The sequence below is a fragment of the Tsukamurella ocularis genome, from assembly GCF_965138335.1.
GTDB lineage: Bacteria > Actinomycetota > Actinomycetes > Mycobacteriales > Mycobacteriaceae > Tsukamurella > Tsukamurella ocularis_A.
Genome location: NZ_CBCSDV010000014.1, coordinates 1 through 55,759, shown reverse-complemented (window position 1 = coordinate 55,759; position 55,759 = coordinate 1). Strand labels below are relative to the sequence as shown.

General features: G+C 71.4%; 56 protein-coding genes and 2 pseudogenes (1 of these 58 cut by a window edge). 42 read left to right on the top strand and 16 right to left on the bottom strand.

The features are described 5' to 3' along the window. Positions 1-679: pseudogene (locus ACNAYW_RS13995) on the top strand (LuxR C-terminal-related transcriptional regulator); its annotated part reaches 310 nt to the left of the window's first position; the annotation flags it as partial. Positions 680-681: 2 nt separating this feature from the next. Here the strand turns inward: ACNAYW_RS13995 and ACNAYW_RS13990 are convergent. Continuing rightward, on the bottom strand, positions 682-1,993 hold a 1,312-nt coding region (locus ACNAYW_RS13990; protein WP_415850298.1), incomplete at its 3' end, for an aldehyde dehydrogenase family protein. A 207-nt stretch (positions 1,994-2,200) separates the two neighbouring features. On the opposite strand from ACNAYW_RS13990, the gene ACNAYW_RS13985 reads away from it, so the two are divergent. Next, positions 2,201-2,452 carry a hypothetical protein gene (locus ACNAYW_RS13985; RefSeq protein WP_415850297.1) on the top strand — a complete coding sequence of 84 codons (252 nt, stop codon included), beginning with the start codon at positions 2,201-2,203 and terminating at the stop codon, positions 2,450-2,452. A gap of 69 nt (positions 2,453-2,521) precedes the next feature. Here ACNAYW_RS13985 and dapD read toward each other — a convergent pair whose 3' ends face one another. After that, positions 2,522-3,472 (bottom strand): 2,3,4,5-tetrahydropyridine-2,6-dicarboxylate N-succinyltransferase, encoded by a 951-nt coding sequence (gene dapD / locus ACNAYW_RS13980; RefSeq protein WP_415850296.1) that lies wholly within the window; start codon positions 3,470-3,472, stop codon positions 2,522-2,524. Positions 3,473-3,576: 104 nt separating this feature from the next. Here dapD and mgtE point away from each other — a divergent pair, with 104 nt between their 5' ends. From mgtE to ACNAYW_RS13935, 9 genes are all read left to right on the top strand, one after another. Next, positions 3,577-4,929 carry a magnesium transporter gene (gene mgtE / locus ACNAYW_RS13975; protein ID WP_415850295.1) on the top strand — a complete coding sequence of 451 codons (1,353 nt, stop codon included), beginning with the start codon at positions 3,577-3,579 and terminating at the stop codon, positions 4,927-4,929. 16 nt (positions 4,930-4,945) lie between these two features. Continuing rightward, positions 4,946-6,022, top strand: a complete 1,077-nt coding sequence (gene dapE, locus ACNAYW_RS13970; RefSeq protein ID WP_415850294.1) for a succinyl-diaminopimelate desuccinylase — start codon at positions 4,946-4,948, stop codon at positions 6,020-6,022. Positions 6,023-6,032: 10 nt separating this feature from the next. Then, complete coding sequence (locus ACNAYW_RS13965) at positions 6,033-6,827, top strand: LOG family protein (protein ID WP_415850293.1); 795 nt, start codon at positions 6,033-6,035, stop codon at positions 6,825-6,827. After that, on the top strand, positions 6,824-7,372 hold the full coding sequence (locus ACNAYW_RS13960) for an LOG family protein (RefSeq protein WP_415850292.1): 549 nt from the start codon (positions 6,824-6,826) through the stop codon (positions 7,370-7,372). Before ACNAYW_RS13965 ends, ACNAYW_RS13960 begins: the two co-directional genes overlap by 4 nt. A gap of 9 nt (positions 7,373-7,381) precedes the next feature. Further along, positions 7,382-9,193, top strand: a complete 1,812-nt coding sequence (locus tag ACNAYW_RS13955; protein ID WP_415850291.1) for a long-chain-acyl-CoA synthetase — start codon at positions 7,382-7,384, stop codon at positions 9,191-9,193. A 1-nt stretch (position 9,194) separates the two neighbouring features. Next, on the top strand, positions 9,195-10,088 hold the full coding sequence (gene folP, locus ACNAYW_RS13950; protein WP_415850290.1) for a dihydropteroate synthase: 894 nt from the start codon (positions 9,195-9,197) through the stop codon (positions 10,086-10,088). Continuing rightward, positions 10,085-10,993 carry a glucosyl-3-phosphoglycerate synthase gene (locus ACNAYW_RS13945; protein WP_415850289.1) on the top strand — a complete coding sequence of 303 codons (909 nt, stop codon included), beginning with the start codon at positions 10,085-10,087 and terminating at the stop codon, positions 10,991-10,993. The genes folP and ACNAYW_RS13945 overlap by 4 nt, the downstream gene beginning before the upstream one ends. 66 nt (positions 10,994-11,059) lie before the next feature. After that, positions 11,060-11,530: a hypothetical protein gene (locus tag ACNAYW_RS13940; RefSeq protein WP_415850288.1), complete on the top strand. Its 471-nt coding sequence runs from the start codon at positions 11,060-11,062 to the stop codon at positions 11,528-11,530. Next, positions 11,527-11,835, top strand: coding sequence for a winged helix-turn-helix domain-containing protein (locus tag ACNAYW_RS13935; protein WP_415850287.1), 309 nt, complete (start codon positions 11,527-11,529; stop codon positions 11,833-11,835). The genes ACNAYW_RS13940 and ACNAYW_RS13935 overlap by 4 nt, the downstream gene beginning before the upstream one ends. Positions 11,836-11,897: 62 nt before the next feature. Here the strand turns inward: ACNAYW_RS13935 and ACNAYW_RS13930 are convergent, their stop codons facing one another. Then, on the bottom strand, positions 11,898-12,686 hold the full coding sequence (locus ACNAYW_RS13930) for a MerR family transcriptional regulator (RefSeq protein WP_415850286.1): 789 nt from the start codon (positions 12,684-12,686) through the stop codon (positions 11,898-11,900). A gap of 79 nt (positions 12,687-12,765) precedes the next feature. Between ACNAYW_RS13930 and ACNAYW_RS13925 the strand changes: the two genes are divergently transcribed. The 4 genes from ACNAYW_RS13925 (at position 12,766) to ACNAYW_RS13910 (ending at position 15,489) form a co-directional block, all read left to right on the top strand. Next, a complete protein-coding gene (locus ACNAYW_RS13925; RefSeq protein ID WP_415850285.1) occupies positions 12,766-13,944 on the top strand; it encodes an erythromycin esterase family protein in 1,179 nt (392 codons plus the stop codon). 7 nt (positions 13,945-13,951) lie between these two features. Continuing rightward, complete coding sequence (locus tag ACNAYW_RS13920; protein WP_415850284.1) at positions 13,952-14,272, top strand: DivIVA domain-containing protein; 321 nt, start codon at positions 13,952-13,954, stop codon at positions 14,270-14,272. Between the two features lie 111 nt (positions 14,273-14,383). Then, positions 14,384-14,551 (top strand): DUF3117 domain-containing protein, encoded by a 168-nt coding sequence (locus ACNAYW_RS13915; protein ID WP_068532479.1) that lies wholly within the window; start codon positions 14,384-14,386, stop codon positions 14,549-14,551. A 74-nt stretch (positions 14,552-14,625) separates the two neighbouring features. Then, positions 14,626-15,489, top strand: coding sequence for a putative RNA methyltransferase (locus ACNAYW_RS13910; RefSeq protein WP_415850283.1), 864 nt, complete (start codon positions 14,626-14,628; stop codon positions 15,487-15,489). A 57-nt stretch (positions 15,490-15,546) separates the two neighbouring features. Here the strand turns inward: ACNAYW_RS13910 and glgA are convergent, their stop codons facing one another. Then, entirely contained in the window at positions 15,547-16,728 is a 1,182-nt protein-coding gene (gene glgA, locus ACNAYW_RS13905; protein ID WP_415850282.1) for a glycogen synthase, read from the bottom strand. A 168-nt stretch (positions 16,729-16,896) separates the two neighbouring features. Between glgA and glgC the strand changes: the two genes are divergently transcribed. After that, the gene (gene glgC / locus ACNAYW_RS13900) at positions 16,897-18,114 is read left to right on the top strand and encodes a glucose-1-phosphate adenylyltransferase (protein WP_415850281.1); all 1,218 of its coding nucleotides are present in this window, start codon (positions 16,897-16,899) and stop codon (positions 18,112-18,114) included. A 56-nt stretch (positions 18,115-18,170) separates the two neighbouring features. Here the strand turns inward: glgC and ACNAYW_RS13895 are convergent, their stop codons facing one another. From ACNAYW_RS13895 to cofD, 4 genes and pseudogenes are all read right to left on the bottom strand, one after another. Beyond that, a complete protein-coding gene (locus ACNAYW_RS13895) occupies positions 18,171-18,980 on the bottom strand; it encodes an alpha/beta fold hydrolase (RefSeq protein ID WP_415850280.1) in 810 nt (269 codons plus the stop codon). A 163-nt stretch (positions 18,981-19,143) separates the two neighbouring features. Further along, entirely contained in the window at positions 19,144-19,701 is a 558-nt protein-coding gene (locus ACNAYW_RS13890; protein ID WP_415850279.1) for an NUDIX hydrolase, read from the bottom strand. A 67-nt stretch (positions 19,702-19,768) separates the two neighbouring features. Continuing rightward, positions 19,769-21,190, bottom strand: a pseudogene (locus ACNAYW_RS13885) (coenzyme F420-0:L-glutamate ligase); the annotation flags it as partial. Continuing rightward, on the bottom strand, positions 21,187-22,212 hold the full coding sequence (gene cofD, locus ACNAYW_RS13880; RefSeq protein ID WP_415850278.1) for a 2-phospho-L-lactate transferase: 1,026 nt from the start codon (positions 22,210-22,212) through the stop codon (positions 21,187-21,189). The pseudogene ACNAYW_RS13885 and the gene cofD, both read right to left, overlap by 4 nt. A 349-nt stretch (positions 22,213-22,561) precedes the next feature. Here cofD and ACNAYW_RS13875 point away from each other — a divergent pair, with 349 nt between their 5' ends. Next, positions 22,562-22,888: a WhiB family transcriptional regulator gene (locus tag ACNAYW_RS13875; RefSeq protein WP_068524587.1), complete on the top strand. Its 327-nt coding sequence runs from the start codon at positions 22,562-22,564 to the stop codon at positions 22,886-22,888. Positions 22,889-23,071: 183 nt separating this feature from the next. Here ACNAYW_RS13875 and ACNAYW_RS13870 read toward each other — a convergent pair whose 3' ends face one another. Next, entirely contained in the window at positions 23,072-23,572 is a 501-nt protein-coding gene (locus ACNAYW_RS13870) for a metallopeptidase family protein (RefSeq protein ID WP_415850277.1), read from the bottom strand. A gap of 101 nt (positions 23,573-23,673) precedes the next feature. On the opposite strand from ACNAYW_RS13870, the gene ACNAYW_RS13865 reads away from it, so the two are divergent. The 7 genes from ACNAYW_RS13865 to ACNAYW_RS13835 all read left to right on the top strand — a co-directional run bounded on the left by ACNAYW_RS13865 (position 23,674) and on the right by ACNAYW_RS13835 (position 31,575). Next, positions 23,674-24,162 (top strand): DUF3499 domain-containing protein, encoded by a 489-nt coding sequence (locus ACNAYW_RS13865; RefSeq protein ID WP_415850276.1) that lies wholly within the window; start codon positions 23,674-23,676, stop codon positions 24,160-24,162. A 126-nt stretch (positions 24,163-24,288) separates the two neighbouring features. Further along, positions 24,289-25,659: a phosphomannomutase/phosphoglucomutase gene (locus ACNAYW_RS13860; protein WP_415850275.1), complete on the top strand. Its 1,371-nt coding sequence runs from the start codon at positions 24,289-24,291 to the stop codon at positions 25,657-25,659. Positions 25,660-25,737: 78 nt separating this feature from the next. Next, entirely contained in the window at positions 25,738-26,871 is a 1,134-nt protein-coding gene (locus ACNAYW_RS13855; RefSeq protein WP_462971912.1) for a tobH protein, read from the top strand. Further along, positions 26,871-28,112 (top strand): mannose-6-phosphate isomerase, class I, encoded by a 1,242-nt coding sequence (gene manA, locus ACNAYW_RS13850; RefSeq protein ID WP_415850273.1) that lies wholly within the window; start codon positions 26,871-26,873, stop codon positions 28,110-28,112. Before ACNAYW_RS13855 ends, manA begins: the two co-directional genes overlap by 1 nt. A 216-nt stretch (positions 28,113-28,328) precedes the next feature. Further along, positions 28,329-29,198: a 3-hydroxyacyl-CoA dehydrogenase NAD-binding domain-containing protein gene (locus ACNAYW_RS13845; protein ID WP_415850272.1), complete on the top strand. Its 870-nt coding sequence runs from the start codon at positions 28,329-28,331 to the stop codon at positions 29,196-29,198. Next, positions 29,195-30,676 (top strand): CoA transferase, encoded by a 1,482-nt coding sequence (locus ACNAYW_RS13840; protein WP_415850271.1) that lies wholly within the window; start codon positions 29,195-29,197, stop codon positions 30,674-30,676. The genes ACNAYW_RS13845 and ACNAYW_RS13840 overlap by 4 nt, the downstream gene beginning before the upstream one ends. Before the next feature lie 11 nt (positions 30,677-30,687). Continuing rightward, positions 30,688-31,575 (top strand): hypothetical protein, encoded by an 888-nt coding sequence (locus ACNAYW_RS13835; RefSeq protein ID WP_415850270.1) that lies wholly within the window; start codon positions 30,688-30,690, stop codon positions 31,573-31,575. 32 nt (positions 31,576-31,607) lie between these two features. Here the strand turns inward: ACNAYW_RS13835 and ACNAYW_RS13830 are convergent, their stop codons facing one another. Beyond that, a complete protein-coding gene (locus ACNAYW_RS13830; protein WP_415850269.1) occupies positions 31,608-31,814 on the bottom strand; it encodes a hypothetical protein in 207 nt (68 codons plus the stop codon). Positions 31,815-32,003: 189 nt separating this feature from the next. On the opposite strand from ACNAYW_RS13830, the gene ACNAYW_RS13825 reads away from it, so the two are divergent. From ACNAYW_RS13825 to ahcY, 3 genes are all read left to right on the top strand, one after another. Continuing rightward, positions 32,004-33,503, top strand: coding sequence for an amino acid permease (locus ACNAYW_RS13825; protein WP_415850268.1), 1,500 nt, complete (start codon positions 32,004-32,006; stop codon positions 33,501-33,503). Between the two features lie 146 nt (positions 33,504-33,649). Continuing rightward, positions 33,650-34,813 carry an SMI1/KNR4 family protein gene (locus tag ACNAYW_RS13820; protein ID WP_415850267.1) on the top strand — a complete coding sequence of 388 codons (1,164 nt, stop codon included), beginning with the start codon at positions 33,650-33,652 and terminating at the stop codon, positions 34,811-34,813. 76 nt (positions 34,814-34,889) lie between these two features. Beyond that, positions 34,890-36,356, top strand: coding sequence for an adenosylhomocysteinase (gene ahcY / locus ACNAYW_RS13815; protein WP_415850266.1), 1,467 nt, complete (start codon positions 34,890-34,892; stop codon positions 36,354-36,356). Between the two features lie 4 nt (positions 36,357-36,360). Here ahcY and ACNAYW_RS13810 read toward each other — a convergent pair whose 3' ends face one another. Genes ACNAYW_RS13810 through ACNAYW_RS13800 form a run of 3 tightly spaced genes read right to left on the bottom strand, consistent with a single transcriptional unit; the run spans position 36,361 to position 38,940 of the window. Further along, positions 36,361-37,140 carry an Rv0361 family membrane protein gene (locus tag ACNAYW_RS13810; RefSeq protein ID WP_415850265.1) on the bottom strand — a complete coding sequence of 260 codons (780 nt, stop codon included), beginning with the start codon at positions 37,138-37,140 and terminating at the stop codon, positions 36,361-36,363. Continuing rightward, positions 37,127-37,654: a DUF1003 domain-containing protein gene (locus ACNAYW_RS13805; RefSeq protein ID WP_415850264.1), complete on the bottom strand. Its 528-nt coding sequence runs from the start codon at positions 37,652-37,654 to the stop codon at positions 37,127-37,129. Before ACNAYW_RS13805 ends, ACNAYW_RS13810 begins: the two co-directional genes overlap by 14 nt. Next, complete coding sequence (locus ACNAYW_RS13800; RefSeq protein WP_415850263.1) at positions 37,651-38,940, bottom strand: magnesium transporter MgtE N-terminal domain-containing protein; 1,290 nt, start codon at positions 38,938-38,940, stop codon at positions 37,651-37,653. The genes ACNAYW_RS13805 and ACNAYW_RS13800 overlap by 4 nt, the downstream gene beginning before the upstream one ends. A gap of 51 nt (positions 38,941-38,991) precedes the next feature. Between ACNAYW_RS13800 and ACNAYW_RS13795 the strand changes: the two genes are divergently transcribed. The 11 genes from ACNAYW_RS13795 (at position 38,992) to ACNAYW_RS13745 (ending at position 48,440) form a co-directional block, all read left to right on the top strand. After that, entirely contained in the window at positions 38,992-39,513 is a 522-nt protein-coding gene (locus ACNAYW_RS13795; protein WP_415850262.1) for a YflT domain-containing protein, read from the top strand. A 180-nt stretch (positions 39,514-39,693) separates the two neighbouring features. After that, positions 39,694-40,134, top strand: a complete 441-nt coding sequence (locus tag ACNAYW_RS13790; RefSeq protein WP_415850261.1) for a hypothetical protein — start codon at positions 39,694-39,696, stop codon at positions 40,132-40,134. Further along, complete coding sequence (locus ACNAYW_RS13785; RefSeq protein ID WP_415850260.1) at positions 40,131-40,427, top strand: MarR family winged helix-turn-helix transcriptional regulator; 297 nt, start codon at positions 40,131-40,133, stop codon at positions 40,425-40,427. Before ACNAYW_RS13790 ends, ACNAYW_RS13785 begins: the two co-directional genes overlap by 4 nt. Positions 40,428-40,546: 119 nt before the next feature. Then, positions 40,547-41,548 (top strand): AurF N-oxygenase family protein, encoded by a 1,002-nt coding sequence (locus ACNAYW_RS13780; RefSeq protein WP_415850259.1) that lies wholly within the window; start codon positions 40,547-40,549, stop codon positions 41,546-41,548. Between the two features lie 32 nt (positions 41,549-41,580). Beyond that, the gene (locus tag ACNAYW_RS13775; protein WP_415850258.1) at positions 41,581-42,345 is read left to right on the top strand and encodes a TetR/AcrR family transcriptional regulator; all 765 of its coding nucleotides are present in this window, start codon (positions 41,581-41,583) and stop codon (positions 42,343-42,345) included. A 219-nt stretch (positions 42,346-42,564) separates the two neighbouring features. Next, positions 42,565-43,908, top strand: a complete 1,344-nt coding sequence (locus tag ACNAYW_RS13770) for an extracellular solute-binding protein (protein WP_415850257.1) — start codon at positions 42,565-42,567, stop codon at positions 43,906-43,908. Further along, positions 43,905-44,846 carry a carbohydrate ABC transporter permease gene (locus tag ACNAYW_RS13765; protein ID WP_415850256.1) on the top strand — a complete coding sequence of 314 codons (942 nt, stop codon included), beginning with the start codon at positions 43,905-43,907 and terminating at the stop codon, positions 44,844-44,846. Before ACNAYW_RS13770 ends, ACNAYW_RS13765 begins: the two co-directional genes overlap by 4 nt. A gap of 10 nt (positions 44,847-44,856) precedes the next feature. Further along, entirely contained in the window at positions 44,857-45,690 is an 834-nt protein-coding gene (locus tag ACNAYW_RS13760) for a carbohydrate ABC transporter permease (RefSeq protein WP_415850255.1), read from the top strand. 28 nt (positions 45,691-45,718) lie between these two features. Beyond that, positions 45,719-46,900 carry an ABC transporter ATP-binding protein gene (locus ACNAYW_RS13755; RefSeq protein ID WP_415850254.1) on the top strand — a complete coding sequence of 394 codons (1,182 nt, stop codon included), beginning with the start codon at positions 45,719-45,721 and terminating at the stop codon, positions 46,898-46,900. Between the two features lie 9 nt (positions 46,901-46,909). Beyond that, complete coding sequence (locus ACNAYW_RS13750) at positions 46,910-47,584, top strand: metallophosphoesterase family protein (RefSeq protein WP_415850253.1); 675 nt, start codon at positions 46,910-46,912, stop codon at positions 47,582-47,584. After that, positions 47,574-48,440: a chromosome partitioning protein ParB gene (locus tag ACNAYW_RS13745; protein ID WP_415850252.1), complete on the top strand. Its 867-nt coding sequence runs from the start codon at positions 47,574-47,576 to the stop codon at positions 48,438-48,440. Before ACNAYW_RS13750 ends, ACNAYW_RS13745 begins: the two co-directional genes overlap by 11 nt. A 70-nt stretch (positions 48,441-48,510) precedes the next feature. On the opposite strand, the gene ACNAYW_RS13740 is transcribed toward ACNAYW_RS13745, so the two are convergent. Next, positions 48,511-50,160 carry a glycoside hydrolase family 13 protein gene (locus ACNAYW_RS13740; RefSeq protein ID WP_415850251.1) on the bottom strand — a complete coding sequence of 550 codons (1,650 nt, stop codon included), beginning with the start codon at positions 50,158-50,160 and terminating at the stop codon, positions 48,511-48,513. A gap of 147 nt (positions 50,161-50,307) precedes the next feature. On the opposite strand from ACNAYW_RS13740, the gene ACNAYW_RS13735 reads away from it, so the two are divergent. Continuing rightward, entirely contained in the window at positions 50,308-51,333 is a 1,026-nt protein-coding gene (locus ACNAYW_RS13735; RefSeq protein WP_415850355.1) for a LacI family DNA-binding transcriptional regulator, read from the top strand. Positions 51,334-51,344: 11 nt separating this feature from the next. Continuing rightward, on the top strand, positions 51,345-51,941 hold the full coding sequence (locus ACNAYW_RS13730; protein WP_415850250.1) for a suppressor of fused domain protein: 597 nt from the start codon (positions 51,345-51,347) through the stop codon (positions 51,939-51,941). 77 nt (positions 51,942-52,018) lie between these two features. On the opposite strand, the gene corA is transcribed toward ACNAYW_RS13730, so the two are convergent. Continuing rightward, complete coding sequence (gene corA / locus ACNAYW_RS13725; protein ID WP_415850249.1) at positions 52,019-53,104, bottom strand: magnesium/cobalt transporter CorA; 1,086 nt, start codon at positions 53,102-53,104, stop codon at positions 52,019-52,021. Positions 53,105-53,166: 62 nt separating this feature from the next. Between corA and ACNAYW_RS13720 the strand changes: the two genes are divergently transcribed. After that, positions 53,167-54,072, top strand: coding sequence for a glycine betaine ABC transporter substrate-binding protein (locus ACNAYW_RS13720; RefSeq protein WP_415850248.1), 906 nt, complete (start codon positions 53,167-53,169; stop codon positions 54,070-54,072). A gap of 26 nt (positions 54,073-54,098) precedes the next feature. Here ACNAYW_RS13720 and ACNAYW_RS13715 read toward each other — a convergent pair whose 3' ends face one another. Then, positions 54,099-54,929, bottom strand: a complete 831-nt coding sequence (locus ACNAYW_RS13715; RefSeq protein ID WP_415850247.1) for an SDR family NAD(P)-dependent oxidoreductase — start codon at positions 54,927-54,929, stop codon at positions 54,099-54,101. Between the two features lie 126 nt (positions 54,930-55,055). On the opposite strand from ACNAYW_RS13715, the gene ACNAYW_RS13710 reads away from it, so the two are divergent. Then, positions 55,056-55,715, top strand: coding sequence for a TetR/AcrR family transcriptional regulator (locus ACNAYW_RS13710; protein ID WP_415850246.1), 660 nt, complete (start codon positions 55,056-55,058; stop codon positions 55,713-55,715). Positions 55,716-55,759 lie beyond the last annotated feature (44 nt).

Genomic DNA, 55,759 nt, shown 5'->3' with positions numbered 1-55,759 from the left:
TCGCTCCGACCGGCTATCTGACGCAGCGGATCCCGGCCGCGCTGGCGCAGGCCGCGGCCGCCCGGGGCGGACCGCGCGCCGTGCTGGCAGCAGTGCAGCCACTCCTCGCCGATCCCGCGGCCCGCACGGTGGGGCCCGACTTCTGGCCCTGGCACCCCGTCGCCGCCCGCGCACTCGTGGACGCGGGGCGGGACGAGGAGGCCGTCGCGCTGCTCGACGGCGCTCCCGCCCCGCAGAGCACGCCCGCGCGGATCCGGATGCGGGCCGCCCGGGCGGCGGCCGAGGCGGACGCGGACGCGGCGGCGGCGACGCTGCGCGACTGCCTGACCGAGGCGGAGCCCTTCCCCGTGGCGGAGGGCGGCCTGCAGCTCGACCTGGGAATGCTGTTGCGACGCACCGGCCACCGGAGGGACGCCGCACATCACCTCGGCGAGGCCGCGGCCGTCTTCGCATCGCTGGGCGCGCACGCACCGCTCCGCACGACCGACCGCGAGCTCGGCCGGGCGGGCGGCCCCGCGGACGCGGACGTCGCGGCCCTGACCCCGCACGAGCTCAACGTGGCCCGTCTCGTGGTAGCGGGGGACACCAACCGACGGGTGGCGGAGCAGCTCTACCTGTCGCCGAAGACGGTGCAGTTCCACCTGACTCGCATCTTCGCCAAGCTGGGGGTGAAGACCCGNNGGGCCACGGCCGCGCCGCGGTCCGGGTCCGAGGTCCAGACGGTGCCGCCCAGCCCGTAGTCGGAGGCGTTGGCGATGGCCACGGCGTCGTCGACGTCGTCGTAGCCGATCACCGACAGCACGGGACCGAAGATCTCCGCCCGGGAGATCGCCGCCTCGTTGTCGACGTCGGCGAACACCGTGGGCTGCACGAACCACCCGCGGTCGCGGTCGGGCCGGCCGCCGCCGGTGGTGATCCGACCGCCGTCGGCGCGGCCCTGCGCGATGAAGCCCTCGACGCGCTCGCGCTGTCGGGCGGTGGCGAGGGGGCCGACCTGCGTCGCGGGGTCGGCGGCGTCGCCGACCGCGAGCGAGCCCGCGAACGCCGTGAAGGCGTCCACCACCTCCTGGTAGCGCGAGCGCGGGGCCAGGATCCGGGTGCCGAGGAAGCACGTCTGGCCGTTGTTGAGCAGGGTCGCCACGAACAGGCCCTCGCCGATCGCGCCCAGGTCGAGGTCCGCGTCGTCGAGCACGATCGCCGCGGACTTGCCGCCCAGCTCGAGCGTGACGGGGCGCAGCAGGCGGCCGCAGGTCTCGCCGATCGCGCGGCCCGCCTCCGTCGACCCGGTGAACGCGACCTTGTCGACGCCGGGGTGCGCGACGAGATGGGCGCCCACCTCCCGGCCGGCGGGGACCACGTTGAGCAGTCCGGCCGGCAGACCGGCGGCGTCCGCGGCCTCGGCGAGCAGGAAGGCGTCGAGCACCGTCTCGGGGGAGGACTTGACCACGACGGCGCAGCCCGCGGCCAGTGCGGGCGCGATCTTGAACATTGCGAGGGTCTGCGGGAAGTTCCACGGGACGATGGCGGCGACCACGCCGATCGGCTCGCGGCGGACCTCCACGACGCCGCCGAAGAGCCCGTCCCGCAGGTCCGGGGCGCTCGGCGCCCGGAGCAGGCCGGCGTAGTACCGCAGCAGCGTGGCGGGATAGGAGCCCTCGAGCTGGGCGGCGACGGAGACGGGCATACCGTTCTGCGCGCTGACCAGGCCGATCATCCGGTCCGCGCGGGCGTCGAGCTCGGCGGCGAAGCGGTCGAGCACCGCGGCCCGGCGAGCGGGGTCCCACGTGCGCCAGCCCGACGGTGCCTCGAAGGCGCGCCGTGCCGCCCCGACCGCGGCGTCGACGTCGGCCTCCACGCCCTCCGGCACCGCGGGGAGGGGCTCCTCCGTGCTGGCGTTGATCGGGGTGATCGTCCCGCGGCCGGCGGGCGCGACCCAGTCGCCGCCGATGTAGAGCCGGTCGTAGGTGGTGGTGTCGATCGTGGAGGCGCTCATGGCAGGTCCCGTTCGGTCGTGGCGGCGGATCACCCTGATCCCCGATGTCACGGTACGAGCGGTGTTGTTGCAGGTCCACGACCTGTTGCGCGTGGATTGGGAACGCGGACGCACGGATCGCGGGCGACATGATGCTTCCCGGTGCAAACTATCAGTGCTACGCTATTGCAAAGGGCATCGAGGTTCGGTTGTGCAGAAATGATGAAGATGGAATTCGAGAAAGCCAGGGTCGCCGTGATCACCGCGCTGTGCGCGGCGGTGGTGTTGTGCGGCGTCGCGCTCTGGACCGTCGAATCGCGACTGGTCTCAGTGCATCCGGAATGCGCGGGCACCGGCACGCCGCGCGCGGCGGTCGCGGAATCCGCCGGTGACGGGCCCCTGCTGCGCCGCGCACTCGATCGGGTGCTCGGCGGGTTGGGCTGCGTCGCGAGCCCGCAGCACCGCACGCTCGCGAAATAGTATTCACTGACGGCGTACGCGAAGGGCGGCCGGTGCGCGCACCGGCCGCCCTTCGTCGTCGGGGGGAGGTCAGTTCTTGTGCAGGGCGGCGTTGAGCTCGACGCCCTCGCTCTTCCACGGCACGACCTCGACCGCGCCGGTGACGGAGTTGCGGCGGAACAGGAGGTTGCTCTGCCCGGCCAGCTCGCGCGCCTTGACCTGCGTGCCGTCCGGGCCGGTCACCTTGGTGCCGGCGGTGAGGTAGAGGCCCGCCTCGAGCACGCAGTCGTCGCCGAGGGGGATGCCCAGGCCGGAGTTGGCGCCGAGCAGGCACCGCTCGCCGAGCGCGATGATCTCCTTGCCGCCGCCGGACAGCGTGCCCATGGTCGACGCGCCGCCGCCCACGTCGGAGTGGTCGCCGATGACGACGCCCGCCGAGATCCGGCCCTCGACCATCGCGGTGCCGAGCGTCCCGGCGTTGAAGTTCACGAAGCCCTCGTGCATGACCGTCGTGCCGTCGGCGAGGTGGGCGCCCAGGCGCACCCGGTCGGCGTCGCCGATGCGCACGCCCGTGGGCAGCACGTAGTCCACCATGCGCGGGAACTTGTCCAGCGAGTGGACGATGACCTGTCCGCGCTTGCGCAGGGCGGCGCGGACCAGCTCGAAGCCGGTGGGCGAGCACGGTCCGAAGTTCGTCCACACCACGTTCGCCAGGAGCCCGAACTGGCCCTCGAGGCTCAGGCCGTGCGGCGGCACCAGGCGATGGCTCAGGAGATGCAGCCGCAGGTACACGTCGTGCGCGTCGATCGGCGCCGCGGCGAGGTCCGCGATGGTGGTCTCGACCACGACGGTGCGCACCCTGCGGTCGGCGTCCGGCCCCGCGAGGGCGGTCAACTCGGCGGGCGCGCCCGCGGGGGCCTCGATCGACCCGGCGGTACCGCCGCCCTCGGTCAGCTCCGGAGCGGGATACCAGGTGTCGAGCACCGTCCCGTCGTCCGTGAGGGTGGCCAGTCCGTACGCCTTCGCTCCACGATTCGTCACCCGCTCAGCCTACTGGCACGGATGATCCGGGTGCGGCCCCAGGCGAGGAGTGCCCCCGCCGCGCTCGGGCTGCGGAGCCGCCGGATTCGGATACCGTGCATGCAGTGACCACGACACTCGACACGGCCAAGCTCGCCAACCGGATCGACGACGCGGTCGACGACGGGGACCTGGCCGCGGTCGCTTCGCTCATCGCGCCCCTCGCGTCGCACGAGGTCGCCGACGTCCTCGAGCGCCTGAATCGCAAGGACCGCGCCGTCGTCTTCCGGCTGCTCGCGAAGGACGAGGCGCTCACCGTCTTCGAATCGCTCGACGCGCCCCTGCAGGGCGAGCTCATCCACGATCTCCAGGACGAGCAGGTCACCGGCCTGTTCGCCGAGCTCGACCCCGACGACCGGGTCACCCTGCTCGACGAGCTGCCCGCGACGGTCGCCGCGCGGCTGCTGCACGGCCTGCCCGAAGGGGAGCGCGCCGCCACCGCGGCCCTGCTCGGCTACCCGCAGGGCTCCGTCGGCCGCGAGATGACCCCCGAGTTCGTCTCGGTGCACCCGGGCGACACCGCCGAGCAGGCCCTCGCCGCGGTCCGGGCCCGCATCGACGACGTCGAGACCATCTACGGCATCCCCGTCGTCGGCCCCGGGCGGGTACTCGTCGGCATCGTCGGGCTGCGCGGTCTGCTGCGCAGCGCGCCCGAGACCCCGGTCAGCGACATCATGAACATCGCGGGCACGGCCCGGGCGCGGGAGTCGGCCGAGGACGCCGCGCGTCGCTGCGCCGAGCAGCGCCTGCTGGTGATGCCCATCCTCGACGACGAGCACCGCCTCGTGGGCATTCTCACCGTCGACGACGCCCTCCGCATCCTCGAGGAGGCGGAGAGCGAGGACGCGGCGCGCCAGGGCGGTGTGGAGCCGCTGAACCGGCCCTACCTGTCCACTCCCGTGCGGACCCTGGTGCGCTCGCGTGTGGTGTGGCTCCTGGTCCTGGCCGTCGGTGCGACGCTGACGGTCAAGGTGCTCTCCGTCTTCGAGGACAGCCTGCAGGAGATGGTGGTGCTGTCGCTGTTCGTGCCGCTCATCATCGGCACCGGCGGGAACACCGGCAACCAGGCCGCCACCACCGTGACCCGCGCGCTCGCCCTCGGCGACATCACCACCGGCGACGTCTTCCGCGTCCTGGGCCGCGAGATCCGCGTCGGCGCGACGCTCGGCCTGATCCTCGGCGCCCTCGGAGCGGTCATCGCCGGCGTCCTCTTCGGCACCGACGTGGGCCTGGTCATCGGCGCCACCCTGTTCGGGGTCTGCACCATGTCGGCCACCGTCGGCGGGCTCATGCCGATCGTCGCGAAGTCCATCGGCGTGGACCCGGCGGTCTTCTCCAACCCGTTCATCAGCACGTTCGTCGACGCGACGGGCCTGATCCTGTACTTCCTCATCGCCAAGGCGATCCTCGGGCTCTGAGCACTACCCTGGAGGGGTGACTCTCGAACTCGCCGCCGACCCGATCGACCTCACCGCCGCGCTGGTGGACATCCCCAGCGTGAGCCACGACGAGGAACGGATCGCGAACGAGGTGGAGTCCGCGCTGCGCGCGCTGGGCCGCTTCGAGGTGCTCCGCGTGGGGAACAACGTGCTCGCGCGGACGAATCGCGGTCTGCCGCAGCGGGTGATGCTCGCCGGCCACCTCGACACCGTGCCGATCGCCGACAACGTGCCCAGCCGCCGGGACGGCGGGATCCTGCACGGGTGCGGCACCGTCGACATGAAGAGCGGCGACGCGGTCTTCCTGCATCTCGCCGCCACCATGGCCGAACCGGCCTACGACCTGACCCTGATCTTCTACGAGTGCGAGGAGATCGCCTCGACGTTCAACGGTCTCGGCCGCATCGAGCGGGAGCTGCCCGAGTGGCTGGGCGCCGACGTCGCGATCCTCGGCGAGCCCTCCGGCGGCCTCATCGAGGCGGGCTGCCAGGGCACCATCCGGGTGCGGATCACGGCGGGCGGCGTCCGCGCGCACAGCGCCCGCTCCTGGTTGGGCGACAACGCGATCCACAAGCTCGGCCCCGTCCTCACCGCTCTCCAGGGGTACACCGCGCGCACCGTCGACATCGACGGCTGCGAGTACCGCGAGGGACTCTCCGCCGTCAAGATCGAGGGCGGGGTGGCCGGCAACGTCGTGCCCGACGAGGCCTTCGTGGACGTCAACTTCCGGTTCGCGCCGGACCGCACCGTCGACGAGGCCGTGGCGCACGTCCGGGAGGTCCTCGCCGGCCCGCTCGCCGACGGTGCGCTGGCCTTCGAGGTCACCGACGCCGCGCCCGGCGCGCTGCCGGGCCTCGGCGCCCCCGCGGCGGCGAAGCTCGTGGCGGCCGCCGGCGGGCGGTTCCGCGCCAAGTACGGCTGGACCGACGTCTCGCGGTTCGCCGCGCTGGGCATCCCCGCCGTGAACTTCGGCCCGGGCGACCCGAACTACGCCCACAAGCGCGACGAGCACGTCGAGACGGCGCAGATCACCGAGGTGGCCGCCGTGCTCCGCGCCTTCCTCGCTGGGTAGGTTGTGCGTCATGGCCTCCGATAAGAAGCCCTCCGCCGACCACTACCTGCGCTACCGCGGCCCCGTCCGCGTGCAGGGCGCGGCGGCGGCGGAATCGTCGACCACCGACCAGCGGCTCCTCGCGAACGCGGACGACGCCGACTGGCTGCACCGCGACCCGTGGCGCGTGATGCGGATCCAGGCCGAGTTCGTCGAGGGCTTCGGCGCGCTCGCCGAGCTGCCGCCGGCGGTCACCGTCTTCGGATCCGCTCGGATCACACCGGATTCGCCCGAGTACGCCACCGGACGCGAGCTGGGCGCCGGCCTGGTGCGCGCGGGCTACGCCGTCATCACCGGCGGCGGGCCGGGTGCCATGGAGGCCGCGAACCGCGGCGCCAAGGACGCCGACGGGCTCTCGGTGGGACTGGGCATCGAGCTGCCGTTCGAGCAGGGGCTCAACGACTGGGTCGACCTGGGCATCAACTTCCGCTACTTCTTCGTGCGCAAGACGATGTTCGTCAAGTACGCGCAGGCGTTCGTCTGCCTGCCGGGCGGCTTCGGCACGCTCGACGAGCTCTTCGAGGCGCTCACGCTGGTGCAGACGCACAAGGTGACCCGGTTCCCGATCGTGCTGCTGGGCTCGGCCTATTGGGGCGGACTCGTCGACTGGATCCGCGGCACCCTCACCGAGCAGGGCATGGTCTCGCCCGGTGACGCCGACCTGATCACCGTCACCGATTCCGTGGCCGAGGCCATCGACATCATCGTCCGCGCCGACGCCGCGCGCGAGCGCGAGGCCGCCGCGAGCGAGGTGGACCCCTCGTGACCGCGATCGCCGTCTTCTGCGCCTCGCGCCCCGTGCCGCAGGAGTACATCGACCTGGCCACCGAGGTGGGCCGCGGCATCGCCGCCGGCGGCGACTCGCTGGTCTGGGGCGGCGGGCACGTCTCCATGATGGGCGCGGTCGCCCAGGCCGCCCGCGACGGCGGCGCGCACACCCTGGGCGTGATCCCCACGGCGCTCGTCGACCGCGAGGTGGCCGACCACGCCGCCGACGAGCTGCTGGTGGTCGCCACCATGCGCGAGCGCAAGCAGCTCATGGACGACAACGCCGGCGCCTTCCTGGTGCTGCCGGGCGGCGTGGGGACCCTCGAGGAGTTCTTCGAGGCGTGGACCGCGGGCTACCTCTCGATGCACGACAAGCCCGTGGTGGTGCTCGACCACGAGGGCTTCTACGCGCCGCTCCTGGACTGGATCGACGGCCTCAAGGCGAAGGGTTTCGTGGGTGACGCGGCTCTCGGACGGCTGCGACGCGCGACGGACGTCACGGAGGCCCTCGAGGCGTGCCGTGGTACGGCGGTGCCACGGTAGGCTCGCCGCGTGAGCTCTACGCATAAGAACAGCACCGTCGGTGTCGCGGATCTGGCCCGGGGCGTCGGCAAGCTGCTGCCCGACCTGCCCCTGCTGGTCAAGGAGGGCCCGTCGATCCTGCTGCGCACGCCGAACAGCAAGGAGAGCATCGGCACGGTGTTCGCGAAGCGCGCGGCGCAGCACCCGTCGCGCGATTTCCTGCGCTTCCACGGCGAGGGCATCAGCTACGGCGAGGCGAACGCCACCGTGAACACCTATGCGCGCGTGCTGCTCCAGCGCGGCGTGAAGGTGGGCGACGTGGTCGGCGTGGTTATGCACAACCACCCGCAGATGGTGCTGGTGATGCTCGCGATCGTCAAGGTCGGCGCCACGGCCGGTCTGGTCAATTACAACCAGCGCGGAGCGGTCCTGGCCCACAGCCTGGGCATCCTCGACACCGGCACGATCATCGCCGGCACCGAGGACCTCGAGGCCTTCGATTCGCTCGACGCCGCGGACCGCCCCGCCGACGGGGTGGTGCTCACCATCGACGAGCTCGCCGAGCAGGCGCGGCGGGTGCGCGAGCAGGACCCGCGCGCCACCGAGAACCCGGCCGTCACCGCCACGCTCCCGGCGAGCACCCGCGCCTTCTACGTCTTCACCTCGGGCACCACGGGTATGCCGAAGGCGTCGATCATGACGCACTACCGCTGGCTCAAGGGCATGGCGGGCTTCGGCGCGACCGCGGTGCGCATGCGCCGCGACGACGTCATGTACTGCCCGCTTCCGCTGTACCACAACAACGCCGCGCTCGTCGCGCTCGGCTCGGTGCTGGTCTCCGGCGCCACCCTCGCCATCGGCCGCAAGTTCTCGGCGACCAGGTTCTGGGACGAGGCCAACGAGAACTCGGCCACGATGTTCATCTACATCGGCGAGATCTGCCGGTACCTGCTCAACCAGCCGCCCAAGCCCAGCGACCGGTCCAACACGATCCGGGTGGCCGCCGGCAACGGCATGCGCCCCGAGATCTGGCGGGACTTCCAGGAGCGCTTCGGGATCGAGCGGATCATGGAGTTCTACGCCGCGAGCGAGACCAACATCGCCTTCGTCAACGTCTTCAACATCGAGGGCACCGTCGGCCTGTGCCCCCTGCCGCACGCCGTGGTCGAGTACGACCTCGACACCGCGGGGCCGCTGCGGGATTCGCGCGGCAGGCTCACCCGCGTGAAGCGAGGGCAGAACGGTCTCCTGCTCACCAAGATCACCAAGTCCGCGCCCTTCGACGGCTACACCGACGGGAAGGCGGGCGACGCCAAGCTGATCCGCGACGGCTTCAAGGACGGCGACGTCTGGTTCAACACCGGCGACGTGGTGACCAACCAGGGCTTCGACCACATCGCCTTCGTCGACCGGCTGGGCGACACCTTCCGGTGGAAGGGCGAGAACGTCGCGACCACCGAGGTGGAGGGCGCGCTCGACGAGGCCGACCAGGTGGAGGGCGCCATCGTCTACGGCGTCGCGATCCCCGGGGCCGACGGCAAGGCCGGCATGGCCGCGGTGAAGCTCGCCGAGGGGCGGGAGTTCGACGGTGCCGCGCTCGCCCAGCAGTTGCGGAACGAGCTGCCGGGCTACGCGATCCCGCTCTACGCGCGGGTGGTGCCCAGCCTGGAGGTCACCTCCACGTTCAAGAGCCTCAAGGGCGAGCTCCGCGAGCAGGGCTTCGCCGAGACGGGCGACGACCCGCTGTACGTCTTCGTCGGCGGAGCGGACGGCTACGTGCCCGCCTACGACGGGTACGCGGCGGACGTCGCGGCCGCCAAGGTCCCGGATCTGCGTTCCTAGGATGGCCGGCTCGCCGGTGGGCCCGGTTCCCGTGCGACCCACCTTCTGCGGCCGCCCGGTCCCGGTGGACCGGGCGCTGGTGATGGCGATCATCAACCGGACGCCGGACTCCTTCTACGACCGGGGCAGCTACTTCGCCGTGGACGCCGCGCTCGAGCGCGTGGACGCGGCCGTCGCCGAGGGGGCCGACGTGGTGGACGTGGGCGGCGTCAAGGCCGGACCGGGCCAGGAGGTCGACGCGACCGAGGAGATCGCGCGCACCGTGCCCTTCATCGCGCAGGTGCGCGACCGGCACCCCGGCCTGCTGATCAGCGTGGACACCTGGCGGGCGTCGGTCGCCGAGGCCGCCGTGGACGCGGGCGCCGACCTCATCAACGACACCTGGGCCGGCGCCGACCCGGACCTGCCCAGGATCGCCGCCGCGACCGGTGCGGGCCTCGTCTGCTCGCACACCGGGGGCGCCGTGCCGCGCACCCGGCCGTTCCGGGTGCGCTACCCGGACGTGGTGGCCGACGTGCGCGACGCGCTCGCCGCGGCCGCCGAGGCGGCCTTCGCGGCCGGGGTGCGGGAGGACGGCATCGTCATCGACCCGACCCACGACTTCGGTAAGAACACCCATCACGGGCTCGCCCTGCTGCGGCACCTCCACGAGCTCGTCGGCACCGGCTGGCCGGTGCTGATGGCCCTGTCCAACAAGGACTTCATCGGTGAGACCCTGGACGCGGGGCTCGAGGAGCGCGTCGCGGGCACCCTCGCCGCGACCGCGCTCGCGGCGCACGCCGGGGCCCGCATGTTCCGCGTGCACCAGGTGGCCGATACCCGCCGGGTGGTGGAGACGGTGGCCTCGATCGACGGGGTGCGTCCGCCGGCCCGCGTCGTGCGGGGGCTCGCGTGAACACCGCGCACCGGTTCTTCGAGGAGCCGCGCTGGAGCATCGACGAGCTCGTCGCGGCGAAGGCGGGACGGACCGTCTCCGTCGTGCTCCCGGCGCTGAACGAGGAGGCCACCGTCGGCGCCGTGGTGGCGACGATCGCGCCGCTGCTGGGGACGCTGGTCGACGAGCTGATCGTGCTGGACTCGGGTTCGACCGACGCGACTGCGGAGCGGGCCCGCGCCGCGGGCGCCACGGTGATCAGCCGCGAGGAGGCGATCCCGGGGCTGGCGCCCGTGCCCGGCAAGGGGGAGGCCCTGTGGCGCGGGGTGGCGGCCTCGTCGGGTGACCTCATCGCGTTCGTCGACTCCGACCTGATCGAGCCCGACCCGCGGTACGTGCCGCGCCTGTTGGGGCCCATGCTGTTCCACCCCGAGGTGCACCTCGTGAAGGCCTACTACCGGCGGCCGCTGCGCGTCTTCAAGCAGGGTGAGGACCCGACGGGCGGCGGTCGCGTGACGGAGCTCGTCGCCCGGCCGGTCCTCGCCGCGCTGCGGCCGCCGCTGCGCGCGATCCTGCAGCCGCTGGGCGGCGAGTACGCGGGGACCCGGGAGTTCCTGGCCTCGGTGCCCTTCGCGCCCGGCTACGGCGTGGAGATCGGGCTGCTGCTCGACGCGGAGGCCCGCTACGGGCTGGCGGGCATCGCCCAGGTGAACCTCTCCGTGCGCAAGCACCGCAACCGCGACCTGCGCGACTTGGGGGTGATGAGCCGGCAGATCCTCGGGACAGCGTTGCGGCGCTGCGGGATCGAGGATTCGGGCGCGGGCATCACGCAGTACCTCGTGGAGCCGGGGCCGGAGGACAGGTTCACCGAGGTCACCACGGAGCTGTTCCTGGAGGACCGGCCGCCGGTGGCCTCGCTGCGGTAGCCGCAAGTACTTGACGAGGTGGAAAGTACTTTCTATGGTTGGGGAACCGACCATGGAGGGAACGTCATGACCGAGCGCTTCGCGAACCCCACCCCCGACGAGGCGCGCCGCGCGCTCGCGCTGGCGGACCGGGCCTCCGTCGCCACGCCCGCCGATCGCCGCCGGCTCGAGCGCGGCCTCATCGCGATCGGGCTCGCGGTGGCCGTGCTGTTGCTCGCGCTACGGTTCACCGTGGGTGATCCCGATGCGCCGCAATGGTTCCGCAGCGGTGGAATGGTCGTCGTGCTGGGGTTCTATCTGATCGCGATCGTCGTGGCGACGGTCTCGATGCGCCGCGCGTCCGCCGCGCCGCGGGGCTTCACGCTGCGCTACAGCCTGGGGTTGGGCCTGACGATGCTGCTCTACGCGGCGTACGTCGTCGTCCAATCGGTGCGCGCGGACGCCGTGCCGTGGCCGTGGACGATCACCGCCGCGCTGGTCACTATGACCCCGGCGCTCCTGGGTGCGCGGGCGATCTCCACGCTGGCGCTGCGATGACGACGACGGGCGGCGGCCACGCGCGCCATCGGCTCGACGACGTGATCCACGCACCGGTCCGCCTCTCCATCGTGGCGGCGCTGGCGAAGGTCGAGAACGCCGAGTTCGCCGCCGTCCGGGACGCCGTGGAACTCTCGGACTCCGTGCTCTCCAAGCAGGCCGCGCAGCTGGAGGCGGCGGGGTACGTCGCGATCAAGAAGGGGTACGTGGGCAAGCGTCCGCGCACCTGGCTGTCGCTGACCGCGCGGGGCCGCGCCGCGTTCGACTCCCACCTCGCGGCGCTCCGGACGATCGCTGAGGGCTGAGGGCTGAGGGGGCTGAAGGCAGAGCGCTGAGGGCGGAGCGCTGACGGTGGAGGGCTCACTGCTCACGGTCGTCGATCGAGATGCGGTACCCCCGCCGTGCGAGCGTCCTGCGGCTGCGGAACCTCGTGCTGTGAGCGGAGAAGGGCGTCGAGGGCGGCCGCGCCGGCGACCAGGGCCCGGCCGCGGGAGGCGAGCGCGGCCCGCCAGCCGTCCAGGGTGTCGCGGAGCGGTGCGATGCCGCCGGCGGTGCGCACCTGTTCCGTGAGCTCTGCGATCCGGGCGAGCCCGTAGCCGCCGCGACGCAACTGCTCGGCCATGCGGGCGTCCCGGACGTCGGCGTCCCGGTAGAGGCGGTAGCCGGTGACCCGGTCCCGTGGCGGCCGAACGATTCCCGCGCGCTCCCACGCGCGCAGTGTCGCCGGCACCACACCGAGGAGGCGCGCCGCGTCGCCGACGAAGAGGGCCGGTGCGGAGCCGGTGGCATCGCCGACGCGGGCTGCGTCGGCGGTGGCGTCACGGGCCGCGTCGTCGCCGAGGTCGGCCAGCGCGGCCCGGACCAGTCGGAAGGTCTCGCGATCACCGGCGAGCTCCGCGTGGGCGTCGTCGAGCAGCGCGAAGGCGGTGTCGAGGTCGCCGCGGTGCACCGCCCGCAGGATCGACCCCGCCCGCGCGTGCCCGCATCCGGGCATCAGCGCGAGGAAGGCGTCGAGGGAGAGTCGGTGCCGTCGGGTGTAGGCCCGATAGCCCGACGGTGTGCGCTCGGCCGGCGGCAGGATGCCCTGCTCCTCGTAGTTGCGCACCGCCTGGGTGGAGAGCCCGTGCGGGCGGGCGAGATCGACGGGACGCATCATGGTGTGAAGGTCATCGTCGGCTGTCCTGGAGATTCGGCGTAGAAGTTTCAATGGGGCCTTCAACGATATCGTGGAGGGAATGAATCCGGACCAGGTAGACCTCGTTTCCTTCCTCGATGCACTGACCACCCCGACCCGCGTGCTGGCCCTCGGCGAGCCCATGCACGGCTCCGAGGAGATCCTCCGCGCCCGCAACGCGGTGATCGAGGACCTCGTGCTGCGGGGCGGCTACCGCTCGATCGCGGTGGAGTCCGACCTGCACCGCGCGCCGCTGGTGAACGACTACCTCGCGGGCGCCGACGTCGACCTGCGGCGGGTGCTCGACGAGGGCTTCAGCCACCCGTACGTGCACGACCTGGACGCGACCGGCGAGCTGTTGCGCGCGCTCCGCGGCCTCAATCGGACGCTGGAGACGCCGGTGCGGTTCTACGGCTTCGACGGGCCCATGGAAATGGCGGCGGCCCCGAGCCCGCGGGCCTTCCTGCTGCGCCTGCGGGCGGCCCTGGCCGAGGTCGCCCCGGGCATCGTCGGGGAGCCGGAGCTCGACGCGCTGCTCGGCGACGACGCCCGGTGGACCGAGGAGGCCGCCATGTACGAGGCGGACCGGGGCGTGGGGCGGACCGGCGCGGCCGATCGGCTGCGCCTGCTGGCCGATGACCTGTGTGCCGTCCTCGACGCGCAGGCGCCGGAGCTCGCCGCGCGTGCCGAGGACTGGTGGTGGCTGCGGGCCGATGCCGCCACGGCCGTCGGCCTGCTGCGCTACCACGCGATCATGGCGACCGACACACCCGACCGGCTCGGCCGGCTCAGCGCTCAGCGGGACGCGATGATGGGGCACAACCTGGTGGCGATCGCCCGCCGCGAGGCGCCGCGCGGCGGCACCGTCGCGTTCGCCCACAACCTGCACCTGCAGCGCGGGCCGAGCGAGATGCGGATGGGGCCGCACCCGGTGCGCTGGTTCAGCGCCGGCGCGCAGGCGGCGGCGCGCCTCGGCGACGGATACCGGTTCGTCGCGATCGGGATCGGGGCCGCCCCCGCGCACGGCCTCGCCGCGCCGGCGCCGGGCACCGTCGAAGGGGAACTGTGCCGCGACCACGGCGGCCCGGCCCGTCTGTATCCGGGGCCGGATCTCGCCGAGCGGCTGCGCGGCGCGTCCGCGCGCGCCGACCGGGATGCGCTGGGCGCGTACTTCCCGCTGGAGCCCGAGCGGATCGCGGCGACGGACGCCGTCCTCTTCATCCCCGAGGTTCGGGCATGATGGCCCCATGGTGATCGTGTTGTACGCCCTGGGACTGCTGGCCGTCGCGGCCGTGCTGTACGGCGTGGCCGCGCTGGTCTTCGGTCGCGGCGACGAGACCCCGCCGCTGGAGACGGGCGCCACGCCGACGGTGCTGCCCGCCGAGGACGTCGCCGGAGTGGACGTCCGCGCGCTCCGGTTCCAGCAGGTGGTACGGGGGTACAAACCCGCCGAGGTGGACTGGGCCCTCGAACGACTGGCCCGGGAGATCGACGTCCTGCGGGCCCGCCTCGCCGCCGAGCAGGACCCCGCGGCGGCCGCGACCGACGCGCCGCGCGAGGCCGACTAGGTGCGCATTGCCAGTGGTCCGCACCGATCGGTGCAGCGCACAGGCTAGAATGTGGAGCGGACCCGCTGCGGGCTGCGCTCGGGCGGGTGAAGGATCTGAAGGGAGCAACGGATGGCGGCGATGAAGCCACGTACGGGGGACGGCCCCTTGGAAGCGACCAAGGAGGGGCGCGGGATCGTGATGCGCGTACCCCTGGAGGGTGGTGGACGCCTCGTGGTGGAGCTCACGCCGGATGAGGCCGCTGCGCTCGGCGAGGAGCTGCGCGGCGTCACGTCGTAGTCCGTCGTCCTGCTTCATCTGAAAGATCCCGCGCGGTGCGACCGTGCGGGATCTTCTCGTTCACAGGGGGTCCCATGGTGCACGTCCCGCCCGGCCTGGCCGCGGTCCTGCCCGCGCTGGCCTGCCCGCACTGCGGCGGGGGATTCGACGCCGACGGCGGCACGCTGCTGTGCCCGGCCGGCCACTCCTTCGACGTCGCCCGGCAGGGCTACGTCTCGCTCCTCGCGGGCGACGCGAGCGGTCTCATCGCCGACGACGCCGCGATGATCGCCGCGCGGGAACGCTTCTTCGCGACCGGCCACTACGAGACCTTCCACGCCGCGGTCGCGGCGGCCGCCGGCGACGCGCCCGCGGGCCCCGTGCTCGACTGCGGGGCCGGCGAGGGCGAGTACCTCGCGCGGGCGTGCGCCGCCCGCGCCGCGAACGGGCTCGGCGGCACCGGTATCGGGCTCGACCTCTCGAAGCCGGCCGCGCGCCGCACCGCCCGGCGGGGGCCGTCGATCGGGGCGGTCGTCGCGAACGGCTGGGCGCGACTGCCCGTCGCCGACGGTGCCGTCGCCGTGGTCCTGTCGGTCTTCGCGCCCCGCAACGCCGTCGAGTTCGCCCGGGTCCTCGCGCCCGGCGGCCGGCTCGTGGTGCTGACGCCGGGGCCGCGGCACCTGCGCGAGATCGTGGAGCCGCTCGGGATGATCTCCGTCGAGGAGGGCAAGGTCGCGCGGCTCGACGGTGCGCTGCACGACTTCTCTCTCGTCTCGCGCGAGAAGCACGAGTGGGTCATGGATCTCACGGCCGAGGCCGCGGCCGATCTCGTCGCGATGGGGCCCAGCGCGCACCACGGCGCGCCCGAGGAGCGCGCCGCCGCGATCGCCCGGCTCACCGCGGACGGCACCGCCGCCGTCACCGCGTCGGGGACCGTCAGCGTCTACGCGGTGCGGTAGGCGCGCCGAGCCGGTGCCTGCCGGGCGGCGCCGCACCGTCGGGGCGGGCTCGCGGTCCTATCCGCGCGCGGCGACGGCGTGGCGGTAGACGTCCAGCGTCTGCGCGGCGATGGACTCCCAGCTGAAGTCGGCGACCGCCCGGGCGCGGCCGGCGACGCCGTACGCGGCCGCGCGCGCCGGATCCGCGCAGAGCGCGTTCACCGCGTCGGCCAGGCCCGCCTCGAAGACGTCGGTGTGCGCCTCGTCGTAGTGCACGAGCGTCCCGGTCTCGCCGTCGACGACCACCTCGGGGATGCCGCCGACGTCGGAGGCGACGACCGCGGTGCCGCACGCCATGGCCTCGAGGTTGACGATGCCCAGCGGCTCGTACACCGACGGGCAGACGAAGACCGTGGCGGCGCTGAGGATCTCGCGCACCTTCGGGGTGGGCAGCATGTCCTGCACCCAGTGCACGCCGTCCCGGGACTCGGCGAGCGCGGCCACGGCGTCGGCCGTCTCCGCGGCGATCTCGGGGGTGTCCGGGGCGCCGGCGCACAGCACGAGCTGGATGTCCGGATCGAATCGGTGTGCCGCGGCGACCAGGTGCTTCACGCCCTTCTGCCGCGTGATGCGGCCGACGAACGCGGCGATCGGGCGGTCCGGATCGACGCCGCGCTCGACCAGGGGGGAATCCTCGCCGAAGGTCGGGGCGGGATGCCAGACCTCCGAGTCGATGCCGTTGAGCACCACGTGGACCCGCGCGGGGTCGAGGTTCGGGTAGGCGTCGAGCACGTCGTCGGCCATGCCGCGGCTCACGGCGATCACGGCGTCGGCGTACTCGACGGCGTTGCGCTCGGCCCAACTGGAGAGGCGGTAGCCGCCGCCCAACTGCTCGGCCTTCCAGGGGCGGTGCGGCTCGAGCGAGTGAGCGGTGAGGATGTGCGGCACGCCGTAGAGCTGCGCGGCGACGTGCCCGGCGAGGCCGGTGTACCAGGTGTGGCTGTGCACGACGTCGGCCTCGGCCGCGAGGTTCGCCATCCGCAGGTCGGTGGAGAACATCTCGAGCGCGGTGTTCGCGCCGGCGAGCTCGGGGTCCGGCCCCGAGACGGTGACGCCGTCCAGGTCCGGCCGCGGGGCGCCCATGCAGTGCACGTCGACCTCGCAGAGGCCGCGCAGCCGCGCGACGAGTTCGGTCACGTGCACGCCCGCCCCGCCGTAGACCTCCGGCGGGTACTCCCTCGTCATCATCGCTACACGCATGGCCACCACGCTAGAGCGTGCCGGAGCCGCACGCAGGCGGTTCGACGGAGCCCGAGCGGTGCGGTTCACCTGTGGTTCTCCGCCCGGACGCCTGTGCATCGCCGTGGAACAGGATGCACTGTCGCAGAACGCTGCACGGGTGCCCGGATTGGGGTTAGCGTGGACCCCGTGAGCAACCAGCCTCGTGTCCTGGGAATCGTCCTCGCCGGTGGCGAGGGCAAGCGCCTGTATCCGCTGACCGCGGACCGCGCGAAGCCCGCAGTGCCCTTCGGCGGTTCGTACCGCCTCATCGACTTCGTGCTGTCGAACCTGGTGAACGCCGGGTACCAGCGGTTGTGCGTGCTGACCCAGTACAAGTCGCACTCGCTGGACCGGCACATCAGCCAGACGTGGCGCATGTTCGGCTTCCGCGGCGAGTACATCACTCCCGTGCCGGCGCAGCAGCGCGTGGGCAAGCGCTGGTTCACGGGCAGTGCGGACGCGATCTTCCAGTCGATGAACCTCATCACCGACGACGATCCCGACTACATCGTGGTCTTCGGCGCGGACCACGTGTACCGCATGGATCCGTCGCAGATGGTGCAGGCGCACATCGAGTCCGGCGCGGGCGTCACCGTCGCGGGCATCCGCGTGCCGCGCGCCGAGGCGAAGGCCTTCGGCTGCATCGAATCCGACGACTCCGGCAGGATCACGCAGTTCCTGGAGAAGCCCGCCGATCCGCCCGGCACCCCCGACGACCCCGAGGTCACCTTCGCGTCGATGGGTAATTACGTCTTCAGCCGGCAGGCCCTCGTCGAGGCGATCATCGCCGACGCCGAGAACCCCGACTCCGACCACGACATGGGCGGCGACATCATCCCCGCCTTCGTGGCCCGCGGCGAGGCGGCCGTCTACGACTTCAGCGACAACAAGGTGCCCGGCGCCACCGAGCGCGACGCCGGCTACTGGCGCGACGTCGGCACCATCGACGCCTTCTACGAGGCGCACATGGATCTGGTCTCCGTGTACCCGATCTTCAACCTCTACAACCGCCAGTGGCCCATCCGCTGCGAGAACGACAACCTGCCCCCGGCCAAGTTCGCGCGCGGCGGGCTCGCGCAGGAGTCCATGGTGGGCGCGGGCAGCATCATCTCCGGCGCGACCGTCCGCAACTCGGTGATCGGCGCCAACGTCACGATCGGCGACGGTGCCACCGTCGAGGGGTCGGTACTGATGCCGGGCGTGAAGATCGAGCCGGGCGCCGTCGTGCGGCGCGCGATCCTCGACAAGAACGTCGTGGTGGGCCGCGGGGAGATCCTCGGCGTGAATCTCGACCGCGAGCGCGAGCGGTTCAACGTCTCCACCGGTGGTGTGGTCACCGTCGGCAAGGGCATCCGGATCGGCTGATCCCCGGCCCGAGTGGACCGGGGTCGGTCAGCCGCGAGCGGGGATTCCGATCGGGGTCAGGCCGCGTCGTCGGCGCGGGCGAGCAGGCCGTGGGAGGAGCCGCGGAGGATGATGTCGACGACGGCGTCGGCATCGTCGGACATGGGGACGTGACCGCTGCCCTGGAGCCAGATGTGCTCCGCCTGGGGGAGCAGGCGGCGGGCGCGCCGGCCCTGGTACGGCAGCAGGACGCGGTCCTGCGTGCCCCAGGCGATGGTGACGGGGACCTCGGCGGCGATGTCGGCCTCGAACGTGAACGCGCCGCCGATGATGTCGCGGAGCGTGTGCCGGGCGTCGACCATGTTCCGGAGGTCGCCGAGGACGCGGTCGGCGTCCAGGCGCTCGCCGTGTGTCATCAGTGAGGCGAGCATGAGGCGGCGGCCGATCCCGCTGCGGGTGAGGAGCGGCGCGAGGGGCGCCGCCACGCGACCCGCCGTGATGAGCGCGGTGAAGTGCGCGCGGATCAGCTGGAAGTCCATGTCGTCGCGCCAGAAGCCCGCGGGGGAGAGGCCGGTCGCGCTGCTGACGATGCCGCTCGCGGCGGCCTCGAGCGCGATGCGGCCGCCCAGCGAGTTGCCGGCGATGTGCGGGCGGACGAGCCCCAGATCGTCGAACAGGTCCTCCAGGTGCTGCTGCAGGGCCTCCTGGACCGTGCGGCCGGCGAGCTCGAGCGCGGGGGATTCGCCGTGGCCGGGGAGGTCGAAGAGGATCACCTCGCGGTGCTCCGCGAGCCGCTCCGCGACCGGGTACCAGGCTTGACGGCGGTGCGCGATCCCGTGGACCAGCACCAGCGGCTCACCGGAGCCGAATCGTTCGTACGCCAACATCTCGTGCCACCTCATCGGGGTAGGCGGGCCGGGCCCGCGGGTCCGACGGTGCGCCGGACGGATTGTTCGGAGCGTACGGATTGATAGATGGAGGCGCAATACCTCTCAGAAAAGTCGCTGGTGATGGGTTCCGCCTCCACGGGCCCGTCCGGCGGCTCCGCGATCAGTCGCGGGCGAGGGCGGCGCGCACCTGGTGGGCGACGGTCGTGTGCTCCGCCGACTCCGGAAGGGCGTCGACGGGCCACCAGCGGAGGTCGTTCGACTCGTCGCTGATCGCGAGCTCCGGCGTGCCGGCGCCCACCGCGAAGGCGCGGAAGCGGAGATCCAGGTGGCGGGTAGGGACGCCGAGGGAGCACCGGATCGGGTGGGTGTGCAGCGTGAGCAGGTCCGCGTCGAGCACGAGGTCGGCCAGGCCCGACTCCTCGTGCCCCTCGCGGAGCGCGGCGGCGGCCACCGTCGAATCCGTGTCCTCGCAGTGCCCGCCCAACTGCAGCCATTCGCCGACCCGCGGGTGGTGGGTGAGCACGACGTGGGTGCGCGCCTCGTTGAGGATCACCACCGATGCCGTGATGTGGCCCGGCACGTTCGCGCGGGCGCAGGCGTTCGGCTGGGCGTCGAGGAAGGCGAGCACGGTGTGGCGCAGGGCGTCGTCGGCGTCGGTGCGCGCGTCGAACCGGGCGAGGGCGTCGATCGCGGATGCGTGCAGAGAGGTGAAAGTCACTCGGCTACCGTCCTTCCGGCGTGTGCGGGGCCGGCTCGCCGTCCTGCGGGCCGCGGCCGCGAGCGGGTATCTCGATGAGCATGTCGCCCGGCGGGAGGGGCGGCCGGGGAGCGGCCAGCACCGCCGGATCGGCCGGGTGGCCGACGGCGATCGCGCCCGCGGGACGGTAGTCGTCGGGGAGGCCCAGCACGTCGCGCACGGTCTCGGCGGCGAAGATCGTCGATCCGACCCAGCAGCTGCCGATCCCGCGCACGGCCAGCGCCACCAGCAGCGACTGGACCGCGGCGCCCACGGCCACGGTGAACATCGTCTCCTCGGCGGCGGTCCGCCGGGCGTCCGGGTAGTCGTGGGCACCGTCGGGGACCATGAACGGGAGGATCAGCTCCGGGGCGTCGTAGAGCAACTGCCCGCGCCGCACCCGCTTCTCGACGGACTCGGGCGTGCGGCCGTCGCCGGAGAGGTCCTGCGCCCATTGCTCCTTCATGGCGTCCAGTAGCGCCGTACGCCGCTCCGCGTCCCGCACCCAGACGAAGCGCACGGGATGCGTGTGGTGCGGCGCAGGGGCCGTCAGGGCCTCCGCTACGGCATCACGGACGGCGTCGGCGGGCACCGGCTCGTCGGCGAAGGCCCGGACCGAGCGTCGCACGAGGAGCGCCTGCCGGCGGGCGAGCTCGACGCCCGTGTGGAACAGGTCGTCCTCGCCCGGGCGCACGAGGCCGCGGGCGGTCGCGAGCGGCGAATCCGCCTCGGGGGCGCGGACCGCGAAGCCGCGTACCACCGCGACCGGGACGCCGCCCAGCTTGCCCTTGACGAGGTCGGCCGCGGCGGCCAGTTCATCGGCGACGGCGATCTCGGTGACCACCAGGTCGTTGCCGTAGGCGTCGACCGCGCCCGCGTAGCCGTGCAGCACCTCCATGCCGGCGGCGCCGATCGCCGCGTCCGTCTGGCCGTTCCGCCAGGCGCGGCCCATGGTGTCGGTGATCAGCACCGCGACGTCCACGCCGAGGAGTTCGCGGAGCCCGGCGCGCACGGCGGCCGCGCTGCCGTCGGGATCCTCGGGCAGCAGGGCGACGGTGTCCGAGGCCACGTTCGAGGCGTCCACCCCCGACGCGGCCTGCACGATGCCGAGCCTGTTCTCGGTGATCCAGGTGCGGCCCTTGGTCGCGAGCACGCGCACCGACTCCTCGGCGATGAGGCGGCGCCGGAAGGCGTCGCGCTCCTCGGGGTCCGACGGCGCGTCGAGCACCCGGCCCTCCGCCTTGGAGAAGACCTTCGAGGTGATGACGACGACGTCGCCGTCCGCGAGCCAGGGGGCGGCCGCGGCGAGGAGCGCGGCCACGTCGTCGCCCGGCGTCACCTCGGGGACGCCGAGGACCGGGAGGATCTCGAGCGACGCGGCGCCGTGATCGCGCGCGGGACGGGTTGCGGGACCGTGCTCGCCGACGGTGCCGGGCCCGCCGGCGCCGCCGTCCGCGCCCGGCGTGCTCACAGGCCCACCAACGCGAGGCCGGCGTCGATCATCGCCGCGGTGGCCTGCGGCGAGCTCATCAGGAGCGGCGCCGCCGCGACGGGCAGGCCCTCGATGGCGACGCCCGCGTCCTCCTCCGAGACCAGCCAGCCGTCGAGGATGCCGTTGCCGCTGCGCGCACCGAAGTGCTCGCCGATCGCCCGGGCGCTGGTCTCGATGCCGAGCACCTCGAGGCAGCGATCGGCCATGCCGCGCAGCGGCGCACCGCCGATCACGGGGGAGACGCCGACGACCCGGGCCTTCGTGGTGCGCAGCGCCGCCCGAACACCGCCGACCGACAGGATCGCGCCGATGGAGACGACCGGGTTCGACGGGGCGAGGAAGACCACGTCGGCCTCCTCGATGGCGGCGAGGGCGGCCCGCGAGGCCTGAGCCTTGCCGGACCCGCCGCCGTCGGCGCCGCCCACCTGCGCGAAGCCGAACGTCTCGATGTCGGCGCGGTACCGGACCCACCACTCCTGGAAGTGGATGGCCTTCTTCGCGCCGTCGGTGGAGTCGGGGTCGGCGACCACGACGTGCGTCTCGTGCCGGCCGTCGGTCGCGGGCAGCAGTCGCACCCCCGGCTGCCAGCGGTTGCACAGCGCCGCAGTGACGTCGGTGAGCGGGTATCCGGAGGCGAGCATCTGCGTGCGGATCAGGTGGGTCGCGAGGTCGCGGTCGCCCAGGCCGAACCAGTCGGGGTCGGCGCCGTACTTCGCCAGCTCCTCCTTGGCGTGCCAGGTCTCGTCGCGGTGGCCCCACCCGCGCTCGGTGTCGATGCCGCCGCCGAGGGTGTACATGCAGGTGTCGAGATCGGGGCAGATCCGTACGCCGTGCATCCACGCGTCGTCGCCCACGTTCACCACCGCGGTCACGGAGTCCCCGGCGGCGCCGCCGGGCGCCGGGCCGTCCTTCTCGGGGAACGGCGTCACCCCGAAACGCTCACGTGCGCCCTCGAGGAACCGCGCACCGCCGACACCGCCCACCAGCACCGTCACCTTCACGGTGTCGAGGGTAATGGTCGCCGGGCGATCGCTCCCGCGACGGGTGTCGGCCGTCGGGAAGGTGCGCGGAGGTCCCACTCCCTGGCATGATCGAAGGCGCGACGCGCCCCGGTGGTGCGTCGGCGGGCGCGTGTGAAATATGACGCGGATCACATCTCAACCACGTGTCGAGGGCTCACATTCGGGCATCCAGGTGGTATTAGCTAATTTCCCGGTTCAGCTTGACGTGGCAGCTTTGCACGTGTGTAATCACAACCGTGTCATTCAGTGCGGCGATCTCTTCGCCGGCGCGGGGCATGCAGACAGGAAATCCATCGAACACCACGAAAGCAACGAGGGAGGCGGGCCGATGACGATCGACGCTCATCGTGAACCGTTCGGAAGCTTCTCCGGTGGGTCCAGCCGCGCGCACCTGAGTGTCGTGCCCGCGGGTTTCGAGGAACTCTACGAGGCCGTCGAGGATCAGTGGCAGGACCGCGCACTGTGCTCGCAGACGGATCCCGAGGCGTTCTTCCCCGAGAAGGGTGGCTCCACCCGCGAGGCCAAGCGCATCTGCCTGGGCTGCGAGGTCCGCAACGAGTGCCTCGAGTACGCCCTCCAGAAGGATGAGCGGTTCGGCATCTGGGGTGGGCTGTCCGAGCGCGAGCGCCGCAAGCTCAAGCGCGGCATCATCTGATCGTTCGTCGCGCGGCGGCCGCTGTTCGGACGGCGGCCCGCACGACGGGTCCGTCCGAGCGGTGAGGTCCGCCCGGGCGGACGTTCTGTATTAGGGTGCTCCCACCGCGGCCACCCGTCGAGATCACGGCGCCCCCGCCGCGGCGGGCGTCGAGCGTGACGTCGTCAAGCGGGTGGTCGCCGTTCAGAGCGCGTCCGGGCCGGCGAGCAGGGTCTCCTCGGTCACGCCCAGGTAGTCGCTGATCTGGTGCACCAGGATCGCGAGGATCTCATCCAGCAGGTCCGCCTCCGTCTTCGCGCGACGCTGCAGCGGGCGGCGGAACACGATCAGCCGCGCCCGCGTGCGATTGCCCCGTCGGTCGATCCCCACCGGGACCATGCGCGCCAACGGGATCGGGCCGTCGGCCTCCACCTCGGCGGGCCACGACACGGCGTCCGGATCGTGCGGCAGGATCCCCGGCACGTCGTCGACGGCGATGTCCAGGTCGCTCAGCTTGTCGTGCCACAGCGCATCGATCTCGGCGAAGGCGTCGAGCACCACCTCGTCGAAGTCCTGCGCCCGCGTCCGGTGCGCCGGGAGATCGCGGGGCACCAGCGGCCCGCGCAGCCCGTGGCCGCGCCGGTCCCGCGCCACGCGCCGGCGTAGCTGCGCACCGCCGGTGGGCGTCCGTCTCCTGCTTCTCATGGTGTTCTCAGTCTAGGTGGAACCGGTCCGAAGGGCCGTTGGTCGCCGCTGTCCGGTGTGTCGGGAGCGCCCGACTCGGGCCAGGGGTTAACCTTCTTGCTGTGAACTCCGTCCGTCAGTGCTGCCGCCCCGGCTGCAGGAACCACGCCGTGGCGACGCTGACGTTCGACTACCGCCAGTCGATCGCGGTGCTGGGGCCCTTGGGAACCACGAGCGAACCCCACTCCTGGGACCTCTGCGAGTTCCACGCGACCCGGATGACCGCGCCGCGCGGCTGGGAGATGCTCCGAAACCTCCCCGCGTACAGCGCCGCCTCCGTCGGCAACGCCGCCCTCGACGACGATCTCACCGCGCTGGCCGACACGGTCCACGAGCGCGCCGCCCGGGAGCAGAGTCGCCGCACCCCGGCCGAACCCGTCGACGCGCCGCTGCGGTCCCTCCCGCCGATCGGCGCCATGCGCCCGGTCCACGACGGCCTCGGCGGTCCCCACACCACGCCCTCCGCGCAGCCCGGGGGCTCGGCGCCGAAGCACGCGGCCCGGCCCGGCCGTCGGGGTCATCTGCGGGTGCTGCCCGACCCGGTCGACTGAGAGTCGCCCGAGAAGCCGTCGCGTCCCCGCGCCGGATGCCGGTTCGCGTCCGGTTTGCCGATAGGGTGGGACGTCCGCACGGGGCCCGCCGGGTTTCCGCATGCCGTTCACAGGAGGTCGTCGAGCGTGGTTCGAGCGCTGGAGTCGGTGCAGGCTGTCATCAAGGCGTACGACGTGCGCGGCCTGGTCGGGGAGCAGATCGATGAGGACTTCGTCCGCGACGTGGGCGCCGCCTTCGGCGCGCTGATCCGCGGCGAGGGCGCGACCGGCGCCGTCGTCGGGCACGACATGCGCGACTCCTCGCCCGCACTGTCCGCGGCCTTCGCCGCGGGCGTGACCGCGCAGGGCATCGACGTCACCCTGATCGGCCTCGCGTCCACCGACGAGCTGTACTTCGCGTCCGGCCTGCTCGACCTCCCCGGCGCCATGTTCACGGCCTCGCACAACCCCGCGGCCTACAACGGCATCAAGCTCTGCCGCGCGGGCGCCAAGCCCGTGGGGCAGGAGACGGGCCTGCGGCAGATCACCCAGCAGGTGGCCGACGGCGTCCCGTCGTACGACGGCGCCCCCGGCCGGGTGTCCGAGCGGGACGTGCTCGACGAGTACGGCGACTACCTGCGGGGCCTCGTCGACCTGTCCGGTTCGCGCCCGCTGCGGGTGGCCGTGGACGCGGGCAACGGGATGGGCGGATTCACCGTGCCCTCGGTGCTCGGGCCCGTCGAGGCGCTCGACGTCCGGCCGCTGTTCTTCGAGCTGGACGGCAACTTCCCGAACCACGAGGCCAACCCGCTCGACCCGAAGAACCTCGTCGACCTGCAGACGTTCGTCGTCGAGCAGGGCGCCGACATCGGCCTCGCCTTCGACGGCGACGCCGACCGCTGCTTCGTCGTGGACGAGAAGGGCGAGCCCGTCTCGCCGTCGGCCGTGACGGCCCTCGTCGCGGAGCGGGAGCTCGCGAAGAACCCGGGCGCCACCGTGATCCACAACCTCATCACGTCCAAGGCGGTGCCCGAGATCATCGCCGAGAACGGCGGCACGGCCGTCCGCACCCGCGTGGGGCATTCGTTCATCAAGGCGCAGATGGCCGAGACCGGCGCGGTCTTCGGCGGCGAGCACTCCGCGCATTACTACTTCCGCGAGTTCTGGGGCGCCGACTCCGGCATGCTGGCCGCGATGCACGTGCTGGCCGCGCTCGGCGAACAGCCGAAGGCGCTCTCGGAGCTGATGGGCGGGTACGACCGGTACGCCGCGTCGGGCGAGATCAACTCGACGGTGGCGGACCAGGGTGAGCGCACGCGCGCCGTACTCGATGCTTTCGCAGACGAAATCGAGAGCACCGATGAACTGGACGGCGTGACGGTACAGTTGGATTCGGGCGCCTGGTTCAACCTGCGCGCTTCCAACACCGAGCCGCTGCTCCGGCTGAACGTCGAGGCGGCGTCCACGGACGAGGTGCGCGCGCTGACCGAGCGGATCCTGGCGATCGTACGTGCCTGATCGCGCAGTGCGCTCCGGCGGTCGAAACGGCGCCGGCGGGACGCAGCGCCGATGGGACGGGAGGAAGCCGTGACCGAGATGACCGGCGCCGGGAGCGGAGCGAGCGGGCCGTATACGACCGATCTCGATGATCCGGCGGGTCTGATCGCGGCCGACGTGGGCGGACACCTGCGCGCCGCCGCGCTCGCGGGCGCGCAGGCGCGCGCCGTCGCCGGCGCCGTCGACGAGGGCGCCCTCGCCGAGCTCGACGGCCTCGCGCCGCGCGCCGTCGTGGTGGTCTGCGGCGCGGGTCCCGCGGCCGCGGCGGCCGGCTTCGTCGAGGCCCTCACCGCCGGCCGGTTCGACGTTCCGCTCGTCCGCTCCACCGAACTGCCGCCCTGGGTGGGTGCGCTCGACGTGGTGGTCGTCTGCGGCTTCGACGCGGGCGATCTCGTGCTGGCCCGCGCCATCGCGACGGCCTCGCGGCGCGGCGCCGTCGTCGTGGTCGCGGTCCCGATGGAGGGCCCCGTCGCCGAGGCGGCCGCGGGGCGCACCGTCGACCTCGCGCCGCGGCTGCGCGTGCCCGAGCGGTTCGGCTTCATCGGTGTCGCCGCCGCGCTGCTCGCCGTGCTCGGCCGGCTCGCCGGCACCGACCGCGGCGACGTGCCGGGGGAGGGCTTCCTGCACACGCTCGCCGAGACCCTCGACGACGAGGCCGTGCGGGGCGCGCCCGACCGCGACGTCGAGTCCAACCCCGCGAAGCGCCTCGCCGCGCGCATGACGGGGCGGCGGATCGCGCTCACCGCCGATACCGCGCCCGGCCTCGCCGTCGCGGAACACGCGGCGTCGCAAGCCCTCACGCTCGGCGGCCAGGTCGTCGCCGCGGTGGGCCTCGCCGACGTCGAGCTGGCCACGCCCGAGCTCGCGGCCGCGCCGTCGGGCGGGGCGCTGGAGACGGGCGCCGCCGTGGACCCGCTGTTCCACGATCCGTTCCTCGACGGCCCGGCGGCGCAGACCCCGCTGCGGGTCCTGATCCTGACCACGGAGCAGCGCGCGCCGCTGGTGGAGGCGCGGCTGCGCGCCCTGCCCGATGTGGAGTCGTTGCCCGTCGACGAGGGCGCCGAGCGCTCGGCGGAAGCGACGGGGCCGCGCGCGGACGCGCTGGACCTGCTGGCGCTCGCGGTACGGTTCGATCTCGCGTCGGTCTACCGGCGCCTGACGGGGGAGGCGTGATGCAACGGATCGAGGGAGTCATCCGGCCGTACGCCTGGGGCTCGCGCACGGTCCTGGCGACGATGCAGGGGCGGCCGGTGCCGTCGAACCATCCCGAGGCGGAACTGTGGTTCGGCGCGCACCCCGCCGACCCCGCCAAGCTCTACGACGCCTCCGACGCCGCGACCGGCGGCGACCTGCTCGCCGCGATCAGCGCCGACCTCGACGGCCAGCTGGGTGCGCCCTGCCGCGGCGAGTTCGGCGACCGCCTGCCCTACCTGGTGAAGGTGCTCGCCGCCGACGAGCCGCTCTCCCTGCAGGCGCACCCGTCGCGCGAGCAGGCGGAGGAGGGCTTCGCCCGCGAGAACGCCGCCGGGATCCCCCTGGACGCGCCCGAGCGCAACTACCGCGACGCCGCGCACAAGCCCGAGGTCGTCATCGCGCTGAGCCGGTTCGAGGCCCTCGCCGGCTTCCGCGACCCGGCGGTCACCGTCGAGCTGCTGCGCGTGCTGGCCGTGCCGGAGCTGGACAGCTACCTGGGACTGCTCGCCGGCCAGCCGGACTCGCAGGGCCTGCGCGCGCTGGTGACGACGTGGATCACGTTGCCGCAGCCCGCGTTGGCGGTGCTCGTGCCCGCGGTGCTCGGCGGCTGCGTGCGCTACCTGGAGAGCGGCGCGGAGCGGTTCAAGGGCGAGGCGCAGCTGGCCCTGACGCTGGGCGAGCGCTACCCCGACGACGCCGGGGTGCTGGCGGCGCTGCTGCTCAACCGGATCGTGCTCGACCCGGGGCAGGCGCTGTACCTCTCCGCGGGGAACCTGCACGCCTACGTGAGCGGCGCGGCCGTGGAGGTCATGGCGAACTCCGACAACGTGCTGCGCGGGGGGCTCACGCCGAAGCACGTCGACGTGCCGGAGCTGCTCCGGGTGCTGGACTTCACGCCCCGCGCACCGTCGGACCTGGCGCCCCGGACCTCGACGGTGGGCCCCGAGGTGATCTTCTCGACGCCCGCGCCGGAGTTCCGGGTCTCGCGGGTGCGGCTCGACGGGACCGCGCTCAAGCGCGCCGCGTCGGTGGAGCTGGACGCACGCGGCCCACAGCTGCTCGTCGTCACCGAGGGCACGGTGACGGTGCGCAGTCGGGGCCGGTCGATCGACGTGCCGGCGGGCAGCGGCCTGTGGATGGCCGCCGCGGATCCGGACGTCGTCGTCGCGGCGCACTCTCCCTCCGCGGAGTTCTTCCGGACGCTCGTCGGCGGCCACTGAGCGGTCACCGAGCGGTCTCCGACCGACCGTCGACGGCGCGCGTTCCTTCGGGACGGACGTCGATCCTTGAGCCCCTTGAAAATTCGGCGGAACTATTTTCCCACTTCGTTTGCAGGCGCAATGGCGCGGGCGTAGGTTGCGGAGCAGGGCGATCGCCCTCTGCCCGAGCCGAGTCACGGGCCCTTCGGGCGGACCATGCGACAAGGGAGAACTGCGATGTCCGTCGTCACCATCATCGGAGCTGGAGTCATCGGCGTTTCCTGGGCGAAGCTGTTCGCCGATGCCGGCTGGGAGGTGCGGGTCTCGGACCCACGCCCGGACCTGAAGGAGGTCCTCGCCGGGGTGAACGCCGCCGCGGTTCCCGATCTCGTCGAGGCCGTCACCGGCACCGACTACGTCCAGGAGGCCGGTCCCGAACGGATCGAGCTCAAACACACGATCTTCGAGACGGCCGCCGCGAACACCGGCGACGGCGTCGTGCTCGCGTCGTCGTCCTCGTCGCTGCTCCCGTCGGTCATCGCCGAGGGCAACGCGGCGGCCGACCGGATCGTCATCGGCCACCCGTTCAACCCGCCGAACCTGATGCCGCTCGTCGAGGTCGTCCCCTCGCCCGCGACGTCGGCCGCGACGGTCGACCGCGCCATCGAGGTGTACCGCTCGCTCGGCAAACTCCCGATCCGGGAGAAGAAGGAGATCCCCGGCTTCGTCGGCAACCGGCTGCAGAAGGTCTTCGTCGACCAGGCGACCTACCTCGTGCAGGAGGGCGTCATCGAGCCCGAGGACCTGGACGAACTGGTCCGCGCCTCCCTCGGCCTGCGGTACGCCGCCGAGGGCCCCTTCGCCTCCGAGCACCTCGGCGGCGGCCCCGGCGGCATCCGCAAGCTCACGTCGGGCATCGCCTCCCAGTTCACCTTCGAGATCGGCGAGCCCGACCCCGCCCGCCTGGAGGACGTCCTCACCGCCGTCGAGAAGGCCTACGGCACCGGCGAGGAGGTCTACGAGAAGCTGGTGGCGCAGCGCGACGGCCGGACCAACGCCATCCTGAAGGCGCTCAAGGACGCCGACGCCGCCGAAGGCTCCCGATGACCGCCGAGCAGCTCACCGCGCGCCTGCGGACCCCCGCGGCGACCACCGACGACTTCGATCCGTACCTCCCGCTGGAGGAACTGCTCTCCTCGATGGGGTTCACGTCGGCCGACTCCGGCGGCGCGATCGACTTCGTCGGCGCGGACCCGGTGCTGCCGGGAACGCTGCGGCTGGCGGGCGGGACCGGGATCACTCTGGTCGCGAAGTCCGTGGCGATCGCCGCCCTCTGGCGGATGCGCGGCGGCGCGGGGCAGGACATCGCGATGGACCTGCGAGTGGCGCCGCACCGGCTGTGTCCGTTCTACGACGGCAGGTGGGAGCTGCTCAACGGCTACCCGATGATCGACCCGGTCAACGTCACCGACGCCTACACCTACGACATGTTCTACCGGACCAAGGACGACCGGTGGATGCATCCGATGGGGCCGTACCCCAAGCTGCGCAACGATACGTCGGTGCTGCTCGGGGTCCCGGAGTCGAAGGAGCACGTGGCCAAGGCGATCGCCGAGTGGAACTCCGCCGACCTGGAGGAGGCGGGGGAGAAGGCCGGCGTCATCATGCCGATGTGCCGGACCACCGAGGAGCTGATCGCGACCGAGCAGTACCGCGACGTGCTCGGTCCGATGCCGCCCGTCGTGATCGAGAAGATCGGCGACAGCGATCCGGAGCCGTTCTCGCCCGATCCGCGGACCCCGCTCGACGGGGTGCGCGCGCTCGGCCGCGCGCACATCATCGCGGGCGCGGGATGCGGTCGTGCCCTCGCCCTGCACGGGGCCGACGTGCTCAACGTGTGGGGACCGGACGAGTACGAGATCCCGCTGCTCTACGCCACGTCCAACATCGGGATGCGCTCGACGTTCATCGATCTGCACACCGAGCTCGGCACGTCGGTCATGACGGGGCTGCTGCGCGACGCGGACGTCTTCTTCGCCAACCGTCGCCCCGGCAGCCTGGCCCGGCACGGGCTCGACGCCGAAGCGGCAGCGGCGATCCGGCCGGGCATCGTCCACTCCTCGGTCAACCTCAACGGCGAGAGCGGTCCGTGGGCCGGCCGGGTCGGCTTCGACCAGACGGCCGGCTCGCTCTCGGGCGTGATGATCAACGAGGGCGAGGGCGGCGTTCCGCACCTGCCCGCGCTGCCCGTGGTGAACGACTACATCACGGCCTGGTTCATGCAGATGGGGATCATTCGGGCCCTCATGCTGCGTGCCGAGGTGGGCGGCTCGTACAAGGTCACCGTCTCGCTGACCCGTACCGCGCTGTGGCTGCTCAGCCTCGGACGGATCGACAAGGCGTACTCCCACGAGGTCGCGGGGAAGGCGCCGGGGCACGAGTACCTGGCACCGCAGACCTTCCTCGCGGACACGTCGTTGGGGCACTACCAGGGGGTCACCGAACAGGTCCGGATGTCACAGACGCCGGGCTACTACACCTATCCGTTGATCCCTCGCGGCTCGCACCAGCCGCGCTGGCTGTGAGGAGCGCATCCATGACCACCTTGCTGGCACTACACGTCACGGAGAACGCGATCGTGCGGATCTCCGTCGAGGACGGCTCGTCCGAGTACCTGACCCGCTCGTCGGGCGCGGCGCCGGACGGCATCGTCGTCGTGGGCGACCGGGCGTACTGGACGACGATGGGCGCCCCCATCGAGAACCCCGACATCCCGGGCGAGGCGGGGGACGACTTCACCGTGCGCAACGGTGGGGTGCACACCATCAAGCTGGACGGCACGGACCTGCGTGACGTGCTGCCGACGGGATCGATCACCACCGGCAAGCAGATCGCGACCGACGGGCGCAGGCTGTACTGGTCCGACCGCGAGGGCTACAAGGTGTCCTCGTGCAACCTCGACGGTTCGGATCTCAAGGACCACGTGGTCAACACCGGCCGGGACATCGCCGAGCAGTGCGTGGGCGTGACGGTCGATGCGGCCGCCGGGCACCTGTACTGGACGCAGAAGGGTCCTACGGACGGCGGCAAGGGGCGCATCCTGCGGACGTCGCTGGCCGATCCCGCGGATCCCGCGGCGCGCACCGACATCGAAACGCTCTGGTCGGGTCTTCCCGAGCCGATCGACATCGAGATCGCCGACGGCTACCTGTACTGGACGGATCGTGGTGCGCCGCCGAACGGCAACACCCTCAACCGAGCGCCGCTGCCGGCGCCGGGCGCGACAGGGGCCGCGCCCGAGATTCTGGCGCGGGACTTCCGGGAGGCCATCGGCCTGGCGGTCGATTCGTCGGCGGGGCTCGCCTACGTCTCGGATCTGGGCGGCGCGATCCGCGCCGTGCCGCTGCCCGGGTCGACCGCCGCGGATCGGGTGGTCGCGACCTACAACGGCCCGGTCACGGGCATCGTGCTGGAGACGCGGTAGCCGTCACCGCGTCGACGGACCTCCTCGGTGGCTCAGAAGCCGCCGGGGAGGTTCTCGTAGAAGGCCTCGGGGATGTCGAAGGTCTGCATGTTCTCGACGGCGATGGCGGTCGGCTGGGCCTTGCTGAGCACGGCGAGCGGCTTGCCGTCGCGCGTGAGCAGCACGTCGTCTCCACCCTCGACGATGCTGAGGAGCTGGGCGACGGTCTGATCGGTGGTGTGCGCGAAAGTCTTGGTCATAGGCCCGACGGTAGGTGTTACTTGTCGGTACGCCAACACTTTTCGCTTACCAATGAGTAACACCCGCGAGTAACTTCGTGCGCCGGCGCGGCGGTCGGGGGTGTCCGCTCCGACCGAAATGCCTCGCGCCCGTGCAGCGGTGGTGTTTGATGAATCGTCACACACCCGAGACACGACACAGGAGCACGCATGGCCAACCCACTGCTGCGCACCAAATCGGTGGAACAGTCGATCGCCGACACCGAGGTGGTCGGTACCCGGCTCAAGAAGCAGCTGACCGCATGGGACCTCACGATCTTCGGTGTCGCCGTCGTCGTCGGTGCCGGCATCTTCACGATCGGCGCCTCGACGGCCGGTGACTTCTCGGGTCCCGCGGTGTCGATCTCCTTCGTCATCGCCGCGATCGCGTGTGGGCTGGCGGCCCTGTGTTACGCGGAGTTCGCGTCGACGGTGCCCGTCGCCGGGTCGGCCTACACGTTCTCCTACGCCACCTTCGGCGAGTTCGCCGCGTGGATCATCGGCTGGGACCTGGTGCTGGAGTTCTCCATCGCCGCTGCCGCCGTCGCGAGCGGGTGGTCGAGCTACCTCGGCACGGTCTTCGGCACCGGCCCGGCGGCGTTCCAGATCAGCGGCCACACGGTCGACTGGGGCGCCATGCTCATCGTCGCCGTACTGACGGTGCTGCTGACCTTCGGGGCGAAGGTCTCCTCGCGCGTGTCCGCAGTGATCACCGCGATCAAGGTCGCCGTGGTGCTGCTCGTCATCGTGGTCGGTGCCTTCTACATCAAGGGCTCCAACTACTCGCCGTTCGTGCCCGAGTCCGTGCCCGGGAAGAGCACCGATGTGACCTGGGCGACCACGCTGTTCCAGGCCATCAGCGGCGGCTCCGGTTCGACGTACGGCTGGTACGGCGTGCTCGCCGGCGCCGGCATCGTCTTCTTCGCGTTCATCGGCTTCGACATCGTGGCCACCTCCGCCGAGGAGACGGTGAACCCGCAGCGCGACGTGCCGCGCGGCATCCTCGGTTCGCTCGCGATCGTCACCGTGCTGTACATCGCGGTCACGGTGGTCGTGACCGGCATGGCCAGCTACAAGGACCTGGCGACGTCCGCGGGTAACGGCAAGGAGAAGAACCTCGCCTACGCCTTCTCGCTCAACGGCGTGGACTGGGCGGCGACGATCATCTCCATCGGCGCCCTGGCGGGCCTGACCACCGTGGTCATGGTCCTGCTCATGGGCCAGAACCGCGTGCTCTTCGCCATGGCCCGCGACGGCCTGCTGCCGCGCAAGCTCGCCAAGACCTCCGATCGCGGCGTCCCGGTGCGCATTTCGGTGGGCGTCGGCGTCGTGGTCGCCATCTTCGCCGGGCTGGTGCCGCTGAGCGAGCTGGCGTCCCTGATCAACATCGGCACGCTGTTCGCCTTCGTGCTGGTCTCCGTCGGCGTGGTCGTGCTCCGCAAGCAGCGCCCGGACCTCAAGCGCGGCTTCACCGCCCCGCTGGTGCCCCTGGTGCCGATCCTCTCGGTGATCGCCTGCGGCTGGCTCATGATCAACCTCTCACTCGAGACGTGGAGCCGGTTCCTGATCTGGATGGCGCTCGGCGTGGTCGTCTACTTCCTGTACTCGAAGAACCACTCGGTGCTCGGCATGCGCGAGCGCGGCGAGAAGGTCGAGTCGCTGGCGGACTGATCGCCCTGCACAACCACTGAGAACCGCGGCCGGAGCACCTGCTCCGGCCGCGGTTCCGCGTTTCGGGGGTCGAGGGCATCGGGTGGTCCTGGACGGCGCTCTCGGATTCTGTCCGCTGCGGACAGAACAGGGCTATATTTACCATCGTGAATACTGACGTCGGGGTAGCGCGCTGGCGGGAGCTGATCGACGCCTTCCTGGAGCAGCGGGAGCGTCTGGTTCGGATCCATCCGGACCTGTACGAGATGTCGCAGCCGAATCCCGGCGCCACGGAGGAGCAACTGGTCGCGGCGGAGGAGCGACTCGGCCACCCGATTCCCGCCCAGTACCGCCAGTTCCTCACCGTGGCGAACGGCTGGAAGGACTGGAGCCAAAGCAACACACTGTTGCCCTGCGATGAGATCGGAGCGGGGGTCCTCAGCGCGGACGAGTTCTCTGTGGTGGTCACTGGCGATCCGCGAGAATGGCACGGTTACGACGAGTGGACCCAAATCACCAGGGCACAGGATTCGTACTGGACCGCCTATCTGTTGATGCGGGACAGCCAGGGCGAGCCGGCCGGGTCGGTACATCTCTGGCCAGGGGACGCGATCACCGGCTCGTTCGAGAACTATCTCGTGGACGAGTTGAGGACGTTGACGGAGTGGCTCGACAGTGAGGAGCTCGGTCCGTGGGGCCGAGTATGGGGCGGCGACTCAACTCCGCCGACGATGCAGGACATCGTCGCGAAGTACGCCGAACTGAGGCGAGGAATCGAGGCGATGGCAGTGGACGGCACCATCGCGGGCCAGCCGAATCCGCCCGCGACACAGGAGTCGATCGACACCCTTGAGAACCGCCTGGGGCATCCACTCCATCCGGAGCACGCCGAGCTGCTGCTGACCGCCGACGGGTGGCCCGGGATTCCGTACCTCCTCAGCACTCGCGAAATCGTCGACGGCTCGCGCTGGCGTGCGTCGCTTGTTGAACGAGACAACCGAGACCGACAGGCGCGCAGCGAGAAGGAAAGCGCGTTCGCGCAGGTCGGTGTACCCGTGCCGTCGGCTCCGGGCCGCCCCTCCGCTGTTGAAGTGGCGGCGGCAAGCGGTGTGACTCCTTTCGCGGCGTGGGGGCCGTGCGCAATCGGCGTGGACCCCGTTGACGGATTCGTCCGGTGGGTCCCGTTCGACAGCAAGTACGGCGACGATCCGAGTGGCATCACAACACGATCAGCCGGAACGGTGAGGGCCTATCTGTTGGATGAGATCGATCAGCTGAACACCCGTGTTGAAGGGTTGCGGTCCGTTCGCGGAGGCTCCTCGGACACGTGACCTGCCACGCTGCGCAATGCGACTGCAAACGAGGTCGCCGACGTGCGAATGCACAGGTCGCGATAGCCTGGAGCGCGTGACTTCTACGCTGACCGCCGATACGGCGAACGGAATCGACTTCAAGGTCGCCGACCTCTCCCTCGCGGAGGCGGGCCGCAAGCAGCTGAGCCTGGCCGAGCACGAGATGCCCGGCCTGATGGCGCTGCGGCGCGAGTACGCCGACGTCAAGCCGCTCAAGGGCGCGCGGATCTCGGGCTCGCTGCACATGACGGTGCAGACCGCGGTGCTCATCGAGACCCTGGTGGACCTCGGCGCCGAGGTGCGCTGGGCGTCCTGCAACATCTTCTCCACCCAGGACGAGGCCGCCGCGGCCGTCGTCGTGGGCCCGCACGGCACCGTCGAGGCGCCGCAGGGCGTGCCCGTCTTCGCCTGGAAGGGCGAGACGCTGGAGGAGTACTGGTGGGCCGCCGAGCAGATGCTCACCTGGCCGAACGAGCCCGCCAACATGATCCTCGACGACGGCGGCGACGCCACCATGCTCGTGCTGCGCGGCGCGCAGTTCGAGGCGGCCGGCGTCGTCCCGCCCACCGACGAGGACGCCGACAGCCACGAGTACCAGGTCTTCCTGGCCCTGCTCCGCGAGTCGCTGGCCAAGGACGCCACGAAGTGGAGCAAGGTCGCGGAGTCGGTCAAGGGCGTCACCGAGGAGACCACCACCGGCGTGCTGCGCCTGTACCAGTTCGCCGCCGCCGGCGAGCTGGCCTTCCCGGCGATCAACGTCAACGACTCGGTCACCAAGAGCAAGTTCGACAACAAGTACGGCACCCGCCATTCGCTGATCGACGGCATCAACCGCGGCACCGACGTGCTGATCGGCGGCAAGAAGGTGCTCATCACCGGCTACGGCGACGTGGGCAAGGGCTGCGCCGAGTCGCTCGCCGGCCAGGGCGCGCGCGTCCAGGTCACCGAGATCGACCCCATCAACGCGCTGCAGGCGCTGATGGACGGCTTCGACGTGGTCACCGTCGAGGACGCGATCGGCGACGCCGACATCGTCATCACCTCGACGGGCAACAAGGACATCATCCTGCTCGAGCACATGAAGGCGATGAAGGATCACGCGATCCTCGGCAACATCGGCCACTTCGACAACGAGATCGACATGGCGGGCCTGGAGAAGTCGGGCGCCGTGCGCCTGAACATCAAGCCGCAGGTCGACCAGTGGACCTTCGGCGACACCGGCAAGTCGATCGTCGTGCTCTCCGAGGGCCGCCTGCTGAACCTGGGCAACGCGACCGGCCACCCGTCGTTCGTCATGTCCAACAGCTTCAGCAACCAGGTGATCGCGCAGATCGAGCTGTGGACCAAGCCCGACGAGTACGACAACGAGGTCTACCGCCTCCCCAAGCACCTCGACGAGAAGGTCGCGCGGATCCACGTCGAGGCCCTGGGCGGCACCCTCACCAAGCTCACCAAGGAGCAGGCCGAGTACATCGGCGTCGACGTCGAGGGCCCGTACAAGCCGGAGCACTACCGCTACTGAGCGGCTAACGCACCCGCGACGAACTCACGCACACCTTCCACCCTCCGGATTCCTTCCGGAGGGTGGTCGTGTCCGTGAGGGACCGCGAGACGACCGTCGACGAGCCGACCGGCGTCGACGTGACCTCGGCCTCGGCCTTGCCCGCGGCACCGTCGACCCGGATCTCCCCGACGACGACCTCCCAGCGTCCGTCCGGCCCGAGCAGCGTGTCGACCTCGGCGGCGAAGGTCAGCGAGGTGAACTGCGTCTGGAGCATCGCGACGTCCGCGGCGCAGCGGACGCCCATCAGCGCCGACAGGTCGCGGTCGTTGAGCGTCTTGGTCTCCGCGGCGATCACGTCGCGGATCTGCTGCTCGTCGTCGGCGCCGGCGCGGTGGGACAGGATGTACCAGGTGGCGCCGAGGATGATCGCGATGATCAGCACCGTCGCGCCCAGGACGATCGCCACGGACCGATCCTTCGGCGGCGTCGGCCCGGCGGGCACACCGGGAACGTAGGGCGGCGAGCCCGGGGCGTACGCGGGGGAGGCCGTCGCGCCCTGCCCCGGGATGCCCTGTCCCGACGGTGCCGGCGCGCCCTGCTCGGACGGGGCGGGTGCGCTCTGCCCCGACGGGGCGGGGGCGCCGGTCACGGCGCGACCGGTCAGGAAGGGCGTGCCCGCCGAGGAGACCGGCCCGCCCGTGCCGTAGAGCTGCGGCGGCCGCGGCGGCGCGATGCCGAGCCGCTGGTAGGTCTCGGGCGTCAGGACCGGGTGCAGGAGTTCACGCGGATCAGTCGGCCGCATCGGCGCGCTCCTCGTCGAGGTTGCGCGCGTGCTGCATCGACTGCAGCAGGGCGGTGAGCGCGTCCAGCTTCTCGTGCACCTCGTCGAGCTCGCGGCGCATGTAATCGCGGCTCGCGGCCTCGCCCACGGCCAGGCGCACCGACGCCAGCTCGCGGGCCAGGAACTCGGTGTCGGCCTTGGTCTGCGCGGCGCGCATCCGGTCCTCGTCGAGCGAGACCCGGTCGCGGCTCTCCTGCCGGTTCTGCGCGAGCAGGATGAGCGGCGCGGCGTACGCCGCCTGCGTGGAGAAGGCCAGGTTGAGCAGGATGAACGGGTACGGATCGAAGTGGAACGTGAACCACAGCACGTTGAGCGCGATCCACACGAGCACGATCACCGTCTGTATGGCCAGGTAGCGGCCGGTCCCCAGGAACCGGGCGACGCGCTCCGCGCCCTGGCCGATCATGTCGTCGCCGAGGTTCAGGTGGAAGCTGCGGCCCTGCCGCGGGGTGTCGAGCCGGGAACGTTCCTTCATCCGGTGACCTCCACGGTGCCCTCGTCCTGATCCTCGTCGCGCCAGTCCTCCGGCAGCAGGTGGTCGAGCAGGTCGTCGACCGAGACCGCGCCCAACAGGTGGTTCTCCGAGTCGATCACGGGCCCGGTGACCAGGTTGTACGCCGCGAAGTAGCGCGTCACGGCGCCCAACGGGTCGTCGGGCCCGAGCCGCGGCAGGTCGGTGTCGACGATGCCGCCCACCAGATCGGCCGGGGGTTCGCGCAGCAGCTGCTGCATGTGCACCGCGCCCAGGTAGCGCCCCGTCGGGGTCGCCGTCGGCGGGCGCACGACGAAGACCATGCTGGCCAGCGCCGGCGTGATGTCGGGGTTGCGCACCCGGGCCAGGGCCTCGGCCACCGTGGTCGACGGGGTGACCACGATCGGCTCGGGCGTCATCATGCCGCCCGCGGTGTACGGGGAGAAGGTGAGCAGCCGGCGGACGGTGCCCGAGTCCTCGGGGTCCATCACCGCGAGCAGCTCCTCGCGCTGGGTGTCGGGCAGCTCGCCGAGGAGGTCGGCGGCATCGTCGGGATCCATGGCCTCGAGCACGTCGGCGGCGCGGGCCTTGGACAGGTGGGCGATCACCTCGGCCTGGTCGTCGTCGCCGAGCTCCTGGAGCACGTCGGCGAGGCGCTCGTCGTCGAAGGCGGCGGCGATGGACAGTCGCCGCTGTGCCGGCAGCTCGCGCAGGGCCTGCGCGACGTCCGCGGCGCGCATGTCCTCGAACACGGTGAGGGCCTCGGCGATGTCGTGGTCGGCGCCCGTGAGCGCGGTCGTGGTGAAGCCGGAGACGTGGGGGAGGTCGACCACCTGCACGCCGCCCCGTCGGCCCCAGCCCGTCGCCCGGATCTTCAGCGCCAGCCGGTGCACCACCCAGTCGCGGGTGCGGGTCTGCTCGATGCCGACGTCGACGACGGAGGCGTCGGCGCCGTCGTAGGGCTCGCCGGGCTCCTCGATGCGGACCTTGGTGCCGAGGAGCTGGCCGAGGGCGAGCGCCTCGCCGGGGCGGATGTGCAGGCGGCGCAGGCTCACGGAGCCGGTGTTGAGAGTGACGGCGGCCGGCTCGATGCTGGTCACGCGGAGCATCGGCACGAAGATGCGGCGGCGGTTCGCCAGCTCCACGGCGAGGCCCAGGACGCGCGGCGCCTTGCGGTCGGCCCGCAGGCCGAGCACCGCGTCGCGCACGCGGCCGACGGATTCGCCGTCCGGACCGACGACGGGGAGGCCGGACAGTCGCGCGACGAATACTCTGGAGACAGCCGACATGTACTTCAGGGTAGTTTCGTTCTACGAATCGCATGTGAGGGAGGGCGCCGAATGTCGCAACCGCTACCCGGACCCGGGTCGCCGAACCAGCCGGGAGGGCCCGCCGGGCGAGGCCTGCCGACGCCGCCGAAGGGCTGGCCGATCGGCTCCTACAGCACGTACGCGGAGGCGCAGCGCGCCGTCGACTATCTCTCGGACCAGCAGTTCCCGGTCCAGAACGTGACCATCGTGGGCGTCGACCTGATGCAGGTGGAGCGCATCACCGGCCGCCTGACCTGGGGGCGCGTGCTCAGCGCCGGCGCCGCCTCCGGCGCCTGGCTGGGCCTGTTCCTCGGCCTGCTCGTGGGCCTGTTCGTGGGCGGCGGCGACGCCCTGGTCTCGACGGTGATCGCCGGCGTCATCGGCGGCATCGTGTTCGGCCTGATCAGCGCGTCGGTGCCGTACTGGGCCTCGCGCGGCACCCGCGACTTCTCGTCGACGATGCAGCTCGTCGCCGGCCGGTACGACGTGCTGTGCGACCCCCAGGTCGCCGAGCAGGCGCGCGACATGCTGGCGCGGCTGAACATCCAGTAGCTCCAGTGCCGCTGCGGCGGCGCTCGCACTGACTGCGGCGGCTCCCGCTCTCGCTGCGCGCTCTTCATAGCGTTGCAACGTCATGAAGAAGCGGGAGCGTGATGAGGACGGCGATCCTCCGAGAGGTGTGTGCAACCAGAATTGTTGCCGTATCGGAAACGATTCGATACCGTTTCCGATATGGAAACGAACTCGGACGATGCCGCAGGGTCACTCGAGGACGTCGGCGTCGCGGCGGAGGCGGGGCGCCGGGCGGCCCAGCCGTGGTGGTTGATCGCGCTCGAAGTGGTCATGGTCGCCGGGCTGTGGGCGATGACCTTCGGTGGTGATCAGTCCTGGCGCAACATCCTGATCGCGTTCGCCGTGTTCGCACTGCCCGTCCTCGTGCTGTGGGGCATCGCGAAGCGGCGGGGGCGCGCGAGCGCCTTCGTGGCGGGTTCGCGTGCGTCGACCGTGTTCTGGGGCGGATTCATCGGGGCGATGGCGAGCGCGATCGTGGCCACGAAGGTGCTCGAACCCGGGCGGCCGTTCGCCGTGGCCGTAGTCTTCCTGCTCGTGGCCGCGATCTACGGAGTCGGTCGGGTGATGGCGGAGCGGCTCGCCGTGCGGCGACCGTCGTGAGTGATCCCGAACACGGTCCGCCCGCCTTCGACGACCTCATCCACCCGCGGCAGCGACTCATGATCTGCGCGGCGCTCGGCCAGGCGCAGGAACTCCGGTTCGACCTGCTGGCGAAGGCGCTCGACATGAGCGCACCGACGCTGAGCAAGCACCTGGCGAGGCTGGAGGAGGCGCACTACGTCGCCTTCCGCCGCGACGCCGCGGACTCCCGGCGGCAGTGGGTCGCGCTGACGCCGACCGGCACCTCCGCCTTCGCGCGACATGTGGCGGCGCTCCGCGACCTCACGACCTGATCCCGCGCCCCGTCGAACCCCGATGACCTGCGATGACGGCGCGAGTCTCGCCGAACCATTTACCGGGTCTCCAAGTCCTGCTAAATTGCGAAGTGATAGCGATCACAAGGAGGACTCTCATGGCGGACATCCTGGGGCGCGTGAGCCGGCGCGAGCTGGATCAGAGCTACCGCGACGTGCTGGAGGACCTGTCGGAGGGCTCGGTGCACCGCCGGTTCGATCCGTTCCTCGACATCGACTGGGACGCGCCGGAGCTGCAGCTCGATCCGAACGACCCCCGGTGGGTGCTGCCGCCGACGCTGGACTCGCTCGGCGCCACCCAGTGGTACCGCGACCTGCCGCTGGAGAAGCGGATCGAGATCGGGAAGTGGCGCATGGCCAACACCATCAAGGTGGGCGCGGCCTTCGAATCGATCCTGATCCGCGGGATGATGCAGTACATCATGAAGCTCCCGAATCAGTCGCCGGAGTTCCGGTACTCGCTCCACGAGATGACGGAGGAGTGCAACCACATCCAGATGTTCCAGGAGCTGGTCAACCGCATCGACGTGGACGTGCCGGGCATGCGCAAGTGGTTCCGCCGGGCCTCGCCGATGATCGGCGTGCTCGGCGGCCACGCCCACGTGATCCTGTTCATGGGCATCCTCGGCGGCGAGGAGCCGATCGATCACTACCAGAAGGCGATCATGCGGCACGGCGGCCAGATCCCGCCGCTCGTGCTGCGCACCATGGAGATCCACGTCGCCGAGGAGGCGCGGCACATCTCGTTCGCCCATGAGTTCCTGCACGCCCACCTGCAGGACATGACCAAGCGGCAGAAGCGGATCTGCGCGTTCGCCTTCCCGCTCGCGATGCGCTGGCTGGTGGGGGAGATCTTCACCCCGCCGAAGTCCTTCTTCGAGCAGTTCGACGTCCCTCGCGAGGTCAAGCGCGAGGCCTTCTGGCGCGGCCCGACGGCCAGGGCCCTGCTCAACGACTACTTCGCCGAGATGCGCGCCCTCGCCGACGACTTGGGCCTCATGACGCCCTTCGGCAGGCTCATGTGGAAGCTGCTCAAGATCGACGGTCACAAGGCGCGGTACCGCGGCGAGCCCACGCGGCCCGCCCAGATCGCCGCCTGAGGAGAACCCCGGCGGGCGTAACATCGCCGGGTATGGCCACCGCGCACGAGCCCGAGAGCGGCTACGACTTGCGCTGGCGCGCCCACAATTCGCAGCGCCGCGACCTCATCCTGCGCGCGGCCGCGGAGCTCGTGGAGGAGTCGGCGCCGGGCGCCACGATCCCCGTGCGCAGCATCGCCGAACGCGCGGGCCTGGTGAAGTCCGTGGTCTACCGCCAGTTCAAGAGCAAGGACGACCTCGCGCGCGGGCTCCGGGGCTTCGTCGTCGAAAGGTTCGCCGCCGAGCTCGAGGCCGACCTCGACGTCTCCACCGGTACGCTGCGCGAGATCCTGCGGCGCTCGATCGCCAGCGCCGCCACCTGGATGCAGGACAATCCCCGGCTCGTCGACCTGTTGCGCGCCGGGCCCACCGACGCGCCCGCGGGCCCCGACGGCGTGCCCGTCGCCCCCGACGCGATCGGCGAACTCCGGCACCGCGTGGTCGGCCGCGCCGAGGAGACGATCACCGGCATCGCGGCCCTCACCGGCCTCGATCCCGCGGCCTTCGCCGGCGTGCCCTTCGTGGTGTTCACCATGGTCGAGGGCACGCTGACCAGCTGGGTCCGGGGCGAGGCCGCCGTCCGCGGCAGGTCGCGCGCGGAGGTGGTCGAATCGCTCACGGACGTCACGTGGTTCGTGCTCGACGGTGCCGCCCGCACCCTGGGGGTGCACGTCGACCCGGACGCGGAGCTGACCGTTTTCCTGCAGAACCTGTCGTCCGACGGGGCCGCGCCCACAACGTCATCCGGCCGCTCGTAGACACAGGTCCGGAGGTAAACACAGGTACTTCCGTGGTCCGCCGGGTCGGTCTGGCACGATTATCCCGAATGTGGTTCATCTCACCGGCCGCGTCGACTAGCTTTTCGAATCGACGCTTCCGGTCGGTAGCGGGGATAGGAGCGGCGCGTGGCGGGCAGAAGCAGTCGAACGCGTAGGAGCCGGGCGGCTCGGCTCGGCGCGGTCGGATTGACCACGACGATGGCCGCCACCCTGTTGGCGGGGTGCGGTGCCGGTTCGAGCGGCATCACCATCAGCGTGTACGTGGGCGCCGACAGTGCGCCCACCGTGGCGCGGGCCGCGGAGAAGTGCTCGAACTCGGAGTACAAGGTGGTCGGATACCCGCTGCCGAAGTCGGCCGACGACGCCCGCCTGCAGCTCGCACGTCGCGTGACCGGCGGCGATAAGACTCTGGACGTGCTCGGGCTCGACGTGACGTGGACCGCCGAGTTCGCGCAGGCGGGCTGGGCCGTGAAGGTCCCGGCGGAGCTCGCGGCGCGCACGGAGAAGCGCGTTCTCGCGGGCCCGCTGAAGACGGGCAAGTTCAACGACGAGCTGTACGCCATTCCGGCGTGGACCAACACGCAGCTGCTCTGGTACCGCAAGGACGTCCTCGCGAAGGTGACGGGCAAGCCGGTCACGTCGCCGCCGAAGCTGACGTGGGCCCAGCTGCTCGAGCTGTCGGCGAAGTCCGGCGCGCAGGGTGGGCCGACGCAGATCGGCGTCACCGCCGCGCAGTACGAGGGCCTCACGGTGTGGTTCAACTCCCTCCTCGAGAGCGAGGGCGGAAAGATCGTGGACGAGACCGGCAAGAACGTCGTACTCGGCGACGGTAAGAACCGCGAGGCCGCGGTCAAGGCGCTGCAGACGATGAAGTCGGTCGCGACCGCGCCCGGCCACGACCCCAGCTTCACCCAGACGATGGAGACGGAGATCCGGCTCGGAATGGAGCGCGGGTCCGCGCTGTTCGAGGTGAACTGGCCCTTCGTGCTCTCGGCGATGCAGCAGAACTCGGCCGCCGGGTCGGTGCCCTTCCTGCCGGAGATGACGAAGTTCGCCGCCGACGTGAAGAAGCCGACGAACGATCAGCTCAAGAAGATGAACGAGCTGATTCGGAAGAAGTTCGACTTCGCCCCGTTCCCGCAAGTCGCGCCCGGTGTTCCCGCGCGCCCGACGATGGGCGGTGGCAACTACGCCGTCTCTCCGACGTCGATCCACCAGGAGCAGGCGTGGAAGGCGATCGAGTGCCTGACCAACGAGGAGTCGGAGAAGGCCTACGGCCTCGACGCCGGCACGCCGCCCGTCCTGCCCTCGCTCTACGACGACCCGGAGTACCTGGCCGTGTACCCGATGGCCAAGCTCATCCGGGACCAGTTGCAGGAGAACACCTCCTCGGTGCGCCCGGTGACTCCCGTGTACCAGGCGATGTCCACACTGCTGCAGGCGAAGCTGAGTCCCGTCGGTTCGTGGGATCCGGACTCCCTCGTCGATGAGTTGGTCACCGCCGCTTCGAAGGCGATCGATCAGAAGGGGCTGGTCCCGTGACGACTGCGACGACGAACGGGGGCGCCGCGCCGGCGCCCGCGACGGGGAAGGCGGCGCTGTCCCAGGGGCAGCGCGAGGAGCGCAAGCTCGGGCTGATGCTCATCGCGCCCGCGGCGCTGGTGATGCTGCTGGTGACGGCGTACCCCATCGTGTACGCGTTCTGGCTCAGCCTGCACAAGTCGTCCCTGGCGGCGCCGGGGCAGGACGAGTTCATCGGCCTCGGCAACTACGGCACGGTCCTGCAGGACGGCTACTGGTGGCAGGCGCTCGGGGTGACATCGTTCATCACGGTCGTCTCGGTGGTGATCGAGTTCGTGCTGGGCCTGGCGATCGCGCTGGTGATGCATCGGACCATCGTCGGACGGGGCGTCGTCCGCACCGTCGTGCTGATCCCGTACGGCATCGTGACGGTGGCGGCGTCGTTCTCCTGGTTCTACGCGTGGACTCCTGAGACCGGTTACCTGGCGAACCTGCTGCCGGACGGCAGCGCGCCACTGACGCAACAGATCCCCTCGCTGTTCATCATCATCCTGGCCGAGGTCTGGAAGACCACGCCGTTCATGGCGCTGCTCCTCCTCTCCGGCCTGGCGCTGGTGCCGGACGATCTGCTCAAGGCCGCGGCGATGGACGGCGCGGGCCCGTGGACGCGGCTGACCAAGATCATCATCCCGCTGATGAAGCCCGCGATCCTCGTCGCGCTGCTCTTCCGCACCCTGGACGCCTTCCGCGTCTTCGACAACATCTACGTCCTCACCAAGGGCGCCAACGGAACGGGCTCGGTGTCGATCCTCGGCTACGACAACCTGTTCAAGGCGTTCAACCTCGGTGTGGGTTCGGCCATCTCGGTGCTGATCTTCATCTGCGTGGCGATCATCGCATTCATCTTCGTCAAGGCGTTCGGCACCGCGGTGCCGGGAGCCGACCAGGACCAGAGGTAGGGGCGCGGTCATGGCTACGAATACCGCAGGGCGCAAGGTCGCCTGGAGTGCGATCGACCTCCTGGTCGTCTGTTATGCGCTGATCCCGGTGCTGTGGATCGTCTCGCTCTCCCTGAAGTCGCCCGCGACGGTGACGGACGGGAACTTCATCCCGAAGAGCGTGACGATGGACAACTACACCGCGATCTTCGAGGGCAGCGGCTTCATCCGCCCGCTCATCAACTCGATCGGCGTCGCGCTGATCTCGACCGTGATCGCCGTGATCATCGGCATGTTCGCGGCGTACGCGGTGGCGCGCTTGAACTTCCCGGGTAAGAAGCTGTTCATCGGGGCGGCGCTGTTGATCGCGATGTTCCCGCAGATCTCGCTGATCACCCCGCTGTTCAACATCGAGCGTGCGGTCGGGCTGTTCGACACCTGGCCGGGCCTGATCCTGCCGAACGTCACGTTCGCGCTGCCGCTGTGCGTCTACACCCTGTCCGCGTTCTTCCGCGAGATCCCCTGGGAGCTCGAGAAGGCGGCCAAGATGGACGGCGCCACCCCGGCGCAGGCGTTCCGCCAGGTGATCGCGCCGCTCGCGGTCCCCGGCGTGGTCACCGCCGCGATCCTGGTGTTCATCGCGGCGTGGAACGACCTGCTGTTCGGCGTGTCGCTGACCGCGACCGAGCGGTCGATCACCGCCCCGGTCGCGATCGTGAACTTCACCGGTAGCTCGCAGTTCGAGGAGCCCACCGGGTCCATCGCCGCCGCCGCGGTCATCATCACCATCCCGATCATCATCTTCGTCCTGATCTTCCAACGACGGATCGTCGCCGGACTCACCTCCGGCGCGGTCAAGGGCTGACGCCGGAAAGTATTCGAGGAGCAATCACATGGCCGACATCGTCCTGGACCACGTCAAGAAGACCTACCCCGACGGCTCCACCGCCGTCAGCGACATCAACATCGAGATCGCCGACGGCGAGTTCGTCATCCTCGTCGGGCCCTCGGGCTGCGGTAAATCCACGACGCTCAACATGATCGCCGGCCTCGAGGACATCTCCGCCGGCGAGCTGCGGATCGGCGGGGAGCGGGTCAACGAGCGCGCCCCGAAGGACCGCGACATCGCGATGGTCTTCCAGTCCTACGCCCTGTACCCGCACATGACCGTGCGCGAGAACATCGCCTTCCCGCTCAAGTTGGCGAAGCTGCCCAAGGATCAGGTCAACGCCGCCGTCGAGGACGCCGCGCGCACGCTGGACCTCACGCAGCACCTCGACCGCCGGCCCTCGCAGCTCTCGGGCGGCCAGCGTCAGCGCGTCGCGATGGGCCGCGCGATCGTCCGCAGCCCCAAGGCGTTCCTCATGGACGAGCCGCTGTCCAACCTCGACGCCAAGCTGCGCGTGCAGATGCGCACCGAGGTCAGCCGCCTGCAGAAGCGCCTCGGCACCACCATGGTCTACGTGACGCACGACCAGACCGAGGCCATGACACTCGGCGACCGCGTCGTCGTGCTCAAGAGCGGCGACGTGCAGCAGATCGGCGCGCCGCAGGAGCTCTACGACCGCCCGAACAACCTGTTCGTCGCCGGCTTCATCGGCTCGCCCGCGATGAACTTCGTGCCCGGCCGCCTCACTTCGGTGGGCATCGACACGGCGCTCGGCGAGATCCTGCTGCTCGACGCCCCGCAGTTGGCGGAGAAGGCGTCGGCCGCGGGGAACAAGACCGGCGACGTCGTGGTCGGCATCCGGCCCGAGCACTTCGAGGACGCCCGCCTGCTGGACCCGAACCAGCGCGTCGGCGGGCTCACCTTCCGCGCGCGGGTCGACGTGCTCGAGTCGATGGGCTCGGACAAGTTCATCCACTTCGCGGTCCCGGCCGACGACGCCCGCACCGACGTCCTCGGCGACCTCAAGGCCGGCCAGCAGTCGCCGCCGCCCGCTGGAGTCGACGAGATCGTCGCGCGCCTGTCCGCCGATTCCGGCGCCGCCCGCGGTGCCGAGGTCGACCTGTACTACGACCCGACGAAGATCGCGGTCTTCGACGCCGCGACCGGCCGGAACCTGGCCCTGTAGGTCGTCGTCGTGCGGGTGCTCGCCGTCAGCGACGAGGAGGTCCCTGGGCTGGCCCTGGGCTCATCGACGCTGTGCCCCGACCTGATCCTCGGGGCGGGCGACCTGACCGGCGCCTACCTCGAGTCCCTGGTCGACCGGTACGGGGTGCCCTGCGTCTTCGTTCCCGGCAACCACGATCCGGATCACACGGGGTACCGCCGCACCCGCGGCGGGTTCGTGCGCGGTGGCGTGCCCTGCGAGCCGCCCGGCCCGCGCGGCGGGGTCAACGCCGACGGTCGGGTGGTCACCGTCGACGGCCTGACCGTGGCCGGTCTCGGCGGGTCGATCCGGTACCGGGGCGGCCCCAACCAGTGGACGCAGGCGCAGGCGGCGCGTCGCGCGTGGCGCGTCCGGCTCGCGGCCCGGCGCCGCACCGTGGACGTCGTGCTCGCGCACTCGCCGGCGCGGGGCGTGGGCGACGGGGAGGACGGCCCGCACCGCGGCCTGGCGGCCCTGGGCCGGCTCGTCGCGACGCTGCGGCCGCAGGTCTTCGTGCACGGGCACGTGCACCCGTTCGGGATGCCGGGACCGGACCGCTCCATCGAGGGGGTGCCGGTGCTGAACACCGTGGGGTACACGTACTTCGAGATCACTCCGGGCAGCCCCGGTGCCTACCGCGTGAAGGAGCGGCGACGTGGCGCGTGACACCGGCTTCCCCGACGAGGACGCCCGCACCGACTTCGAGCGGTCCCGGCGCCGGGCCAACATCGCCCGCCTCGCTTCCTGGGTGCGCGGCCAGCCCGGCGACGTCACCGAGGTATTGCCCTACGACGAGGTCGTCTCGGCGCTCGGCTTCGTGTCCGAACGGCCGTTGGGGCTGCAGGTGGTGCCGGTCGCACAGATCGTCGGCAGCGTCGACCGCACCCGCGACTTCGATCGCTACTTCCGGCCCCGCTCGCCCGCGCTACGCGCCCGCTGGCAGCGCTTGGCGGCGGCGCAGCGGCGCGGCGAGGCGATGCCGCCGGTCGAGCTGAAGAAGGTCGGCGACCTGTACTTCGTGGTCGACGGCCACCACCGCGTATCGATCGCCTTCGCTCGCGGCTTCTCCACTGTCGACGCCGATGTCACCGAGGTCGTCACGCGGATCGGCTCGGGCGGCATCGCGGTCCGCTCCGACCTGCTGCTGAAGGATCACCGGCGGTTGTTCCTCGAGCGGGTGCCGCTGGAGGGCGCCGCGCGGGAGCGAATCCGGTTCACCAATGCCTGGGATTACTCGGTGCTCGCGGAATCGGTCGAGGCCTGGGGCTTCCGGCTGATCCAGGAGGCGGGGGAGTACCTCTCCCGCGCCGTCGTCGCCGGTCGCTGGTACGAGGAGGAGTTCGCGCCCGTCATCGAGATGGCGCGCGCCGCCGGGATCATGCAATCCTCCACCGACGCCGAGGTCTACCTGTTCGTCGCCTGCGAGCGGTACCGCCTCGTGCGCAAGCACGTCTGGACGCCCGAGATCATCCACGAGGTCTCCGCGAAGAACCCGCCCTGGCAACCGGGCAAGTTCTTCTAGGAGGGCGCCCGGCGTCGGGGTCGGAGTCAGAGGCTCCGGCCCCGACGCGCGTGGGGCGCGCAGGTCGGGGTCAGCGCATCCAGACCGTCGTCGCCCCGGGGAGCCGGTCGCCGTCGAACTCCGCACTGGCGAGCAGGATCCGGCCCTCGGGCAGCTCCACGGGTTCCGCGCCGAAGTTGGTGTACGACCGCCATCCGCCGGGCCGCTCGAAGGCGAGCACCGATGCCGACGAGTGCGGAATCCAGGTCAACGTCTCCGCGCTCTGCAGATCGGCGCGGAGTGCCAACGCCCGGCGATACAGGTTCAGGGTCGACGCGGAATCGGCGTCCTCGACCGAGACGGCGTAGTCCGCGAACCACGCCGGCTGCGGGAGGTGCGCACCGTCGGACCCGAAGCCGTACGACGGCCCCGTGCCGGTCCAGGGAAGGGGCACGCGGCAGCCGTCCCGGCCGACCTCCTTGCCCTCGGTCCGGAAGAAGGTCGGGTCCTGGCGCGCTGCAGCGGGGATGTCGCCCACCTCGTGCAGGCCCAGCTCCTCGCCCTGGTAGATGTACGTGGAACCGGGGAGTGCCAGGAGGAGCATCGTCGCCGCGCGGGCCCGCCGCTCACCGAGTGCGGTGTCCACCTCGTCGCGCGATCCGCCCGCCAGCGTCCAGGCCGCGGCGCGGTGCCCGAGGCCGGCCGGAAGGCCGTAGCGGGTGGCGTGCCGGGTCACGTCGTGGTTCGACAGGACCCAGGTGCTCGACGATCCGGTCTCCACGGCGCGCAGGACGTTCTCGTCGATGATCTCGCGGAACTGCGAGGCCTCGAACTCCGAGACCAACAGGTCGAAGTTGAAGGCCTGCCCGAGGCCGTCCGGGCTCGCGTACGGGGCGAGCCGGGACTTGTGGACCCACGCCTCGGCGACCGCGGTGCGGGGCGGCTCGTACTCGTCGAAGACCTTGCGCCACGCGCGGTAGATCTCGTGCACCTCGTCGCGGTCCGAGAACGGGTGATCGGGATTGAGCGTCAGCTCGCCCAGTCCCACCACGGCGAACGGGGCGAAGGGCTCGCTGAGGTCCTTGCGCAGGTAGTGCGCGACGTCGATGCGGAAGCCGTCGACACCGCGGTCCGACCAGAAACGGAGGGTGTTCTCGAAATCGGCGCGGACGTCCTCCCGCTCCCAGTTCAGGTCCGGCTGTTCGCGGGCGAACATGTGCAGGTACCACTGGCCGGGCGAGCCGTCGGGCTCGGCGACGCGATGCCACGCCGGACCGCCGAAGTGCGACTGCCAGTCGTTCGGCGGCTGATCGCCGTTCTCGCCCGTGCCCTCGAAGAAGTGGTAACGGGCCCGCTCGTCGGAGCCGCGGCCCGCGGCGAGGGCCGCCTGGAACCACTCGTGCTGGTCGGAGGTGTGGTTGGGCACGATGTCGACGATCAGTTTGATCCCGGCGTCGTGCAGTGCGGTGCTCATCGCATCGAAGTCGTCGAGGGTGCCGAGGCGCGGGTCGACGTCGCGGTAGTCCGCCACGTCGTAGCCGCCGTCGGCGAGCTCGGAGGGGTAGAACGGGCTCAACCACACCGCGTCGACGCCGAGCTCGCGGAGGTACGGCACGCGGGAGGTGATCCCGGGCAGGTCGCCGATCCCGTCGCCGTTGGAGTCGGCGAAGCTGCGCGGGTAGATCTGGTACACCGCCGCCTGGCGCCACCAATCGGCCGTTCCGAGGTCTTTGAGAACCACAACACTCCCTTCGAAGGCGTCTTCGTCGACGAGATCGTCGACGCGCGTCGACGACGCCCCTCGAGCGTAGCGGATATCCGTAGGATCGGATGCGGTGTTCCGCCGTCCGGCGGGCGGACAACGAGGGGAGGCGCACCCGTGGCGACCATGGCCGATGTCGCGCGTCTGGCGGGCGTTTCGCGCAGCACCGTCTCCTACGTTCTGAGCGGCACTCGTCCGATCTCCGCGGACACCCGCGAGCGGGTCCGCGCCGCCATGGAGTCGCTCGACTACGCGCCCAACGTGCTCGCCCGCGCCCTCGCCGGAACGCGCACCGGCCTGCTCGGACTGCTGCTGACGACCGAGGCCCTCGGTCAGGGCGTGGACACCGCGGGCTACCTCACCGCCGCCGCGGACGAGGCGCGCGCGCGGGGCTCGCACCTGATGCTGCTGCCGGGACCCGCCGACGATGCGGGGCCGGTGCGGGAGACCGTGCGGCAGGGGCTCGTCGACGGCTTCGTGGTGATGGAGGTGTACACCACGGACGCGCGCGTCGACTACCTCCGCGAGGCGGGTGTTCCGTTCGTGCTGGTCGGCCGGACCGACGACGTCGAGGGAACGGCGTTCTGCGACGCGGACTTCGACGCCGCGGCGGAGGAGGCGGTCGCCCACCTCGCGAAGCGGGGGCACCGCGACGTGGCCGTCCTCACCGGGCCGCCGGTGGACCGCTCCCACGCACCGGGGTTCGCCGTGCGCTCGCTCGCCGCCGTCGACGCGGCCGCCCGCCGGCATCGGATCCGGTCCCGCGTCGTCCCGACCGCGGCCACCTTCGCAGGGGGATGGGACGCCTACGCAGGCGTCGCCGCCGGGGGTGCGACCGCCGTGCTCCTGTGCAACGAGCCGGCCGGGGTGGGCATGATCTCGGCCGCGGCAGCCGCGGGTGTTCGTGTTCCGCAGGATCTCTCGGTGCTCACGGTGTTCGCGGGAACGGAGACCGGAGAACTGGTCCGTCCCAGGCTCACCAGCATCGGACCGGACCACACCGCGATGGCGCGCCGTGCGATCGAGTTCCTGCTGCGCCGCGTCGCCGGTGATCCCGCGGCGGACCTGCAGCTGCTCAGTGCCCCGGTGCTCCTCGACCGCGGCAGCACCGCGGACGCCCCGTTGCCGCGCTCGGCGCCGCCGGTTCCGTAGGATCGGAACCCGTGAGTTCCGTCGTCGACGCCGTCCGGGCGCACCTCGCCGAGCACTACGCGGGACGCGACTTCGCGCCCCCCGCCTCGGCGTCGGTCACCTTCCTGGGGCTCGAGCCGATGACGATTCAGCGGTGGGTCGGGGATCCGCTCGTCGCGTTCGCCAGCGTCGGCTGCAGCCGCCACGCCATGACCGACCCGAACGCACTGGTCACCGTCGAGGACGGGCCGCGCGCCGAAGTGGTGTTGGAGCTGCGGCCCGCCGCCGACGGCCCGGGCGCCGCCCTCGACGGGGTGCACCGCTCGCTGGCGATCCTCGCCGCCACGCCCGCCGTCGAGGGGCTGGTGCTCGCGCCGGACGCGCTCGTCGACCTCGGCGCGCCGCTGTGGGCGGGCGCGCCCTTCACCGCGGTGCTGCTGGGGGAGTCGGCCGTGCCCGACCTCGACCGCGCGGACGGCGAGCCGGTGCGGTTCCTGCGCGCCGACCCGATCACCGCCAACGAGGCCGCCTGGGTGCGGCTCAAGGGGGCCGTGGCGCTGCGCGAGGCGTGGGCGGAGGCCGGGATCGACCCGGCCGACCCGGGCCGGCCTGCGGCCCGCGAGGTCTAGTTCACGATGTCGACTTCTCCGGGCCTACACGTGCGCGAGAACACTCGCACGGCCGCAGAACCCGACATCGTGAGCCGCTAGAGCCACTTGATCCTGCGGAACACGACGAACAGGCCGAGACAGGCGACGAGCATGATCGCCAGCACGATGAAGTAGCCGTACTGCCAGTGCAGCTCGGGCATGTTGTCGAAGTTCATGCCGTAGACGCCGGCGATCATGGTGGGCACGGCGACCAGGCCGATGATGGCGGACATCTTGCGCATGTCCTCGTTCTGCTGCATCCCGATCTTCGCGACCGCGGCGTCGATCAGGGAGCTCAGCACGTCGTTGTAGGTCTCCACGTGGTCGGCGACCATCGCCTGGTGGTCGAGCACGTCGGAGAAGTAGCGCTGGATCTCGTGCGGGATGATGTCGCTGAAGTCGCAGGTCAGGCGCTTGAGTGCGTGGGAGAGCGGGTGGATGCCGCGGCGCAGCTCCACGATGTCGCGCTTGAGCTGATAGATCTCGTCGACCTGGGTGCGGGCGCCGGCGCGGAAGACGTCCTCCTCGACCCGGTCGATGTCGTCCTCGAGCAGGTCCGAGACGGCGACGTACGTGTCCACGACGTGGTCGGCGACGGCGTGCATCACCGCGGACGGACCCAGCTTCAGCAGCTCCGGGTTCGCCTCGAGGTTCCGGCGCACCCGGCGCAGGCTGCCGTGGTCGCCGTGCCGCACGGTGATCACGTGGTCGGGGCCCACGAGCACCATCACCTCGCCGGTCTCGACGATGCGCGCCATCGGGTCCGTGCGGTCGTGGCCCACGTAGTTCACGGTCTTGAGGATGAGGAAGAGCGTGTCGTCGAACCGGTCGACCTTGGGGCGGGTGTGCGTGACCAGCGTGTCCTCGACGGTCAACGGGTGCAGTCCGAAGACGCGCGAGACCTCGTCCATCTGGTGCTGGTCCGGGTCGAGCAGGCCCACCCACACGTAGCCCTCGCCGCGGCGCCGGACCTCCTCGATCGCCTCGACGTAGCCGAATCGGCCGGGCAGGCGCACCCCGTCGACGTAGACGCCGCAGTCGACGACGGCACGGGCCACCGGCACCGGGACGCGCGCGACGTCCGCCTCGCGGACCTCGCGACGTCCCGTTCCGGGCCGGGGCATGGACGGCATGGAGGGCATGGACGAGATAGTAGACCCGGGCCAGGCGGTCGGCCCGCGGCAGCGCCGGGTAGAAAGTAGGCGTGAGCATTCGACCGTCCCGCCTCGCCGCCGCGGCCCTCGTCGCGCTGGCGGCCGCGGGCTGTTCGGACCCCGGTGACCAGGCCGACCTCGGGCCGCGCACCGCGCCCGGCACGGTCACCGTCGGCTCGTCGGGGAGTGCGGCCTCGAAGCTCGAGGCCCTGATCTACGCCAACGCCCTGCGGATGGCGGGCACGCCGGTCGAGACCCGGCTGGGGCTCGGTCCCGGCGACGACGCCGCCGTGGCCGCCGTCGAGCGGGGCGACCTCACCGTCGCGCCCGCGCTGACCGGCGCCCTGTGGGACCGGTACCGGCCCGGCGCCGCCCAGCCGACGAAGGCGAAGGAAGAGGAGTCGGAGAACCCGCGCGCCCAGTGGGACGCGCAGTTCGTGGCGCTCAGCGCCGTGCTCCCCGAGGGGCTGGGGCTCGGTGACCCGACGCTCGCGCTCGACCAGCCGATGCTCTTCGCGTCCAAGGACGCGCCGTCCGCGACGCTACGCGGCTGCGAGGGGCTCTCGGGTGCCGTCGCCGTCCCGGCCGGATCGCCGTCGGACCTGCGCGCCCGCTACGGCTGCGCGACGGGGCCGGTCGTGCCCGCCGCCGACGAGGCGGCCGCCGCGCGGGCCGTCCGCGAGGGCCGGGCCGCGCTGGCGCAGCTCGGCACGCTCTCGTCCGCGTCGAAGGACCTGGTCCAGGTCGCCGATCCCGACGGTGCCGTGCCGTCCCGCGCCGTCGTGCCGCTCGTGCGGCGGGACGGGCTCACCGTGGCGCAGACCAAACGGCTGTCCGCGATCGCCGGCGAGCTCACCACGGCCGACCTGGCGGCGATGGTCGCGCAGGTCGAATCGGGGGAGCGCACGCCCGAGCAGGCGGCCGGGGACTGGGCCGCCGAGCACACGCTGAACTAGGAACGCGACGAGGNCGNGTGCCGGGGCTACTTCAGACGCTTGGTGAGCTGCTGATCGATCAGGGCGTTGACCCGCTCGTACGCGGAGCCGCCGATCCGCACCAGGACGTCGATGATCTTGGCGTCCGGGCCGATCAGGACGCGGCCGCGGTTGCGCTTGACGCCGCTCAGGATGGTGCGCGCGGCGTCGTCGGCCTCGGTGCGCGCGAGGTACTTGTCGAACAGCGCGGCGGTGTGCGCGGTGTCGACGTTCTCGGCGCCGGTCGCGTTGCGGGCGATCGCGGTCTTGATGCCGCCCGGATGCACGCAGGTCACGCCCACGTTGTGATCGCTCGAGAGCATCTCGATGCGCAGGGCCTCGGTGAAGCCGCGCACGCCGAACTTGGCGGCGTTGTACGCGCTCTGCCCGCCGACCGAGAGCAGGCCGAACAGCGAGCTGGTGTTGACGATGTGCGCGTCGCCCGAGGCGATGAGGTGCGGCAGGAAGGCCTTCGTGCCGTTCACCACGCCCCAGAAATCGATGTCCATGACCCGGTCGTAGTCCTTGAAGGACGTGGTCTCGACGGGCTCGTGGTGCGCGATGCCGGCATTGTTGAACAGTAGGTTGACGGTGCCGTAGTGCGCGACCACGTCGTCGGCGTAGGCGAGGAGCTGCTCGCGCTCGCCGACGTTGACGACCTTGGTGTGCACCTCGGCGCCGCGGGCGCGGGCCAGCTCGGCGGTCTGCTCGAGGCCGGCGGGGTCGTAGTCGCAGAGCGAGAGCTTGGCGCCCTCGTCGGCGAGCTGGAGGGCCAGCTCGCGGCCCATGCCGGAGGCGGCGCCGGTGATGACGGCGACCTTGCCGCGGAAACTCTTCATGCTGTTGTTCATCCCTCACGCTGGTCCTGGCCGAGCGCCCGTCGGGAGGCGGCGCGCGGCGTTCTTACTCGACAGTAGGGTCGGGATACGAGGTCTGTCAACGACCTATTGAGTATGATTCAGTAGGTGACCAGAAAGTCCGTCGCCGCAGCGGTGGGGCGCAAGCGCACCCGGCTCAGCCCCCAGGCCCGGCGCCAGCAGTTCATCGACCTGGGCCTGCTCAGTCTGAAGCACCAGGCGCTCGAGCAGGTGTCCATCGAGGAGATCGCGAGCCAGGCCGGCGTCTCGGCGGGCCTGTTGTTCCACTACTTCGACTCGAAGCTCGACTTCCAGGTCGCGTTGGTGGAGGAGCAGGCGCGCATCGTCGGGGAGGTCGCCACCCCCGACCGCGACCCCGAGGACATCACCGACGTGATGCCGATCCTCAGCGCCACGCTGGGCACCTACGTCGACCACATCATGGAGAACCGGCAATCGCTGCTCCCGATGCTGGCCGGCGTCAGCTGGTCCGAGCCGCGGATCCGCTCCGCCGTGAAGTCCGTGCGCGAGCAGATCGTGAGCCACTTCGTGGAGCAGGCCGAGAGCATCGGCATCGCCCGTTCGCCCCGCTTCGTCCTCGCGGTGCACGGCTGGATCGCCGTCGTGGAGGAGACGCTCGTGCAGTGGCTCGACGAGAACGCCGGCTTCGCCGCGATGACCCGGGATGAGGTCGTCGAGCATCTCGCCACCATGTTCGTGGGGATGGCGGGCGCGGTGGGTCTGGATCTCACGTCGGGCGCGGCCTGACGGTGCGCTTCGGGTCGGGCCGCGTGGTCGGGTGGGCCGGGCGT

Excerpts from the sequence above, each read along its gene's own strand:
- ACNAYW_RS13985 (WP_415850297.1), top strand. The coding sequence starts at position 2,201 with ATGGAATTCGAGAAAGCCAGGGTCGCCGTGATCACCGCGCTGTGCGCG.
- ACNAYW_RS13965 (WP_415850293.1), top strand. The coding sequence starts at position 6,033 with ATGGCCTCCGATAAGAAGCCCTCCGCCGACCACTACCTGCGCTACCGC.
- folP (WP_415850290.1), top strand. The coding sequence starts at position 9,195 with ATGGCCGGCTCGCCGGTGGGCCCGGTTCCCGTGCGACCCACCTTCTGC.
- ACNAYW_RS13940 (WP_415850288.1), top strand. The coding sequence starts at position 11,060 with ATGACCGAGCGCTTCGCGAACCCCACCCCCGACGAGGCGCGCCGCGCG.
- ACNAYW_RS13935 (WP_415850287.1), top strand. The coding sequence starts at position 11,527 with ATGACGACGACGGGCGGCGGCCACGCGCGCCATCGGCTCGACGACGTG.
- ACNAYW_RS13930 (WP_415850286.1), bottom strand. The coding sequence starts at position 12,686 with ATGATGCGTCCCGTCGATCTCGCCCGCCCGCACGGGCTCTCCACCCAG.
- ACNAYW_RS13925 (WP_415850285.1), top strand. The coding sequence starts at position 12,766 with ATGAATCCGGACCAGGTAGACCTCGTTTCCTTCCTCGATGCACTGACC.
- ACNAYW_RS13920 (WP_415850284.1), top strand. The coding sequence starts at position 13,952 with ATGGTGATCGTGTTGTACGCCCTGGGACTGCTGGCCGTCGCGGCCGTG.
- ACNAYW_RS13915 (WP_068532479.1), top strand. The coding sequence starts at position 14,384 with ATGGCGGCGATGAAGCCACGTACGGGGGACGGCCCCTTGGAAGCGACC.
- ACNAYW_RS13910 (WP_415850283.1), top strand. The coding sequence starts at position 14,626 with ATGGTGCACGTCCCGCCCGGCCTGGCCGCGGTCCTGCCCGCGCTGGCC.
- glgA (WP_415850282.1), bottom strand. The coding sequence starts at position 16,728 with ATGCGTGTAGCGATGATGACGAGGGAGTACCCGCCGGAGGTCTACGGC.
- ACNAYW_RS13895 (WP_415850280.1), bottom strand. The coding sequence starts at position 18,980 with ATGTTGGCGTACGAACGATTCGGCTCCGGTGAGCCGCTGGTGCTGGTC.
- ACNAYW_RS13875 (WP_068524587.1), top strand. The coding sequence starts at position 22,562 with ATGACGATCGACGCTCATCGTGAACCGTTCGGAAGCTTCTCCGGTGGG.
- ACNAYW_RS13870 (WP_415850277.1), bottom strand. The coding sequence starts at position 23,572 with ATGAGAAGCAGGAGACGGACGCCCACCGGCGGTGCGCAGCTACGCCGG.
- ACNAYW_RS13855 (WP_462971912.1), top strand. The coding sequence starts at position 25,738 with ATGACCGGCGCCGGGAGCGGAGCGAGCGGGCCGTATACGACCGATCTC.
- manA (WP_415850273.1), top strand. The coding sequence starts at position 26,871 with ATGCAACGGATCGAGGGAGTCATCCGGCCGTACGCCTGGGGCTCGCGC.
- ACNAYW_RS13845 (WP_415850272.1), top strand. The coding sequence starts at position 28,329 with ATGTCCGTCGTCACCATCATCGGAGCTGGAGTCATCGGCGTTTCCTGG.
- ACNAYW_RS13840 (WP_415850271.1), top strand. The coding sequence starts at position 29,195 with ATGACCGCCGAGCAGCTCACCGCGCGCCTGCGGACCCCCGCGGCGACC.
- ACNAYW_RS13835 (WP_415850270.1), top strand. The coding sequence starts at position 30,688 with ATGACCACCTTGCTGGCACTACACGTCACGGAGAACGCGATCGTGCGG.
- ACNAYW_RS13830 (WP_415850269.1), bottom strand. The coding sequence starts at position 31,814 with ATGACCAAGACTTTCGCGCACACCACCGATCAGACCGTCGCCCAGCTC.
- ACNAYW_RS13825 (WP_415850268.1), top strand. The coding sequence starts at position 32,004 with ATGGCCAACCCACTGCTGCGCACCAAATCGGTGGAACAGTCGATCGCC.
- ACNAYW_RS13810 (WP_415850265.1), bottom strand. The coding sequence starts at position 37,140 with ATGCGGCCGACTGATCCGCGTGAACTCCTGCACCCGGTCCTGACGCCC.
- ACNAYW_RS13805 (WP_415850264.1), bottom strand. The coding sequence starts at position 37,654 with ATGAAGGAACGTTCCCGGCTCGACACCCCGCGGCAGGGCCGCAGCTTC.
- ACNAYW_RS13800 (WP_415850263.1), bottom strand. The coding sequence starts at position 38,940 with ATGTCGGCTGTCTCCAGAGTATTCGTCGCGCGACTGTCCGGCCTCCCC.
- ACNAYW_RS13795 (WP_415850262.1), top strand. The coding sequence starts at position 38,992 with ATGTCGCAACCGCTACCCGGACCCGGGTCGCCGAACCAGCCGGGAGGG.
- ACNAYW_RS13790 (WP_415850261.1), top strand. The coding sequence starts at position 39,694 with ATGGAAACGAACTCGGACGATGCCGCAGGGTCACTCGAGGACGTCGGC.
- ACNAYW_RS13780 (WP_415850259.1), top strand. The coding sequence starts at position 40,547 with ATGGCGGACATCCTGGGGCGCGTGAGCCGGCGCGAGCTGGATCAGAGC.
- ACNAYW_RS13775 (WP_415850258.1), top strand. The coding sequence starts at position 41,581 with ATGGCCACCGCGCACGAGCCCGAGAGCGGCTACGACTTGCGCTGGCGC.
- ACNAYW_RS13770 (WP_415850257.1), top strand. The coding sequence starts at position 42,565 with ATGGCCGCCACCCTGTTGGCGGGGTGCGGTGCCGGTTCGAGCGGCATC.
- ACNAYW_RS13760 (WP_415850255.1), top strand. The coding sequence starts at position 44,857 with ATGGCTACGAATACCGCAGGGCGCAAGGTCGCCTGGAGTGCGATCGAC.
- ACNAYW_RS13755 (WP_415850254.1), top strand. The coding sequence starts at position 45,719 with ATGGCCGACATCGTCCTGGACCACGTCAAGAAGACCTACCCCGACGGC.
- ACNAYW_RS13735 (WP_415850355.1), top strand. The coding sequence starts at position 50,308 with ATGGCCGATGTCGCGCGTCTGGCGGGCGTTTCGCGCAGCACCGTCTCC.
- corA (WP_415850249.1), bottom strand. The coding sequence starts at position 53,104 with ATGCCCTCCATGCCGTCCATGCCCCGGCCCGGAACGGGACGTCGCGAG.
- ACNAYW_RS13715 (WP_415850247.1), bottom strand. The coding sequence starts at position 54,929 with ATGAAGAGTTTCCGCGGCAAGGTCGCCGTCATCACCGGCGCCGCCTCC.